Below are 57,671 nucleotides of genomic sequence, written 5' to 3' on the forward strand. Positions count from 1 at the left end.
TTACACCGGCGATGGTCTTTGGAAACCGCGCATCCCTGGTTCTGTTCAATATGACGGCTCCCACCGCCACCTGACCTTCATAAGGCTCTCCCCTGGCTTCACCGTTTATCGCCCGGGCGAGAAGCTGCTCATCGGATATATTTTTCCCCTGAGCATGTGCTGCTCCGCTTTCGGTTATGCTCGTCAACCCCATCGCCAAAAGTGTGTCAAATCCTGCTATGCCGGTAACCGGAATATTGTTTTTCTTCTGATATTCCTTTACTGCCTGGAATGTGTCGTCTCCATAGTAACCATCTATTATGCCCCTGTAATATCCCCAGTTTTTAAGCCTCTGCTGCATTTGCTCCACTTCTGCGCTTGCATGCCCGGGTTTTAATTCCATTCGGGGTGTTACAATGACAGGTTTGTTATAGGTAAACACTGAAAAGGTTAAATATACCAGTAAAATAAAAGCACAGGTGTATTTCAGCTTCTTTAAAATACTATCCCTCCTCCCGCGATGACCATAAGAGTCTGATTATTAGTTGAGCAAAGCTTAAAAAGCTCTGATATAGAAATAACATCTGTCCAAACTTTGCAGACTCTGTTGAAAAAGCTGTCATTACATATAAAACTAAGCTCCGGCCATCGATGAAACTCAAAGTTAAGCTTAAATTAAACACTCATTAAAATCCAACGTCCAAACTTCATCGATATACGGCGAAGCCTGCGGTATCCATACCTCAGGTTATATTTTTTGTTTTGCATGTGAAAAATATGCATATATAGAAGCCAACACTAAAGTTTCAGTAAGAATGGTATATTTCACTGAAATATAGTCAATCATTGCAATATCAGGATCATTAGAGGCACGCTGTGCATATCTTTTCATACGCCGTAGAGCTTATTTCAGAACTAAACTTGAAGTTACAGGGAGTTGTCAGAACATGGATGTATTGTTTTTATCGGTCTCAACAGGAGGAGGGCATTTAAAAGCCGCAGAAGCCATCAAAAATGTGGTGGAAGAGAAATATCCCGGCTCGAGGACATTAATAGTCGATACTTTGGATTATATAAATCCTGCGGTCAACAAACTCATTGTGGGAGGTTACCTTGGCCTTCTTAAAAGCACACCCCGTGTGTACGGCAAGCTGTATGATCTGGCGGAATCAAAAGAAGGATTGCATGAGCTGTATACCGCAGCCAACACCCTCCTTGCCATAAAGCTTGGAAGGCTCATAGATGATTTTATGCCGTCCATAATAATATGCACTCACATTTTTCCTCTCCGCATGCTTTCATGCCTAAAGCGCAGGGGAAAAGCCAAAATGCCTGTTGTTGCAGTGATTACGGATTATGTAAGCCATTCTTTGTGGGTCCACAATAATATAAATGCCTATATTGTTCCCAATGACCAGGTAAAAAACGAGATGATAATGAGGGGAATCCCGGCCGAATTGATATATCCCTGCGGCATACCGATAGACAAACGCTTCGCCAGGAAGAAAAACAGGGATAGCCTGCTGCGGGAGCTGGGCCTGGAAGACAGGTTTACGGTTCTTATAATGGGCGGAAGCCTTGGGCTGGGGAAGCTATACTCTGTGTTTGACGCCCTTTTGAACAGCAGCAGGGACATTCAGATAATAGCCATCACCGGCTATAATGAAAAGCTTAAAAAGCAGCTGGAAAGCATCAGCTCAATGTCTGATAAAAAAATCAGAATTTTCAGCTATACCGATAAAATATCAGATCTGATGGACATATCAGACCTGATAATCACCAAGCCTGGTGGCATGACATCTGCCGAAGCGCTGGCAAAGGGGCTGCCCATGCTGATCACATCCGTTATTCCAGGGCAGGAGGAAAGAAATGCCAGGTTCCTTGTAAATAACGGCGCGGCAGTCAAAATATCCGACCACAGCAGCATTAACAGTGTCCTCGATAACATTATTGCAAATCCGTCCTGCATTGAGAGCATGAGAAAGAGGGCTTATAAATTAGCCAAACCAAATTCTGCCGAAGATATAGCTGCCTTGCTGGAAGAGCTTTCGCAAAAATATATGGCAGAAGCTAACTGAAAGCATGATTTGCTTGCGGGAAGTCAAGGTTCAAAGCCGCTATCCACAAAGTATTTATGTGGTTCTGTAATAGAGAACCACGAAAGATGGAAATAAGAGCATGACAAATTCGGGAAGCGCTTTTTTAGTATCTGAATTCAGGATATCAAAAGAAACCGCTAAAAGTAAACGGCATTATATAAGCCTTACTACATTAATATCCTTCCCGCACACCTCTCTGGCAATATCCACCTCTCTCCCCTTGCATGTAAAGAGGATTATTTGCCTTTCCTCCGACAGCTGATGCAGAAATTCCAGTGTTTCCCGTGTCCTCTCATCATCATACTGGGCAAGGATTTCATCCATAATAAAGGGCAGCTTTTCACCGGTTGAACCGATCAGATCAGCCATGGCAACCCTTAAGGAGAGATACATCTGGTCGACAGTACCTCCGCTTAACGCAGGAGCAGCCACTATTTCCCCGGTTTCCGGCGCTATCACCTTGAGCATGAGATTGCTGTCTGCCCTCAAATCCCTATATCTTCCCTGGGATATCCTATCAATAGCACTGCTCATTTTCAAGTTGATATAAGGCATAAAATCCCGCTGCAATTCTTCGCCTGCTTCAATAAGAACCTCCAGCGCAGTATTCAGGGAAGTGTTTATGTCCTCCAGCTCGGACTTTTTTTCATACAGCGCATCGGCCTCTTCGATAATCCTCTGGAGTTCATCATCATCTCCTGCACTTTTCAGGAGGGTTTCTCTTTCCCTTATCTTCAGCAGCGCTTCTTTTATCTCTTCATCAACTTCCTCAATTTCCGCTTCATATATTTCCTCTGCCGGCAGGATACCGTTTGCCTCAGACATCTCCTTTGCCTTGCAGATTCCTTTTAGCTGCTCTTCCAGAAAAGCTATCTTCTCTCGTATGCTTTCAGCTATTTCTTCCAGCTCCTTTTTGCTGCTGCAGGTCATGCCGCTGATGGAAGCAGCATTTTTGCAGTACTTCTGCACGCTTTCCTTTAAGTCGCTTATCCTTTGCTTCGCATATGCAATATTCATATCAAGTTCCCTGCAGCTCCTTACGCCGTGTTTAAAGCTTTTTATCATATCCTCGCTTATTTCTGCCTCGGCATTATCGATTATCCCGGCTTTATGCAGCGCAGCAGCTATTGTCCCTTTGAGGGCTTTAGCTTTGGCTTCGTTATTCTCCAGATCCCTTTCAAGCCTCTCAATATCAGAATTTATAGCCTCAACCTGCCTAACGAGGCTGTTATACTTTTCTTTCAGCACCAAAAACTCTTCGAGGCCGTCAGCCCCGACCGATTTATACATTTCCTCCAAGACCATCTGTTTTTTGATAAGTTGGTCCTTAAAAGCTTTAATATCGGAAATCAAGAGCCTTTTTTCCTTCTGTGCTGCATTTAGCATAGCGGCCACTTTGTATCTTTTTACACTAAATATCAGCGCTGACACAAAAGCGGCGGCAGCGGCGGCATATCCGGCATATGACCCCATTACGCCGGCAACTGCCATGATAACGGTTACTGCTGCTGCAGCAGCAGTCATATATGCATATCTGCGCCTTTTTCTTTGCATCGTGCTTATTTTCTCTTCTACAACATCCTGCCTGCCGCTATTTATTTCCTTTTTTAAATTTTCAATATCCCTGCTGAGCTCCACCGCATCCCTTTCAACCTTCTCATCCATGTAGTTGAAAGCTTTTAGCTTTTCCAGCTGAAGCTCAATATTGTAAAGATGGTTCCTCTTTTCCGCCGCTTCCCTCTCGATCCTGCGTCCATCCTCCATCAAGCTGGAAAGCTTGACGTATTCCAGGCTCACCCTGTCGGAATCGTCAATGCTGAAAGCACAGAAGCTTATAAACTGCTCCCTGTCTTTTTCAGCTTCATCAAGCTTTGCTTCAGCACATCGCAAAGCCGCCTCATCCGCTTCGATGCTCTCTAAAATCCCGTCCAGCTCTTCTTTGATTTTCCTGTTTTTTATCAATACCTCAGATATTTTAGCCGCTTCTTTCCGCATGGAAAGCTCTTCCCGGCGCGCTTCAAGCATGGCCTTCTTTTCCTGCAGGCCTTTTAGCTCCGCTTCCACTTGAAAGAGGGACTCCCTTTTTTTTGCGATATCCTGCTTTAAAGCCTCCAGCTCCTCCAGCCTGGCATTTACCTTGTCCAGAGGTCTTGTGGTGGTTTTGCCGGTGCCCACGTGGATCTTTAGAGCCTCCTTCAAGGCTTCCTTTGCCCTGTTTAGGGACATGTCCTCAAAACCGGTCTGACCTACATTTATAAGCCTGTTAACCAGCTCTCCCACTCCGTCGTCGCCTATTCTTGATTCCATTTGCCGTACAAAGACCGTTTTGTCAAAACAAAGCTCGCTGACTCCCAGGTGCTTTTCTGCAAAATGCGCTCCTTTTTCCCGGCTCTGTTCAAAGGAATCTGTGATATCGTTGAAATAAGCATCAAATACCCTGGCAGTGTTGGTATGAAAATTCCTTTCAATCCTGAAAAGCTCGCCGTTATCCAGCCTATACAGGAGGGAACCTCCAAAATCCCTTGCACTCCATGGCTTGTATCTCTTTAAGGGCGGAAGCATCCCATCCTTTGAGCTCCTTCCCCCCTTCAAACCGAAAAACATACCTTTTATGAACCATTGAAGAGAAGTCTTTCCCGATTCGTTTTTGCCAAATATTATGTTCAAACCTTTGCCCAGCTCCAGATTCAAGTCTGCAAGCCTGCCAAAACCTTTAACTTCCAGATTCTCAATGCGCATTGCGGCCTCCTGTGATATTGCCTGGTTGCAGGTTTATTGCTGCCGGCTTTTCCTGCCGTCTTTTACACACAAATAATACTAACGGATAATGCTGCTGCGATAGCCATATATGTAAAAGGTTAACGCTGTTGTGGCAGCCATATATATAAAATAATTCCTTATGCAAAAAATCTCATTATGCATAAATTCTTATTCAATTTCCACTTTTCCGCTGTCCAGTGCTTCTATCCCATAGTACAGGGATTTCAGCAGAAGCTCCCTCTGATGTTGATCCTCGGTTTTTTCCATGCGTTGGAATATCTTTCGAGCAAATAATCCCCTGAGCCCAGGTTCCCTCTTTATCGCATCAAAGTCCAGGTCAGGGGCAGTATTGTCTTTTATTTTCATAAAAAACACCCGGTCTTTAAAACAGGATGTCAACTGGCGGGTATCTATCTTAAGTCCGGGTTTGGCATAGCCTTTCAAGGTAACATGGAATAATCCGTCCTTTTCTCCATGCCCGCACCGGTTACCCTCAACAGCAGCCCTGATTCTGTCCTCCACCTTCTCTTCCGTATCGCAGCCGCTTATATTTACATCCATATTGGCATAATATCTTTTTCCGGTGCATCTAAAGCTCATATCCAGGCACCGGTGGCCATCACCGTCCTTAGATATGCTTCCGATATAAACCCCATGCTCACCGGTTTCATCAAAGCCCAAGGGTTCAGGACTTCCTGGATTGTATATCAGCCCATGGCCTCCTATATCATCGGACCTGCCATGGAAATGACCCAGGGCAATATAGTCCATCCCCAGCCCGGCCAATTCGCTGCTGCCTACCGGATTGTACAGGTGGTTATCCTGCCGGAAATCCATATCCACCGTCCCGTGCAGGAGGAGTATGTTTATGTAGTCCTTTTGGGAAAGCTTAATATCCCTGATCTGGGCCGCCTCCTGGCGGAAGTCCTTAAAGCCGATTCCATAGACGCAGGTTTTGAGATCATGAAGGACAACCTCCGGATTGTCCCCGCAAAGTATATGCACATTACTGCTCCATGCATAATTTCTGTAGAAGGAATTGGCCACATAAGGGTCGTGATTTCCCGGAATTATGAATATGTGGGCATGGGGTATTTCGCGAAATTTATCATTTATGTAAGCAATCGTAGACTTTCCGGTGTAATTATGCTCGTACAGATCACCGCTTATAAGCACCAGGTCAGCCTTCTCCGTCTTGGCTATGTCCATTATCTTTCCAAAGGTCTGCCTTAAATCCCGCCTTCTTTCAGAAGCCTTCCCGGTGTCGGCTCCCAGGCTCGTAAAAGGCGCATCCAGATGCATATCCGCACAATGCAGAAATTTTATCCTCTTCATTTGTAAACCCCCATATAGCGCATTCTATGGTATATTCAAACTCAAGATAGTTTTCACTGATTCCAGCAGCCCTGTGCAAAACACACTCTTTGGTGCATTTGAACTCAACCAGCCAAATCTGAATTATCCTATGTCATCCGTCACTACCGGCCTCAATCCCTGACCTGTATAACCGCATAGGCCACAGCATAATTTTCGGAATGGGAGAGGCTTAAGGATATGCTAATATCGCCCAGTTTGTTTAATATCTCCCTGGCTTTGCCCGACAGGCATACATCCGGTTTTCCCTTTTCATCGTTGACCACTTCTATGTCCTTCCAGGATATTCCCTCGCTTATGCCTGTCCCCAGCGCTTTGGACACGGCTTCCTTGGCAGCAAAGCGCGCCGCATAGCTTTTATATTTGGCCGCTTTCCTTGCCTCGCAATAGTCGATTTCACCTTTGGTAAAAACCTTGTCCCGGAAAGCATTCCCCAGCGTGTCTAAAGAATGCTTAATTCTATCTATCTCAATTATGTCAACTCCACAGTAAATGGCCAATACTGCCTACACTCCTTTACTAAAGCCCGATATTGAATATTATAATTATACCATTGTATCCCCAGGCCATGATACACAAAAAGCTCAACAATATTTGTTGAGCTTTCTTGATTATGCTTAATGAAGTTAAACTTTTAAAGCCTCATTCTGTTTTTCCGTCGGTCTTCAAGAACGCTGTCCAGGGCAGCCGCCTCATTAACGGCTGTCTCAAGCTTCTCCAGCATATCTTCCGACTCAATGCTTGACAATATCTGATGTTTGAACATACTTACAGTGCTCTCCATATAATCCAGCTTGGCACTGATTCTTTCAATGTCTTGCTTTTCCTCCTTAAGCCGGTTGATAATCTTTTGGTCCATTTCTATCAGATTTTTGATATCCTCCAGCATGCGAGGGTCCTTGGTAAAGCTGAGCTTTCTGGTATTGGCATTGATTCTGTTGGCAACCTCGCTTACATCTGTCTCCTTAAGCTCCTTGCTTCTTATGCAAAAATTCACCAGCAGTTTGATATAGGATATCACCAGCTTTAATGTCTGCTCAACTATTTTTTCCTTGATATAGCTTTTTTCGCCTTTAAAAAATGAATTCACTATATCGTTTTTATCCTCCATAACCTTGCGGAGCTTTTGAAGATATGTCGCATTTGTATACCTTTTGGCTTCATTGGCAAGCCTCAGGCACTCATAATTCAAATCCTGTATCTGCCTGATCTTTTCCCTTTCATTGAACTTGTCATGGAAATCCTTGCTTAACAGAGTCTTTGCGACAAAAGCCAGGTAAAGCGCTACCGCCGGTAAATAGGTAATAGCTGTATCCGAGCTGACATAACGGCTCAGGTCTGAAGGCAGCAAACCGCTGATCGTATCAGCCGACATTGACGTGATTGCTAAAAACAATAACAGCAACCCAAGATTTTTCAATTTTAAAAGCGCGCTAAACAGCATCCTTAACTTCATACTAGCATCTCATGCCTTCCCATAAGTTTGTATAAATCTAAAGTCCGTCGCGGATATAACTCCGACTATCTAAAGTCAGTTTGTCGTCTTATTCTCTACCTTTTCCTTCACTTCAAAGCCTTGATCCGAACCCAGCATGGCTTCAGCTCTGGCACGGGCTCTCTCCCTTGCGGAATTCATATCCAGCCGCTTTAACTTCAATTCTATGTTGGAGTCATTAAGGGATTCTACGGCATTAGCCCTGGCAGTCTTTCTGTTTACTATCTCCCTTGCCCTGTCCATAGTTTCATTTACAGTGCCTATCCTATTGCTCTTGGAAGTGTATTTTGCATTAACCGAATTTATATTCTCCCTTAATGAAGCCATCTTTGCCTGGGACTTCAAAGTCTTCAATTCATTGAGTTTTGCACTCATTTCAGACTCAAATATCTTGTAGTCCTCCCTGATCTTTGCCACTTCGGCCATGGCATTGTCATAAGTAGCTTTATGGGCCTCGTAGGTAGCCTGGTATTCCTCCTCCTGCATAAGGAGCTCGATAAGCACATCCTTGTCTCCCTGCCTCTGGGCTGCTTCCACCCTTTGCTTTATGGCATTGAGGTTTTTTTCCGCATTTTTCATCTCTATCTTGATAAGTTCTGCATTTGTCTGAATCTCGAGGATTTGCTGTTCGGCTTCCTTTCTGGCCTTTTCTATCTGGTTTTTGATATCCTCAAAAAGGATTTCCGGATTTCTTTCCTCCAGTCCTCCCACAAACATTCCGAAAAATCCTCTTATCATAGCTCCCAATCTGCTAAACAACCCCATTGCTAACGCCTCCTCTTTTTCTCAAAAAGTATTTATCCCATATCATAAATCTATAATTTTATATATAATTATATCTTAAAACAACAGGAATTAACAGGTCTATCAAAAATATATTGCTATTTGTATACTTCCAGGTCCGTCTGGCTGTCCTTGTCATCTATCAGGTGCTTGTACTTTTCGGGCAGCAAATCCTTATCATCCGTTTCCCTTATGGCAAGCATGGTCATATATTCCACCTGCTGGGTGCTGGGCCGGCATTTTTCTATTGCCATGTCCAATATGTCCGAGGTGATGACTGTGCCCTCCTTGTCATCCTCGTTTGCCAGCTCATAGGCTTTTCTGACCACCGTCTCAATCTCCGCACCGGTATAATTTTCTGTCTTTTCAGCAAAGGGCATGAAATCTTCAATGTCTGTTTCAAACCCGTATTTTCGTATGATTATTTTAAATATTTCCGCCCTCTCCGGCGCTTCGGGAAGCAGTATAGGTATCTTTTTATCAAACCTTCCTGCTCTTTTGAGCGCAGGATCTAAGAGGTCCGGCCTGTTGGTAGCAGCAATGAAAATTACTTTTCCCCTATTATTTGTATTACTGGTAAACTGCAAAAATTCGCTGAAAATATTTCTTCCAACTCCGCTGTCGCCGCTGTCTCCCCTTCTGAATGTTGTATCTATTTCGTCCACAAACACTATCACCGGCTGCTGGGACTGAGCCCCCAGAAGACACTTCTTAAAATTTTTCTCGCTTTCGCCCACATACTGTCCCAATATTCTGGACATGTCAATTTTTACACAGTTGAAACCGCTGGATTTAGCCAGGGCATTAACCAGCAATGTTTTACCTGTACCGGAAGGCCCACATAGCAGTATTCCCATGGGAACCCTTCTTAAATCGCCCTTTTTGATAGGATTCACAATGTTCTTCATCAGGTAGTTTTTAGCCTTGTCCATTCCGCCTATATCATCAAAGCTGATTTCCGGATATATGAATTCCAATACATCCCCATATTCTTTTTGCAGCACCGAATGTTTCTTTTCCTTTATGAATTCAAAGCTTATCGGCACATCTTCAGCCTCAGCCCGCAATTTTATATCTTTGATCGATTTCTTGCTAAGGCCGGACGACAGCTTCGCAAACTCATCTATTGTTATATCCGATTTTACGTCGCTACCCTGCAACAGGTATTCTATATACTGCCTGCGCTCCTCCTCCCCGGGCAGACCCACCAGGATCGGCTCCACTCTGTAGGAGGATTTCAACACCTCCCGGCTCACATCCGCCAAATTGTCGGCAAGCATGAATATCGTGCTGCCTACGGATGAAATTCTGGGATTTACAGACCATTCGCAGGCCCAAATTAATGCGGACCTTTCCTCCAGGGACATGCTTCCCACATCCACCGAAGGCAGTATTTTTTCCGTATGGTTTATAAATAAGGCCATCTTCGTGCCTTTCAAAGCGATATCGATATACGGGAAAATCCTTGACGGAAGAGCGTGGAGAAGGTTAACCGCTTCGTTGGACGTTATTTTATGAAATTCCCTTTCCATGCCTCCATCGAGGAATGTAAGTCCCCGAGAGATATCGTAGAAGGCCACTATTGCAAAGTTCCTCTGCTTTATAAACTCCTCATACAGAAATCTGTCTATATAACGGTAATTATCCACTACATCCCGCACATTGAAATACAGCAAAAATTCATGGGAAATCCCGGATTTGTACTTGCTCAAAAATTCATCGTACCACATATGTCAATAATGCCAGGCAGCAAGGTTTTAACTGCTTTGGCATCTCACCTCCATGTTAGTGTAAAATATGCACGAAGCATAAGGCCTAAATTTTTCGATAAATCCCGAATTTGTAACCCGTATTTTGATACAAGCTGTTACTCTTTTAATTATACGTAAATTTATCAAAAAAGTTTAGTTATAAAAAAACTATTTTTTGCACCCTAGATACCTTTAATATAGAGTATAGTACTACACTCCACGTTAAAGGTCAATAGTATTTTCCAATAAATATTTTGCTGTCAAACTGTCAAAACTAAAAAAGATTCCGGTGCAACAACGGTTCAGGTAGCGAAAGGCAAATAATGCCTGAAGCCGGATATCAAAATTATCTACAATAATTAGTTTAAGGAGGATTTATGGAAACTACGTCTTTTAATGTTCCGTCAATCTCATGCAGTGCCTGTGCGGAAAAAATACAGGAAGGCCTTAAAGAAATGAAAGGCGTTGGCAATGTCTCGGTAGATCTAAAAACAAAAATGGTAAATGTTGACTACAACCCTGCTGACGTAAAGCCGCAGGATATTATAGGAAAAGTTTCATCCCTTGGATATGAGGTGTCCCAGTGAGCACCTTTAAAGGATAAAAGGGTAGGGAAAGCTTGCGATTTATACCTGTGCCACAGACAAGCAGGCGCTTTTTGCTTTCTTCAACTTGATCAGGATGTCTCCTGCTTCCAACTTGGTCAGGACCTCCCCTCTTCTAACCAGCAGGGGCTGATCTGATAAAATCATAGCAGCGGTAATATTAGGAGGGAGATTGCACGACCAAACTTGAATCTCTGTAGATGCAGATGCAGATTTGCAGACCAGAATTAACCTGAATTTGAATCGGAGATTTGACAAGTATCGGAGTATAATATATCTTTTGATATTTATACTCCGATGACAACTCACTTTCTTCCACAGGCTATCTTTCAACACCAGCGAAATCCCTGTTATAAATTGTTTTTATGGATGGAATTGAGAATCGCCTGCTCCTGATTTTCAATGTGCTTTCTGGCAAGCATACCTGCCCTTTCGGGATCTCTTGCCTCTATCGCTTCCAGTATTTCGCAATGTTCTGCCACCAATCCCTTGTGAGCACTCAGGTCCTTCATGTAAATAACTCTGAACCTATGCACCTGCTCCCGGAGATTGTTAGTTATCTGCAAAAGCTTTTCATTGCGCGAACAACGGTAAATAAGCTCATGGAACTCCACATCCTTTTTTATGGAGTTTTGTAAATTTTCTTTTTCTACATAGTTGGTAAATTGATTGTTTACATGCTTCAAATCCTTGAGCTCGTCGTTGGTAATCCTCTCCGCAGCCAGTGAAGTTGCAAGACTGTCAAGAGATGCTCTTATCTCGAGAACATCAATTATGTCCTTCATGGAAAGGTCAGCAACCTGCACTCCCCGACGTGGAACCATGGTTACAAAACCCTCCAGCTCCAGCTTTCTGATAGCTTCTCTTACAGGTGTCCGGCTTACGCCCATCTTCTCGGCCAGCTGGACTTCCATCAATCTTTCTCCGGGCTTTAACTCGCCCATTATTATAGCCTCTCTTAAAGTATCGAAAATAACTTCCCGCAATGGCTTATAGTCGTTCAAGTTGACTTTAGAAAGCTTACTTGCCATACCTTTATCTCACCCTAACCTTCAACATTATAGTTTAATACATGGAAAAGTGCCCGAATACTGTTTGTCCAAATTCTTCATGGAGATACCGTAGTAGTAATATACCTGTCCCATCTGTTGCTCTCCATGGCTTCATATGCTCTCATCGCAGCCGCTTTATCAGAAAAAATTCCAAAAACTGTAGGTCCGCTGCCACTCATCATGCTTCCTAAAGCACCCAGTTCCACCAGCTTTTGTTTTATCTCGCCAATTACTTCGTATTTTCCAGAAGTAACTGTTTCAAGAACATTTTTCATGTTTTGAGCAAGCTTTTTAATGTTACCGTTCGCAATACTATTAATTATTATATTTGTGTTGGGCCTGCTTGTCAATTTTTTAACATTAAGGTTTTCATAAACCCAGGCTGTGGAAACTCCTATTTTAGGTTTAATCAAAACTATATTCGTAACCGGCAGAGGATCAAGCTGTGTCAAAATTTCACCAATGCCTTCGGCCAGCATAGTGCCGCCCCTGATGCAAAAAGGCACATCGGCGCCGATGGTTTTTCCGATATCCATTAGCTCCTTTTCAGTCAAATCCAGTTTAAATAGACTGTTCATACCCTTCAATACCGCTGCCGCATCAGAACTTCCTCCTGCCAGACCGGCTGCAACAGGTATGTTTTTATCTATCCTTATTTTTACACCCTTTTTTATTCCAAACCGTTCAATTAGCTGCTCAGCAGCCTTGTAAGCAATATTTCCTTTGTCGTTAGGAACCCAGGGAGCACTGCATTCAATCTCTATTCCTTTTTCAATCACTTCTATAAAAATCCTGTCATGAAGCTCGATGGTCTGCATTACCATCTTAACATCATGATAGCCGTCCGGTCTCCTGCCAAGTACATCAAGAGACAGGTTGATCTTTGCTCTTGCCTTTAGTTCCGTTGAATCCATCATCCACCTCGGATTTTACCAGTTGGTGCCGTAATAATTTGTTTACTTTACGGTTGAAAATATTATATACAAAATACACGTCTATTTCAACAAAAAGTGCTTGAAATTTAAATTTCAAGCACTTTTTTATAAGGCTGATGCAATTTTTAATACATAACGCTTTCCGTTTATTTTGCTTTTTTAGGAATTAATATCTGAAGTCCGGGCGTATTCAGGTCCTGATCGGTGATATTGTTTATGCGCTGGATATAATCCACAGTTGTGTAATATTTCTTAGCTATTTTCCACAATGTATCCCCGGGTTTTGAATAATATACCACAATGCTCGGCTGCTGCTCAAGCCTTTTGCCATCCAGGGGAAGATCCGTAACTCTAACGGTAAGAGGGAAAACAACCTGTCTTACTACTTTTACGTCCACTCCTATAATCAGCCTTACTTCCACTTCTGTTGCCGAAACCATGCTATAGCTGCAGTGTTCTATATCCAAATTAACATCGCATTTCATATCCGGCTCTATACCCTTTATATCTACTGTCTGCCTGAACGGAATCTCCTGTTCCTGGCAGAAAACCGGTCTTTCTCCATCATTGGACAAGTAAAGCACATTATTGTTCACAACGCCTTCAATTATCAATTTATCGCCGGATATCTCATATTCAGACAGCACAGGCCTGCACAATACATTGAATACCTCAGCTATTTCCGGACTTTCATCGCTTATGGTTATTGTATCCTTCAAAACAACCTGTGTTTTGCTTCGGGTTACAACGTCTTCAGTCTTAAAGGGTTCCTTTTCGATATTCAGCCTTACGCTGGGACTGTAAGCATCGGAAACCATTTCTATGTTGCGTTTCTCATACGCTGATGCATACAGGTTTATGACTGCTTCGGCATTTAGAACTCTGAGCTCTCCATCATCATCCTCCACCGGATCAAGCTGAATATTCGCAATGCGGTAATCTACCTCACAATCGGCATTATCAGTAATGCTTGCCAGTTCTATGTACTCCATGAAAGGCAAGCTGAACTCCATGGTCTGGATGCTGCCCTCCTCATCATCTGCTGTGTACAAGGCGGAAATATTCAGCTCTCCTTTGGCAACTGCCCTATTGTCGTCTATTTTATACTCTTTGCTTACTATTTTGGCATCCGTTCTCAAAAGCTCTCTTATGGAGGGCTTTCCTGCCGGAACTTCCAAAGTTTCCTTTATCGTGCAGTCAACTGTGTTATCTCCCAGATAGCAGTTGACGGAAGCACTGTCACGCAAAATCTGCACATCCTCAACCGCCTCAATATTGCTGACAGCACTTTGTTCAGTCTCTTCCATGACTTTTCCGCTGATCTTCATAATGGTTCTGACATTGATTTTCCTTTCATTCTGCATATTGAATTCAATATGCTCTATATCGCACTTTGCTCTGCATTTTGCTTCCGGTACGGCGTTTTCCACGTCCAGTGCATAGGTAAAACTGGATGAGGTGTTTATTCCTTTTACTTCCCTGCTTTCTCCGTCCGGAACATATAGTATTTTATACTGGATTGTCCCATTGACAATAATTTTATCCTGTGCAGCTTCTGCGCTGTTAACATATGCATCTCCATCTAAAAGCAGTATCCGTGAAATATCCGGCTTAACATCGGGCACAATTATATCATTCTCTATAACTGTCTGCGCTGAGTCTTCGCCAATCACATGATTAATCATGACAGTTTCCCTTGTGAGTTCGAGAGACATGGTCCTATCCTCCTCTTGCTTATCGAATAGATTTGAGCATCTATGTAATATATATTGACAAGACTCATAAAATATGCCTCTCGGCGAAATATTGATGAGACAGATATGGCAAAACATAACCAGTAAAATTTCTATATGAATATCGACAAAAAGTTGGCATTAAAATGAACGAATGCTAAGGATATCATATTTTAAAAATTCCTTGCCAAAAAAATAAGAGATCCCATCGCTTTCAGTATATGATTCAAGAGCGTCGGAATATGAATTTTAAGGAAAAGTCTTAAAGAAGAGAGTTTGAATTCCTTTTCTTTAAGAGATGCTACTAGAGGGTCGGTGAATTTTACCTTCCGGGAGTTATATTCTATACACTACCGAATTGTAATTTCTGTATAAAGCTGTATATAACATGAGCATAATAATGGCAAAAATAAAGAGAGTCGAAACAAAATCCCGGCTCCCTTAGTTTTCTATTGTCCCAACACTCTAGCTAACCTGTATTTTTCTATTATCTTTGCAAACTACTACTTCAACTGCTTTTGTGAGTATATCTGTATAGCTGTACGAAACCCTTCTGGTTGTTTCATACTCATTCTCAAACTTTACGATGAAGATGCTCGGATAGGAATTTTCAATAATACCTTCTCTAATAACTGCCTTTTTTCTACCTTTATTGGCTTTCAGTTGAACTTTTTCTCCGATACAGGTTTCTATATCCTTCTTTATCTGAAACAAGTCACACTTTTCTATCATTAAATCACCTCATCTTCTGTTTGTCAATATTATAACACAAAGTTCTTCTTTTGTCAAAAAAAATATATATTATAGCAGGAACAATTTATTTATGTCAAGTATTTATTTAAAAAAAACATTAAGATTGCGGCTCTGTAGGGTATCCTTTCCGTGATTTTCCCCGTGTTTGTAAACCTCCTATGCCCTCCGCACCGGTTATCGTATTGCCCACAACTTCCATTGGGTCCAGAACAGAATTGACATTGGAAAAAGCTATTTTCTGACAAACAAACACAGGGTCCAGAGCATGGATCAGTACTCTGTTGGGAGAACTCGCAAAATTGGCGCCCGCATTGATGATTTCCTTGTACATGGACTGGCATGCGCCTGCAAAAATTATCAGGTTATCCATGTTGCTGTCGAATTTCCTAGCCTGTTTCACTGCTTCAATGTAATACTTGGAATTCCAGTAGCCGTTTACATCCGTCGGTTTGCCTTCACTTTTTATAAAGCCGTCATGGCCTGTCAATACAAGTATATCCGGTCTGTGCTCCTTAAGGAGGTCGTACACAGCTGAGGGTTGGTCCTTTTCCGGGACATGCTTTCCTACTGTCTCTATTCCAAACTCTTTGTACTGCTTGAGACAGGTATCAAGATAATCTTCATCGCCATCTATATGGAGTACTTTGCCCGATTTTGAATACATGCGGGAATCATCATTAGGAGTACCTCTGTATAAAGCTTTTTTTGGGTATCTTCTAAAGCTGCGCGCACTTATTTCCCTGCACTTTCTGGTTACGGCATAATTCTCTTTCACAGTGTATTCTCTTACCTTCTGGTCAGGCACTTGTATAAGGTCGGATTCAGGTGCATCGGCTTCTATCCTGTACATTATACCCTTAAGTATGACGGTTTTTTCTTCGCCGGTATTTAAGATATCCACCACTTTAAAGTAGATATCCTCTCCATAAGATTTTCTGGCAACAATATCTCCTATTTTGATTTCTCCCATCAAATCACCCTTACTCTTCAAAGTTCATTACATAATATGCAAAAATTCGGGTGCTGGTGATTGGGATGCAGTTTATTATACATAAAATCTAAAGCTATTTTATTAAACGACGCTACCACGCCACATTAAAACAACATGTCATACTGCTCCATGAACTTTTTATGGTACTCAATCTCATCTATGACCTCCTGCATTTTAGCCACATAGCTTTTTTCCGACCAGCTGCGCTTGCTGTTGTAATACTTATTGGCTACCCTCCACAGCTTTTGCGGAAACTGGAGCATGATCTTCATGACATATATTTCATCCTCGCTTAAGCTTTCTACTGTCCGGTATTCATCTATTATGAGCTTGGCCTCATCTATATCCCAGTTGCATCTTCTCATCTTCCTTCTCAGCAAATTCGCAAGGTCGTAAACTTTCAGCTCATAACAGCAGAATTCAAAATTGGTGGCATAATAGGTTTCTCCATTTTTGATGATATTGTGATGGGTAAAGTCATGATGGCATATGATGCCTTCTTCCCTGGACTGCTTCACAAGCCTTTCATATCTGGGACTTTCTATAAGCTGGAGGGCATTTTCACCCAGATTATAAAAATATTCAAAGTGGTCCAGGAACATAAAGTCAAATTTGCTTTTACCCTTTTTTGCAATTTTGGCCAGCTTCTTTATCTCATCAAGTCTTTTGGAAAAGTATTGAGGAAGCTTTCCCAGATCATCCCTCGTGAAACTGCCTTCAGGCAGCTTAAAACCTCTTGATGCCTTGTGTATCATAGCAAGAAGCCTGGAAGCTCCCATCATCTCATTCCTATTGTCAAAATTGCACTCTCTTCCATCGACAAATTCCGTTATTATATAATTGGATCCATCTGCGGAGATATAGGGTTTTCCGTTCAGGGTGCACAAGTATCTGTCCATATTGCTGAAACCATTTTTAATCATGTGTTCCTTGACATTATGGATAAATTGTATCCTTTCGGGGAATAATACCGTCTTTTTCAATACCTTTCTCCCATTTGACGTATTGATTATGAATACGTCCTTGTACGGTGCAATGCTCTTAATCTCAAAACCATAGTTTTCCGATATTTCCCTGTCTATGTCATGCATAATAAACCTCCGAGATTCTCCATGATAATTCACTTCATCCAAGGTCAAATAAGCAGCGATAAGATTTGGAACCATTACTGCATATCAATAAATTATATGTGATTAAAATGCAGCATAGTACTACCGTTATCACCGCGACCTGCGTCCCGGAGCAACAGGGAAATTCATCTTACAATTTCACAAGGGATTTAAGTACCGTCGACACCTTTACGGCCAGATACCCCGTAAATATAGAGACAAGCGGCATTAGAGGGAATGCATATCGATCGAAGGCCATATAAACGCAGTGGATAAGGTTAAAATACAGAATAACCGAGACAGGAATGAAATACCTGAAAAATTCGTTGCCCGCAAGCTTCCTGCCGGCACCGCCCTTCATAAATTCATAAGCACCTTTAAAAATAAGGATGGCTATTCCAATGAATCCGGACAATATAATGCAATGGAAAGGAAAAACATGCTCTATACCTATATCAAAAACCCTCTTCCAGTAAAAAGGCACACTCCAAAGCTTAAGGGTCTTGCCCAGCGTATACCATCTTAAATAGCCCCAGAAGTCCTTCTCCAATTCCATCCTTATTCGCTGCTTTACCGCTTTCATTTCATTCTTGTTTGTCTCAAAAGCATTTTTTCCCATCTCATAATGCACTATGTTATCGGGATTCTGCACATAATCTATGTAAGTTCCCTGAAGCATAGGATTGCCGCTGGATGCAGCCAAGGGTATAAACACCCCGTATTCCCTGTAATTTCTTAACCACCATGGGGACATTATTAATGCAAACACTGCCATCATGGACAGGGACCACTTAAGGATTTTATTAAGGCTGATTCTGTGGTAGAGAAAAAGATACAGGAAGAAAAATAAAGGATAAAACAAAATGGTGGGCCTGCATAAAGTAGCAGCTGCCCATAGCACTCCTAACAGCATGAACTTATACAAAACCGGCTTTTTCGAAACTTTGAGGGAATAATGTATCAAAGCACACAAAAGAGCAGTAAAGACCGTTTCAGTGAGAAAATATCCCGACGTTGTTATATTGGGCAAATAAAATGCCATAAGAAAGGCGGAGATAATCCCGGCCTTCTTATCGAATAGGTCTGAGGCCATCAGAAAAATATAAACAATAGTAATGCAGCTTATCAGAGCTTGAATTACCCTGACTGCCTGCAAGCCTGCAAAACCATAGCCCAAAACCTTGAATACCATAGCCAAAAACATGGGATAAAGAGGCATTATGAATACTGTGGGTTCATTGTAGTTATGATATGTAAGAATTCCGTTTTTTAGCAAAGCTACCGCGCTTTTTACATAGTTTAGATCGTCGCTGCCTAAGTTTAGCATGTTGCCATATTTGAAAATCATTATTAATTTTATTGCAAAAGACAAAAGGATGATAACAGTTAAAATGCGGTAATAAACATCTCTTCGAAGCATAAGCCATACCCCCGATTCCAAATCGTCGGATAGTATTCTTCAAAGCTTACCCAAGCTGGTTTATACTATCCCGGAAATTGACGGATCAAAATCGCGATATCGATCCCCGCCGATATATTAAAGGATTGGCTTACACTGCTGAATCTATACCTGAATCTATACGAAGATATTTTTTTGCATAAAAAAAAGGCGCTGGCACCCCCCAAAACACTTACAAACCTTTTAATAATATAGAAAAACACTGGATTTTTATATTAGCTGCCAGCGTCTGCAGTTAATAAAGATAAATAGTGTTAACACATGTATAATGTTATAACATGTTAAACAACTTGTCAATATTTAACACTACAGTTTTTTTAATTTATATAAAAACTACAATTTTGTAGCAATGTATTTGTACAAAATGACAAATATTTTACAATTGCAATAAATTTCAGTTACATTTCTATTAAAATGAGTTAATATTATGATATAGCATGTACATAAATTTTCTGCATAACAGTAAAGGTGGTCTAATGAATAATTTAGGAGAGCTTTTTCGGCATATAAGACTAAGTAAGAACTGGTCTATACGTGAGGCAGCAAAGAGAATGGGTATAAGCTATTCCTATCTTAGTATCCTTGAAAAAGGGATAGACCCGAGAACAGGAAAGGATTCTAACCCCAAGCTTGACACTCTCAGGCTTATTTCTAAAGCATATGAATATCCATACGAAGAACTTATGAAAGCGGCAGGTTATCTTAGCGAAGAAGATACGGGGGATAGAAATTTCGACCTTACTGTATTTATAAGTAATATGAACCTTATTATGGGAGACATGACAATAGATGAGCTGTCCCAGGATATCCATAGAAAAACCGGATACAGCATTAGCCCCAAGCAGATAAGAAGCTATATGAACGGAGACATAGAACCCTTTCCGGGTACTATAAATATTCTTAGCAAGTATGTAGGTGTAAATTCGGATTTTTGGTATCGGTTTAATACAGAAGAAACTCTTGCAGAAGAAAGGAGAAAATACGAAGAGGCCAAACTCAAAGCATCCACAGAACAACTAAGCAGAGACTTTGCAATGTTTAACAGCCTTTCGGAAGAAATAAAGCAATGGGTGGTCCGGGAAGAAAATCTTCCATACCTGAAAGCTGCAATGGAGGCCCAGTACAAAAAGGTGAGCCCGAATTCACTTCATTTGATAATTGATACCCTGGTAAATGAAAGAAGTCGAAAATGATTACTAGCAAAGCCTATTTAGCGATCTTAGTCTTGAATTTCTATGCTTGATCAAAGGAGTGTTTTTATGGCACAATCATCTATTGTAAGTGTATTAACAATAAGCTTTCCGGAAGCAATAGCAATAATATTATTGGGATTGCTTTCTACAGGGAAGTCCGAATATATCCGCAGTAAAATTAATCTGGCTAGGGTTCTTGCAATGGCTGCCTTATCATCTGTAATGTCCTTTTTTATAAGAAAATTAGTAGGTAGCGAGATAGAAAATCTTCTGGTGAGCTTTATTATGTTCACCTTGCTATACATATTTATAATTAAGCTAACGGTCTATGAATCTACGATGGCTTCCCTTTTATCGTTGGTGTTGTTTACAATAGAGCAAACAGCCTGTATTTTGCTCTTAACGGCAATTACGGGACTAAACTTTGAAAATGTGTTAAGCAATGACATTACACTATTTTTATTCTTTATACCGGAGCGTATTGTTGAAGCAGTGCTGATTTATATCTTTATGAAATATAACATTAAAATAATTGATTTTGAAAAAGTAAATTTAAAAAAAAAGGAGTTTTATTTACAACTGTTTGTATATATAATCAGCATATGCACATTGATATTTATAACGAACCTGTTAGCCAAGTTGGCTATTTATGGTGATTTAGATGCCATAAATAATTCCACTAATTCGATACTGGTTAGGATAAACATATACCTTACCATTTTTGTCACCATAGTGTTGACAATAGCTATTAAAAGCACCAATGACTATTACAAAAACAAAAATTCCCTTAGTAATAATGAGTTGAAGCAGAGTTTAAAATATATTTCCAATCTCCTGGAAGAAAAGAATTACGAAGAGTTGAAAGACGCTTTGGATAAGTTAAACGACCATATCTCAAAGCAGTAACAGATTGCTTTAAAAAACTGTTCAACATCATATGAAAGGGGGGGCATGATGATGAAAAAGTTTTTAGCAATTGTTTCAGCTATACTCTCATTAATAGCAATTACAGCAGTAAGCACGGCTTCATTCTATTGGGTTTACCAGCCAAAGGCACCAAAGAGCTTGACAAAATAATCATACCTGATGTATTTGGAAAAAGGGTGCTCAATAAGCATCCTTTTTTCATTTGTTCTATGCGCTCAGCAAAAATTTCAATGCCACCATCAATATCAAACCTGGCAATCCAAGGAAACCAACTACCGCGGCGCTTATGACATTAAGCGCTATTTTAAATCCCCAAAAGCTGCCTATAAAGTTTATCCCAAAGATAACAACCCCGCCCATCAATACTTTGGCCAGCACTTTAAGGACCTGCTTCAGAGGTATAGAGAACATTCTTCCCAGTATAAACAATACTATGATACCTAGTATATAGGCAATCAGGACGCCATAATCCAGTGCCATGACCCCACGCCTCTCCTAAGGATTTCATCAAATCAAAGTCAATCATATCTAATCAATGTCTATTATATATACTACCCGATGGCACACATCCATCCGCACGGAAACTTCAGCCAAGCAAAAATTATTATGTGAATCTTTTGTACATTATTAAATATATAAACTTGACCATAATTTTATTACAAAAAAAATAAAAGGGCTTAAATGAGCCCTTAAAGGTTAACATTAATGCCCTTTTCCTTAGCCTTCTTAAGGAAATATTCATACCTTATTTCACAAGCCTTGATCTTGTATGTATAATAATCAATTAGATCCTCATCATCGGCATATTCAAAATTCCAACTGGCATTTTCCCATTCCATTTTTGCATTTCTAATGCTCTCTATAAGTTCATTATATTCCCTATCGCACATATCGATGTCAGGAACGGTTTTTTGCCTGATGGAAGGTTTCAGTAGCCTAGAAAGCAGACTGCCTTTCTGAGGTTTGTAACCTTGATTTCCATAAGTTTCCGGATACATACAAATTCCCCTTATACTTTTTTACAATAAAGTATAAGCAAAATTTGCCTTTTTTATACATTTATTCTATAAATAATCTTTTTATGCCATAGAATCGGGTAAGACATGCTCCAGTATGTATGGAACTATTAAAATGTATATGCACGGTACCGAATCCTTTTCTCTCTTTGGTTCTTTCCATTGAAGTCCAATCAGCTGCCAAAGCTTATCACTGCTGCCATCCTGCATTGGTCAGATACCTGTATATTGCCATGGTGGTTTCATAACGGAATCTTCCCCAATCGGACCATTTCCCTTTAATATTCAGCAGTGCTTCTCCAACCTGTCGAAGGCCGTCCACGTCCACTTCCTTTATTTCACTTATTTCATCGTCAATAGCATCCGCAAGGAGCTTTCCTCCTTTTTCCCTGAGGATAAACAAATAGGAATAGAACATGACGGTTTCCCCGGAATTTTCGAATTTTATTTTAAGCACTCCGGCAAAGCTTTCTATATCTACCTTCAGTCCCAGTTCCTCTTCCGTCTCCCTGTATACCGCCTGAATTATGTCCTCCTCATGCCCTATCCCTCCGGTAGGAATCCTGAATACTCCATCCGGGTATTCATTACAGGTAACGACAATAATCTTGCCATTTGGGCGTCGGACACAAAAAACAACCTCTCCCCGGCGGTCTTTCTCCACCGACTTTTTTATTTTATTAAAAAAACCTTTGTTTTCATAGTTTATGGTCACTTCTTCAATGTGAGGTTCAGCATTCAGTCTTTGGCATAATTCTATAAATTCCTTATCATTAAAACGGTTCATATTTGAGTCCTTCCTGGTATAAATCTGTTAGGTAAATCTTATATCTTTTTAAGAAGTTTTTCTATAGCAAAATAAAGATTTAATATATATTTAATATAAAGCTTCACGCACATATATAAATTATCGTATTGAGTTTTTTTCAAAAAATTGCGATAATAAAGGGTGTTACATAATGGGAACATAAATGGCCCTAATTCCGTCTATTTATGTAGGGGTTAAGAGAGTATATTACATTATTTTCCTATTATTTAAAATTATTCAATTTTGGAGTGCTAAGAATGCAGAGTGAGGTTCAGAAACAAACTAAAAAAGCTGTATCAAGAAAAGCAATAGTAATAGCTTTGGTTGTTGTAATTATGCTTTCCATAGCCATAACAGCCCAATTGGCTTATTTGATTTTAAGAAACGACAGGGTATACAGCGGTGTATATATTAATGATGTGCATGTAGGCGGTCTTACAAGACAGCAGGTTGCACAACTATTGCATTCAGAATACCGGGATAAAATCAAGGATCTGGAAATAACCATCCATGCCGGAGATCAAAGTGAAATTTTGAAGTTTTCGGATCTGGATATGAAAATTGACGTAGAAGGCACTATAAATGAAGCCTTCAGCATCGGCAGGACAGGAAATATATTTGAAAGATTCCGTGATATTCTGATGGCAAGAAAAGATAATCCTGTCATCAAAGTAGCTTATGAATATGATAAGCAAAAAGTAGACGAAGTAATTGAGTCCCTGTACGAAAAAACCCTCATACCCGTTAAGGAAGCAGATTTGCTTATCCGGGACGACATGGTTGTCGTACGCTCAGGACACCATGGGGAAAACATTGATAAAGATTTGCTGCTGAAAGAAATTGAAAATCATATCTATATGCTGAAAGGCGGAAATATCAATATACCAATTGATATAACCATGCCTGCCAAAATTGATGTGGATGATTATTACAGCAAAATAACCAGAGAAGCCCAGGATGCCTATGTAAAGGTTGAGAACAACAACGTCATTATTGTTCCGGAGGTTGTGGGCAGAAGCGTCAAAAAATCCGACCTTATCAATATAGCCGATGAATTGGCAAACAAGGAAAACACCGAAAAGATTATACCTATCGAACTTGTTGCGCCGAAACTTACAGCAGAAGATATTAGGAAAAACTTGTTTAAGGACACCCTTTATACCGCTTATTCAAGCTACAAAAATGATACGGTGACCAATAGAAACAGGACTGAGAATTTGCGTCTTGCTTCTTCAAAGATCAACGGAAAAATACTGGCTCCCGGCGAAGTTTTCTCTTTTAATGAGACGGTGGGAAAAAGAACCATCGAAGCCGGATATAAGGATGCAATGGTATTCAAAAACGGAAAGGTTATACCCGATATTGGAGGAGGTATATGCCAGGTTTCCTCAACTTTGTATAACGCTGTCCTTTATGCCGACCTCGAGGTTGTGGAGCGCAGAAATCACATGTTTGTTGTATCCTATGTTCCTTACGGCCTGGATTCTACCGTTTATTACGGTCAGACCGATTTCAGGTTCAAAAATTCAACAAACTGGCCTATTATGATAAAAAGCTGGATGACTCAAGATAATAAGCTATATTTTTCTATAATAGGAACTAATGAAACGCCGAACAAAACCGTGGAGATGCAGTCGGAAATAATTAAAACCATACCGTATACTACAAATTATACCGATGACCCCAACCTTCCGGAAGGTGAAACAAAGGTTATACAGACTGGATATAACGGTTATGTTGTAGATACTTACAAAATAATAAAGGAAAACGGTGTGGTTAAAGAAAGAAGGAAAATCACCACCAGCACATACCAGCCTTTGACAGAAGAGATTTTAAGGGGTACAAAAAAAGTTGATGAACAGCCTGCATCAGCGGAACCGGATTCAACCACCAAGCCTGAGTCCCCTAATACAGGTTCAGGCCCAGAAAATCAGCAGCATCCGGATGAGGAAAATGTGCAAAAGCCGGAGCAGAATGTGGAACCAATTCAGGATACTCAAAACATACAGAATACTAACGAGGATAGTTCTCAAAATCCAGGCTAAATCGTGAAACCGGCATCTGTCTTATAAGGTGTTTTATATAGGTGAAAGCTGTATCAAGCAGTTAAAGCTGTATGCCTGTGCAGCTGCGTTAAGAGTCTGTCTTATATAAACTGTGTTCCAAAGGTGCAATAGATTGGTGAAAGGACGAAAGGGTATATGGTGAAAATGAAGCACCATATACCCTCTCTGTTAACCAAGAATGAATCGGTAGATAAAAGCAATATAAATTATGCTGTATTTAGCAAAATGTCAAATAAACCATTAATACAGTTTTCCATCAATATGTGTCTACCTTTGAGGCTCCATTTGTCTTCAGAATGGAGCTTATTTGATCAACCTTGTCATCGTCGGTTCTCATGCTGAACAAAACCCGGCCTGCCTTTATGTCGCTTTCATACTGCCTGCTTCTTTCTTCAGGAATTCCGAGATCCATAAGTCCTCCGACTATTCCTCCCGTTACAGCTCCTGAAATAAGACCTGCTATAGGTCCAGCTGCGGCCACAATACCTAAGCCCGGAATCATCAAGCTTCCTGCTCCCAGCAGTATTCCCGCAACTCCGCCTAAAATACCTCCGGTGACAACACCATCGGATATGTTATCATTGGTGGTCTGGGTACCCATGGTAGCCCCGGTTTTCATGCCACTGTCCAAGTTTGAACCTGTATTATTGCTGTCCTTCGCAACTATGGATATGTCATCGGTTCTAAGCCCTCTTTCCTTGATTTGCCATGCCGCATCCTCAGCTTTTTTGTAATCGGGAAAAAGTGCAACAACTGTCCTTGCCATCAAAGCCCCTCCTTCAAGATTAGTAATTTTTTACATGATTGATTTTGATGTATCAAAGTTAGCTTTGGTTAAATTAAATATGATTATTCATTGATTTGTTTTGGAAATATTGCCAGTCCTTGAATTTCAGCATTCTTTGAAAGCTGCGCAGCAGGAAAACAAACTTTTCCTGTCACCGGACTACTTTTAGGCATGAAAAGGCGTATCGGCAAACCTATACATATGTATGGCACATCGTAAACAATATTTAATATACTTAGACGGGATTTCATTATATAATATTAATTGAATATGATGGCTATTCGGTTTACACTATTAAATCTGGGAGAAATGGTGATGAAGTACAGATATTTGTCAAAAGTGCTTATTTCTTTTATGTTGATTTTTTCACTGATGTTTACATATGTGTCCGCTTCCTCTGATGTGGATATACAAAACGATCGTGCCAAAGCTTTGCATTCCCTGGGGATTCTCAAGGGATATCCTGACGGAAGCCTCGGCCTCGGAGACAAAATTAAACGCTCTGAGTTTTTCACCATGGTGGTGAGAATCCTGGGCCTTGAAAATTCCGACGTAAGTGGTGGGGAACTGCCCTTCAAAGATATCGACAAGTCCCACTGGGCATATAACAATATAAAAATAGCATATAAGCATGGCCTCATAGCCGGAAACCCGGATGGTACCATAGCCCCCAACAATTATATAACATATCCGGAGGTTTTGACCGTACTGGTAAGGGCTTTGGGGTATGAAGAGCCTAAAGAAGGAAAATGGCCGGACAGGATTATAAACCTTTCCGGAAATCTCGGAATGACCAAGGATGTCAATATTCCGGCAAATAAGCAGGTAACCCGTGGGGAAGCTTCCGTTATCATTTACAATACTTTGACGGTAAATTTCAAGTAGAAACTTATATAGACGACTAATAATGGAGTAATTTTTGATTATTTCAAAACCATTGAGCCAGTTTGTTATTGCTTATGTATGAAGATACTCGCTTTTGAGTATCTTTTTTATGTGCAATTCCTTACATACATATTTCTTTTTATCCTGCGCCTTCCGACGCTTGTGCTATTACTGACATTTTAGAATTTCCTTCGGTCTAAAAGTTAATAATTATAAATAGTTTATTTTCATATCATAAATACACTGTTAATATTTATATGAGATAATATTAGCAATCTGATTTGATAAATTACAACTGAAAGGTAGACTCTATGATACAGAATGAGCAAAAATTTAAAATGATATATACCATATCCGTCTTTATGATTTTATCAGCTTTGAATAATGCTGTAATAGGTCTTTTTCCTCCGCTTTTCTCTTCCATAGCCGAAGATTTGAATGCCCATATATCAAGTCTTGGCCTGGTATCATCCATAAATTTATTTGTGACTTCAGCTTCATCGGTGGTATGGGCATACCTCGCCGACAAGGGAAAAAGAAAAAAACTCATAATTACCGGTTCTCTCATATGGGCAGTTTCTGTTTTTCTGACGGCATACAGCAAAAATTATATCCAGCTTGCCATGTTTCAGGTTCTAACAGGCATAGGCCTTGGATGTGTAGGATCCATCGGTTTCAGCATACTTACCGATTCTATACCAAAGCAGTACAGGGGTATGCTGATGAGCTTTTGGGGAGGTGCCCAGGGATTCGGAATAACCTCCGGCGGGATGATGGCATCCTTGATTTCCGCATCCTATGGATGGAGGGTACCCTTCATAGTCCTGGCAGCGCTGGGAAGCGTGTTGATCATTTTGTATTTCTTTATAAAAGAACCCGAAAAAGGGGCTGCAGAGCCGGAATTAAAAGCCCTGACCTCTAAAGGTTATGGGTATGACTACACCATTGAGCTAAGCCAAATACATGATATTGTAAATAAAAAAAGCAATATGTGGCTTATATGGCAGGGTTTTTTCGTGAATATCTCTGCCGGTACCCTCATATGGCTGCCAACCCTATATATTTCTAAAATTACCGCTTTAGGCTACAGCAGCTCTACTGCGATCATCGCTTCAGGTTATCTCTACTCACTGCTTCAGGCAGGAGGTTCAATGTCGGCATATTTCGGTTACCTGGGAGACAGGGCACAAAAGCGCAGTCTAAGAGGCCGTGCTTTTTTGACCTCCTTATTAATTTTTGCCGCCTTTCCTTTATATGTGTCCATGATTATAATACCTATAAAAAAACTGTCCATGCCGGATAGCGGTCACCCTATATCGATTCTTTCAGGCCTTTTTGTTGATTTAATTACCAACCCGCAGATGATTCTAATGCTTATATTGGCTCTGGCCGCCAGTGCAGTCCAATCGGCCAATTCACCCAATTGGCTTGCTCTTATCACCGATGTCAACTTACCCGAGCACAGGGCAACAGCTTTCAGCATAGCAAATCTGGTCAGCGGCATCGGCCGGTCCTTGGGCAACGGATTAATGGGACTTATATTGAAAATCATTCCCGAAAGCATACCTGAACCAACGAATTATGTCATAGCCCTCTCCCTTTTTCAGGTGTTTTTGCTTCCGGCCGGATCATGTTACCTTGCTTTGTGCAAAACCAGCAAAAAAGATATTCTTTCAGCTAGATCCCTTATGAAAAAAAGAGCAATAAAAAAATGATGCCATAAATGGCATCAGTACAGGATCTTTTGAAGAATCCTGCTTGTCCTTATATTTCCCCTTGGCTCTATTTGGTCATTTAAAATCTTTTTATGCCTAAATCAGATCATAAGTTGAATTAAACTATTTAGGACCTATTTCGTATCACGCTCCCACTTTGATATTTTTCTTTCCATGATTAAATAGAAATAGTAGTCTTGCAGGGGTTAAAATCTTTTCCACACCAATCATGAAAATTTTATTTTTTTATCCACATTTTTATGCAGATAACCACACTTTATAAATAAGCTCATTACCATGAAAATAAGAATATTATTTTCATGGTCAATTGACATGAAATATGAATCTATTTTCATTATTGGTTGCTCTTACAAGCATGAGTGGTTGTGCTATATACTCATGAGCAGTTGCTCTGTACACTCATGAACAGCCATGCTACGCACTCATGAGTGATTGCTCTACGCATCTATGAACAGTTGTGCTATGCACTCGTGAGAGGTTGCTCTATACCTCTTTGAGCAGTTATGCTATGCACTCCAAGAGTGGTTGCTCTATGCGCTTTTTGCAGTTGTGTTATGCACTCGTCAGGGGTTGCTCTATGCACTCATGAGCAGTTACGCTACACATTCATAAGCGGATGCTCTAGTGATGATACCAAAGAGGTATCACCACTAGCTTACAATTTTATAGTAGGTCTTTGCAGTCATTGCATACACGATAGTATAGAAAACGGCAAACACCAGGATGGTTATGACTGTACACAATGCAAACAGCGGTATATTGGTAAGATTAAATATATAAAGCAATTTAGTTATCACCTTGAAAGCAAAAGCTATATGAATAACTGCCGCCAACAATGGAAGGAAGAAAACACTCAGCACCTGGCTACGGATGGCTTTCCAGACTTCTTCACGGCTCATCCCCACCTTCTGCATGATTCCAAAGCGCTCCTTATCGTCATAACCTTCAGAAACCTGCTTGTAGTAGATAATCAAAACTGTCGCCATTATGAACAGGATTCCCAGGAACAATCCAAGATAGAACAGACCTCCATACAGACTGTAGAAGCCTTCTCTTTCGGCTTCCGGGCCTTCGACATAGCCTTCTGCTCCTATTTCCTTCATTGCTTTTCTAATTTCTCCTACAAGTTTTATCTGTACATCCCTGCTGCCACTCACATCAAAAGCATAATAATAGGATAGCTCCGGAACATCGGTATTTTCTCCATGAAAACCTTTATATACCTGCTTTATGGCATCAACGTCCTTAACTATAAAGAAATAGCTGTTCGCTGCCATGGCAGAAAGCATCCCTTTAGTAATATCCTTAGTGTCATCGGAGGACAACCGCTCCTTGATGGATAATTCAAAATTACCGAACCTCACGGAATTTCCCGGAATATTTCCGCGATAGGAACATAATAATGCCTCACCTTCGGAAAGAGATATGTCCTTGTTTGCAATTTTATTGTATTCATCGGCGGTAATAAATACAACTATGGAAATATTATCATATGCATAAGAATCTTGGCTGCGGACTGAAAAAACTGCACCATCCTGGATTGCTGCAAAGCTCATAGAGCGGTATCGGACAATATCCTTCTTCTCGGCACCAAACCTGGATAACTGCTCTTCAACGGCCTGGTCCAGCTTCTGCACTTTTTCATCCGTTATATTATCAGCGTCAATAATGATATTTCTTGGATAACGGGTGCGCAGAACATCCTCAATTCCCACATACAAGGAAATAGTGGTAGAAAGCATTACGATAACCATAGTCGATAGAATGCATATGCTGGCAAGCCCTGCCGCATTTTGCTTCATGCGGTATATCATCCCCGATACCGATATGAAATGGCTTGGCTTGTAATAATACTTCTTATTTTTGCGCAGCATCTTCAAAATTGCTATGCTACCTGCAATAAACATCAAGTATGTTCCTATTATCACCAGGACTACAGCGATAAAGAATAAGTTTAGAGCAGCCAACGGGGTTTCCGTCGTCAGAGCAATATAATATCCTATTCCAAGGCATATGGTACCAAGGATCGCCATCAACCATCTTGTCTTTGGCACCTTTTCCCCTACATTGCCTCCTTTTAATAATTCCACAGGTTTTGCCAGATGTACCTGGCATATGTTGTAGATGAGGTTTAGGGCAAAGATACCACCGAACAGGAGCAAGGTAGAAATAATAGCTGACAAGGGCACTTCAAACCCAAAGCCTACGTCAACGGCTATTATTTTAAGCAGCAGCAAGATCATAAGCTTGCTTAAAAGTATTCCTGTCAGTATTCCGGCTGTAATGCTTATGAGAGCGGAAAAAAGGGTTTCAAAAAACATGATCCTTGCCACATGCTTTTTTTCCATACCAAGAATATTGAAAAGTCCGAACTCTTTTTTTCTCCTTTTAATCAAGAAACTGTTGATATAGAACAAAAATATGACTGAAAAAATACCTATTACTATCGAACCAAGGCGTAACATTATCCTCAGGCTCATACTGTCTTTTATATTATCGCCTATATCTCTTGCCACTGCTAAATAGCACATGTTGTAAAACATAGCTATTATACCGATAGATGTCAATATATAAGGCATGTAGGTTCTAGTGTTATTTTTTATATTAATTGTAGCAAGTTTTGGATAAAATAATTTACTCATTTCTGGCACCGCCTGTCGCAATCATTGTCAGCGTATCAGAAATCTTCTGATACATTTCTTCGTTGGACATGGAAGCTTTATATATCTGATGAAATACTTCCCCGTCTTTAATAAACAAAACCCTTTTTGCATGGCTTGCAGCTTTTATGCTGTGGGTTACCATAAGAATTGTCTGACCTTCATCATTAATTTCATTAAACAGCTTCAACAAACCGTCGGTAGCCCTCGAATCCAGTGCTCCTGTAGGCTCATCGGCCAGAATAAGATGGGGATTTGTAATTATAGCCCTGGCTACGGCCGTCCTTTGCTTCTGTCCTCCGGAAACCTCATAAGGATACTTGGAAAGAATATCGCTGATTCCAAGCTTTTTAGCAATGGGTTTAAGCCTTTCATTCATTTCATCATAGGACTTTCCTGCCAAAACCAGGGGCAAAAAGATGTTATCCTTGATGGAAAAGGTGTCCAAAAGGTTAAAATCCTGAAACACAAAGCCCAGGTTATCCCTTCTGAAAGCCGATATTTCCTTCTCTTTGATGGATATTATATTCTTGCCGTTTAGCAGCACTTCTCCACTGGTTGGTTTATCCAAGGCGGCAAGGATATTAAGCAAAGTTGTCTTGCCCGACCCGGACTCTCCCATGATGGCAACATATTCACCTTTATCCACCGTCAAAGACACATTGGTAAGCGCCTGGACAGGGTTTCCTCCGAACCTCGTGGTGTAGATTTTCTTTAAGTTTCTAACCTCTAAAAGTGGCATAATCTCCTCCTGATTTCATATAAAACTTTTATTTTATGTTCACCAATACTACTGCCGGCATAGCATCATAATGCCGGTATAGATATGCTTACCCCATAGGGGGTAAAGCCTTTACAATGAATTAAAAATGTACTTGACATTCCCCATTATAGCAAAGAAAGAAAATGCCCTGCCTTAACTTTGGCTTACATTTTCCCTTTCATTCTTACATTTTTGTAATATTAAATTGCATTATTTCATATCGATGACAGGTTAGAAATGAGTTTCTTTATCAGAATATATACTGCTTTACAGAAAGGCTTAAGAAACCTGCAATATTGCCTGAGACCGAGAATTATTCATACTTCTCCAAACACCATGCCAATAAGCTTCAAAGAGGCAGGTTTCATCAGTCTGCAGCGATATTCACCGTATCCAGTCCTATTTTTACTTTGGTACCCCTGCCGACTTCCGATTCGATTGTAATAGTATGGGATAGCTTGTTCAAAATTCGCTTGCACAGGTACAATCCTATTCCGGTAGATCTTTTGTCCATTCTTCCGTTATAGCCGGTATAACCTTTCTCAAACACCCGAGGCAGATCTTCCTCCTCAATTCCTATGCCCGTATCCTCAATAACCAGTGTAAGGGGTAATACCTCATCCATATAAATGGAGATTTCTCCTGCATTGGTATACTTCAAGGCATTGGACAATATCTGCTCCACAACAAAAACCAGCCATTTTTCATCGGTCAGCACGCTGCAATTAATGCTTCGGTAATTAAGCTTGATCTTCTTGCGGATAAATGATTTGGAATATTTCCTGATGGCCTGTCTTACGATATCATCCAGGGAATACCTTTTAATCATAAGATCACCGCTCATATTCTCAAGGCGCAGGTATTGAAGCACCATCTCCACATACTGCTCAATTCTGAAAAGCTGATCCAAAAGCTCATTATTCGTATCGGAATATTCCGACTGCAAAATCAACCTCATGGCTGCGATGGGTGTTTTTATCTGGTGAGCCCATATGGTGTAATATTCCACCATTTCGTTATAGGCATCATCCTTTTCATTTATAACATCCATCCGATCTCTGTCAATTATTTTGATAATTTCCTGATAGTCTTTTTCAATCAAATCCTTTGCTGCAGGAAACATAAAATCGGAAAGGGTGATTCCGTGCTTCAGCTTTGTAAGAGCGGCATGTTTTTTATAGTAAAGCATAAAGCCTACAGCCTTTGTAATAAAAATAAAGCTTCCTGACAAAAGCGCTGCATAGCCTACCGCTGCCGTCGGCAAAGAATATAGATAAAGTATCAATAAAAATATTCCGACACATATCAGAAATATAACTATACCCGGAATATTTCGTTTTGCGTATGATTTTAAAACACCAAAAAATTCCTTCATAACTACCTCTTAAGTTACTACAAGGGATGTGTTTACCTTAATTCTCAGGCAAAAATCTCTCTGGTAAATAGCCTCATAATCTATTCTATAATATAACCGATGCCCTTTTTTGTCTTTATAAAATCTTCCAGTCCGGCCTCGTCCAGCTTCCTACGCAGCCTGGTAATATTCACCGTCAAAGTGTTGTCATCAATGAAATCATCGCTTTCCCAAAGGCGCTGCATTATTTCTTCCCGAAAAACTGCTTTCCCTATATTCTCCATGAGGATCTGCATGATTTTATACTCGTTTTTGGTCAAATCGATCTTTTTGTTCTGATAAGTCATTGATGTATCACTGAGGTTCAGTACAACCCCTTTATGCTCAATTATGTTTACCTGGCCATGAAACGAATAGGTACGCCGAATCAGAGCTCCCACCTTCGCCGTTAGTACATTCAAATCAAAAGGTTTTGTAATAAAGTCGTCCCCGCCCATATTCATGGCCATCACAATATTCATATTGTCGCTGGCCGATGATATAAACATGATAGGCACTTTGGATATCTTGCGTATTTCACTGCACCAGTAAAAGCCATTAAAAAACGGAAGCATGATATCCAACAGCACCAGATGCGGATTATAACGTATAACCTGTTCCGTAATATTCTTAAAATCGCTTACATTGAAAACATCGTAATCCCATTTGCACAGATGATCTTTCATGGCTTTTGCAATAGCGTCATCGTCTTCAATAATCATAATCTTATACATAAATACAACCCCAATAATAAACTATGTAAAGTTCATTATGCAATCTGCTAATAGAATAATGGAATTAATGAATAACCTCTGATATGATAATTATACCACTTATTTGAAGCCTTTTTTGCACATAATTCTTCTTGATATGCAGATTGAGCAGCATAAGTTTAAAAGGTATTCCTTAAAAATACTTTACATGACCAAGCTTTAAAGGAGATAAGTCCGTAAGGTTTTGCAACAGGACCTATGAAAAATATGATGGCATCCCAATGCCTTGTGTTTTTCTATTTTAATTTTCTATTTTAATTTTCTATTTTAATTTTCTATTCATTTTCCTATTTTATTATAAACATAAATAAAACAGTTTCCCTATCAATTTAGCGATGAGAATTGATACTGCTCTTTCATAAATAACATAAACCCTTAAAATCACCTGAAATTCAAAGGTTTTGTTTAAGTTATAGTCAAACTATCCATAAACTCAAATATATACGATTTCTTCTGAAATGCAAAAAAGCCTGATAAAAATCAGGCTTTTTTGATAAATTTGGCGGAGAAGCAGGGATTCGAACCCTGGCACGCCTTACGACGCCTAACGATTTAGCAAACCGTCCCCTTCGGCCTACTTGGGTACTTCTCCGTATTAATTAAATTATTAAGTATGTGGCGGAGAGAGTGAGATTCGAACTCACGGTAGGCTCACACCTACGCCGGTTTTCAAGACCGGTGCCTTAAACCAACTCGACCATCTCTCCGTATTAATTATGCGACGAAATATATTGTACAATGAAAAAGAATATTTGTCAACAATTATACGCCGGTATTTTTTTCTATCTTTTGATATGCCTATAATGTACTCAGCAAAACAAATATTCTATTTCTATATCTTCTTAGTACAACAGATGAACCAGCAATTCAATCTTCTGTTGTTTCCGACTAATGCAATTCAAACTTCTTCATAGACAAGAGTTCCAATTAACCCAGCAACATGTGCTTAATTATCCCCATTCACATTTCCACGTTCACGTCTGCTCTGAATTAATGGTTTTACCTTGGCTTCAGCTTCCTTCATAGCATCAGCCGCGGACTGCTGGCCCAACCATACCTTGTCCAGCGCAGCGTTTACCACGTCTATGATTCTGCTGAAGTTCTTTACTGTACCGGTAGGTGTAGGAACGCTGTAATTAAGCAGCATGCCAACAATGCCTTCCACATAGCCATCTGGGCGCGATGTAAGTCCTTTTGTCCACTGATCCAGCTTGTCCTGTTCTGTCAGCCATGGAATAGCTACCGGCATCAGATTGCCGTTTCTATACAACGTCAAATCCTGTGCGGGATCATTCAGATATTTGATTAACTGCCAGCAGGCTTCGGGACTGGCAGAACCCTTGAAAATTGAAAGCATACCTGTAACCGCCTGCGTTTTGAGCTCCTTCAATTTTGGCAGCACACCACTTCCGAAGTTGGTCTTTGCAGAATCAAGAGCAAGGTGCACCCACTGGCCGTCAACAGCCATTGCAATCTTTTTCGTCTGTAGGGCAATATCCGTCCCCGGAAGGCCTTTTTCTGCAGTAGGTGCCGGTGAGACATGGTGTACATGAATTAGATCCGCAATCTTTTGCAAAGCTTCCGTGGCTTCAGGCTTGCTGAGTCCGAACTGCCCATCTTCCGTTATGTAATCACCGCCATTGGAATAAATAAAATTACCCCATACTCCCCACCATTTAGGAATATTCAAGCCATATTGCACAATACTTTTTTCATCAAATTCGGGATTCAGAGCATTTCTGCCTTCCTTGTCAATGGTCAGCTTTTTTGCTGTTTCAACAAACTGATCCCATGTCCAGGCTTTTTCAGGATCTGTTGGAGGTGTTTCAACACCGGCTTCAGCAAATAAATCTTTATTATAGAAGATATTGAACACTTCCATTCCTGTACCTACACCTATAATAGTATCTTTATCCAAATAATATAATCCTGTGGGCACAAAAGACGACAAGGGCATTTCGGTATCATTAACTGCTACTTCTTTGAGATTCATAAGTTTACCCTGTTCAGCAAGAGGATAAGCAATTGATGCCGATTCCAACTGGGATAAATCAAGCTGTTCACCGGCTGCTACCATTGTGGTTATTTTTCTGTCATACTGGCCATTAGGAATAATGATGGGTTTTACTTTAATCCATGGATATTTCTCCTGAAATTTTTTTAGAACCTCCTCCGTTGACTTCTTTTCAGCAGCATTTCCCCAACAGGTATAAACAATTTCTACCGGCTCCTTCCCATCCGGAGTTGATCCCACCTTACCATCATCGTCAGTTGAACTTTCCTTTGATGCTACATCCGTATTTTCTTCATTTATAGATACTTTACCTTCGTAACCGGTAAAAGCAAGAGCCAACATTGCACATACCACTAAGAGAAGTGCCACAATTCTAAAGAATTTGCTCATTTGACTTCCTCCTTAATGAGTTTTTGTCAACACAACACCACCTTAAGATATTTCATATAATACTGAAAAAAGAGATGCTCTGAAATTCTAAATTTTTCATAAAAGTGGATTAATATCACAATGGGAGAATAATATTCACCAGTGTTCCATGTCCTGGATCAGATGCAATCTTTACGCCATATTCCTGACCGAACAATAGTTTGATTCTCCTATCCACATTGCTTATTCCTATAGAAGTGTTGTTTTCATCTCTTTTGTCCATCAGTACAGCTGTATCCATACCTTTGCCATTATCCTCAATCTGGAAGTGCCGTGTGCAATTATCGATATATCCACGAATTCGGATCAATCCTTCCGACTCCATTCTTTCAAAGCCATGAATTATGGCATTTTCAACGAAGGGCTGCAAGAACAGCTTTGGTACCTTGGTTAAGTATATTTCCGGTTCAATATCAAACTCTACCTTAAATTTGTTTTCATACCGGACGGACATGATGAAAAGATAACACTGAAGCCATTTTAGATCGTCTTCAAAGTTAACAATATCCTGTTTGTTCCTGACTGTATATACCAGCATATCACAGAGATTGATCAGCATATCGCTGATGTTTTTATTTCCATCTTCAATCGCCATCCAATTGATGATATTGAGAGTATTGTACAGGAAATGGGGGTTCATCTGGAGGTTGAGCGCCATTATCTCTGTTTCCTTTTCCCTTAGTTTCACAGCATAATTTTCTTCAATCAGAGTTTTGATCTGATGGTTCATATCATTGAATTTAGCGGTTAAATATCCCAGTTCATCTTTTCTCTCCACAGGTATGTACATATCAAAGTTGCCGTTTCCGATCCTTTTCATACCTGCTGTCAAGCGTTCGATAGGCTTTGTAATCATTTGGGAAATCACAAAGGCAAGCAGCAATGCAAGGCCAATAAAAAAGGCGGAGACAGATAAAATGGAATATATCATTGAAGGCACGATGCTTCTGGTGAGTTCTTTCATGGGAATTTCAGCAACAGCAATCCATCCGGTAATACCGGAAGTATCGTAACAAACTATTTTCTTATTCCCTTCCGACCCAACCACAATGCTGCCTGTTTTGTTTTTCAGGGCCTGCGATAACCATTCCGGTTGCATCTGTTTGCCCACAAGGGCTTGATCTATATGGGAAACAACATTACCTGAAGCGTCAATCATGTAGAAGACCGTATCCTTGATGGGGATGCTGTCCTGGAAAACATCCCGGATAATATCTTCCTTAAAATGTATAATAAGAACAGGCCGTTCCACAGTGGGGTTTAAAATCGAAAACACGCCATTATCAAAACAAAAAATGTTGAATAATCTTGCGGCGGAAAATACATTACGAACGTCAAAATTGGCGGTTCCCATATTTTTATGCTCAAACATATATACAAAGTCATATGTAGGAACCCAAAACATCTTTCCTCCTTCATTTACCACTCTCTTGTAAAGATCTGACTTTACAAATTCACTGCCAACCAACATATTGAAATTGCTTCCAAAGATATAGTAAGATGTGGCCATCTGGACAGCATATACATAATCGGTAAAGGCAAAATAATTGTTGATAATCCTGCCGATCTTTCGATCCATAGAAAGGATATTTTTTTTATGCTCCTCGACGTTATTGAAAAGTTCAAATAGCTCTTTGTCCTGCATAAGAGCCAAGCTGCTTTCCTGAACTTTTATGAGCTTGGAGTCTAGTATCTCATTCTTGTTTTTAATGATTTGGTATGCATTTTTTGCTGCCATATCCGATACAACTTTAAGGCTGGAATTATAGTTTTGTGCACTGATAAAGATAACGGGTATTACAATAAGCAAGATATTTGATATTAGGAGCTTTGTCCTAAAACTCCAGCTTCCTATTGGCTTTATCACAAATATGACCCCCCTGCCTTACTATATCTTTTGTTTCCAGTGGCTTTGATTTAAGAATTTAAAAGGTATTTTCAAAGTTCATTTCATTCATCATCGGTATTCTTTGTTATGTTATGGCTATGCAATCTTCTGAACTCGTCCGGGGTCATTCCGAAAGTCTTTTTGAATACGCGGATAAAATATTTTGCATCCTTGTATCCTATCTTCTCTGAAATTTCATAAATACGAAAAGTATTCTTTTTAAGAAGCTCTTGAGCATGCCTCATTCGCACATTGAGAAGATACTCAGAAAAGGTCATATTGGTGTATTTTTTGAACAGCCCGCTGAAGTAGTTAACATTAAATCCAAACTTTTCTGACAAAGCTTCCAGTGAAATATCTTCAGTATAATGCTCATTAATATGCTCCATACAGGTTTGCATGATCTTCTTATATTTATTATTTCCATAATCATTTATTGCTTCAATGAACATATCAATGGTTTTGAAAATCTGTTTTTTCAACTCACTGTATTTTTGTGCCGATTCAAAATTTGTCTTAATGCTGCTCACCAATCTTAAAAAATCAGCTTCCGGAAGCATGTTCAAGACAGCTTTAGCAGTGTTTAAAAAAATTATGGTCACCATTTCCTTAAACTGAGAAGGAAGAGGAAATTGTCCTTCAGTCATCCTGACGAGAAGGCGCTGGGAAACCTCATATGCCTGTGCCGCATCCATCCTGCGGATTGCTCCTTCCAGCTCTATTTCCTCGGCATATCTGCTGAAGACCTGACCGGACCTGCTATTTTTCAACTCCGAATATGCAATCATCCAGTTGCTTTCATAAAAAAATTTATAATTAAGCGCCGTAAGAGCGGTTTGATATGCTTCCTTTATATTTTCAGCAATATCTTCATATTTATTTCCCACTCCTATAACAACATCAAATCCATAGCTGATTTTCATATCCTTTACGAAAGAGTATATGCCTTCCGAAAGGTTGTCCGAAAGAACCTTATCTTTTTTTTCCGTCACAATAGTGATCATATGTTCCATATTGCTTTCATCAAAAAAGGATAATGAATGGGAAAATGGATCTAATGCAGCCTTCATCCAGTATTTCATATTAACCTTCAACTCATGGATGTCCTCATAGGTGCATTCTTTAGTGCTTTGAATGAAATTGCCTATCCCTGCAACCAACACCAATCCTTTTGATTTTTTATGGAACAGCTCTAAAACTTCTTGATCCTCTATTGGAGCAAGTCCATTTTTGACCCATTGATTTAACTGATGTTCAATATAAACTGGGAAAGTATTATTTAACCGCATCAAGTTTTTTTCTTTTTCCTGAATTTCTCTTTTTTCTTCTTCTATTTTTTTCTCTGCTTTTTGGAGCATTTGCTCTATCCGAACATCATTCAGAGGCTTTAGAACATAATCAAAGGCACCTAACGTAAGAGCTTTTTGGGCATATTCAAAATTGGCATAACCGCTGAGCATGATTACTTTCATGTTAGGAAAATTCTTAGAAACTTCCTCCAGAAAGAATAAACCATCCTTTATTGGCATTTTGATATCTGTAATAGCTATATCAATAGAGTGCTTTTTAACTACTTCAATAGCTGCCAATCCGTCTTTTGCTTCAAAAACCTCATAATCTGGCCTTAATTTCTTGATCCTTTCCACCAAACCTCTGCGATGCCGAGGTTCGTCATCAGCGATCAAGATCCTGTACATCGTTCCATCACCCTGCTTTTCGTTATTTTTTATGAGAAATTCAGCAGTAGAGACAAAAATCTGGTTATTATTCTATAAGTATAGCTACATAGAAAGAGAAAGTAGCGTATAAATACACGTAACAATTTAAAATGCAGAGTTTTAAATTAAAAGTATAAGTAACAAGCAAACCTTATTGATTTTAATACCAAAATTCTAGTACACAAAATTTTTATGCACCATAAATATAAGCGGCATTACTGAGATTTATGCTGGCAACATTCCATTGCCAGCACTTATAAATCCTAATAAACCTCTCTGATTCATCATCATATTAATATGACATTCCTTAAATTATTTAACCATTATTTCATTTTAAAAGAATCAAAAAGTCCTCAGTAGCTTTCTTATAGGTGCTATCAGGATATTTTTCCAGCAAACTCTCTGCAAATTTTTTTGCTTGTTCATTATCACCGTTATAATAATATGAATAAGCTATAAAATAATAGCAATCATCGGAATAATACTCATTCCCCACAAGTTCAAGGGACATCTTAAACTTGTTGATGGCTTCTTTATAATCCTTATTTTTATATAATGTATACCCCTCAGCATAGAACTGATGGGAAGCCTTTTTATATACCTCAGATTTCAATTGGTTGTACTTTTCCAGCCCACTACTTTCCAAATCATCCGGATTACATTCCTTATGTAATATCATAGCGCTGGATGTATAATTTCCTTTTTCATATTCCATCTGCGCCTTAATCAACGCTTCATAGGATAGATGATCCTTATTGCTGTTTTCTTCCTGCTGTTTCAGCTTTTCCTCATATTCCTTGATCTTTTTTTCGGATGCCTCCAGTTCCTCTTTTAATTCATCGACCTTTTTACTCAATTCTTCATTGAGTTCTATGGTTGCATTCAGATTTATTTTGTCATTGTCATATTGGCTTTCCATATCGCTCAATTGACTTTTGTATTGAGCAATGCTATTGTTAAGCTTTATTTGGCTGTATGCGGTCAGAAGCAGCACTATAAAGGCAAATGAAAATAGCACTATGGCATAAACCCATATCTTGAAATTTTTATTACTGCCATCTGACATACTAAAACTCCTTCTTTCTTATTTTGCGTTTTATTATGGTAATCAAGTGGAAAACAATTGCCGAAAGGACTGTTTCATCAGAATCAAGGCAAATAAACTCATAAGCTTACCTGCCACGTTTGCTCCTTTAACCGAATAACTGAACTGCAAAAAAGTAGTAAAGCCCTTAAGCCATTGTTTTCCATTGTAATGCTGCAGTATCAATCTATTTAATAATCAAATTTCAATTTTTTCTGGCAATTTCCAATGCCTGCAGTTCTTCTGCAGATAGGGTGTACTTTGATTTTCCTGCTGTAATTGGTTTTGCATATACTATAGAATTATCCCTGGAATAGATGCTGCTCAGGACAATACCATCATTGTTGCCATTTAGCAAAGCAACGGAAAAGCTAAGGTCACTGCCCACATCTTCAAAGGCATTGTAACGCACAACGCCTACTTTTTGTACGCATTGAATAAGATTGCGTTCCACATTATTGATATGATTTTCTATGCTTTTTGATTTACCCGAAACAACCTTCAGCTCGTCTATACATTTTTCAAGAAGCTGCTCAATATTTACATCACCAAAGTCGTTGGTAAACCTGCTATATTTGTCGTATAGTTTTTTGATCTTTTTTCTGTTTGAAATATTCAATATCAATAAAAGGACTATTAATAATAAATTTACTGCAAAAACAAGCAAAACTTCTGCAGAAAAATATGATAACAAGCTTTCCATTAATTTTTTCCCTTCCTCAAAATAAGTATATTTTATAGTGTCAATTTAATAAAAAACAAAATGTTTCACGTGAAACATTGGGGCAGCTTAATAATAAATATTAAAATATTATGAAAAATACTTAATTGGTTTATTCCTGTCTATATTAGCCATTAATGGCTTTTATGTTCCGGTAATATGTTTATATTGCCAACACTTTTTAAGGCCGTTAAAATCAATTTTAGAGGCCCGATATTTTTGGGATGTTGTAAAATAATTCCATTATCCTTTCCAATTCATCATTGGAATAGTATTCGATCATTATCTTTCCCTTTTTATTGTTTGTGACCAACTTGACCTTTGTTCCGAAAATTTCCTTTAATCTTTCCTCAATTTCTATATGTTCTGCGCTCTTGCTTTTGCTTCTGACCTTTTGCTTTTTACTATCAAGATATTTTTTTACCAGCTTCTCCGTTTCTCTTACGCTCAGTTTCATAGATATTACTTCATCAGCAGCCTTTTTTTGCAACTCCTTATCCTCGATGGCAAGGAGGGCTCGTGCATGCCCGCTGCTTATTTCTTCATTTATCAAATAACCCTTTACTTTCTCATCCAGGGAAAGCAGTCTGAGAGAATTCGTAATAGCCGGTCTGCTCTTGCCAATAATACCTGACAGCTCCTCCTGAGTAATTCCGTGTTCCCGGATCAATTTCTCATAAGCCTCTGCCTCTTCAATGGGGTTCAAATCCTCCCTTTGAAGATTCTCTATGAGAGCCAGCTCCATTTCTTCCCTTTTGGAAACATTCTTAATTATTACAGGAACAGTAGTAATACCAGCCAACCTGGCAGCTCGCCATCTTCTCTCCCCTGCCACGATTCTGTATGTATTGTCTTCATTTGAAACAATTATAGGCTGTACAATCCCATGCTGTTTTATTGATTCTGCCAGCTGCTGCAGCTTCTCATCATCAAACCTTTTTCTCGGCTGGTTTATATTCGGTTCGATTTCATTTATCTTTAATTCCTTTATTCCTGAGTCCTCAGTTTTTTCATTTGATATTAAAGCATCCAGTCCTTTACCCAATGCTCGCTTTGCCATTACATCCTCTTCCCTTCCATAGAATATTGGATAACTTCCTCTGCCAGTTCCATGTAACATTCCGCTCCCTTCGACTTTGGATCATACAAAATTATCGGCAGTCCAAAACTTGGAGCTTCACTCAATCGTACATTGCGAGGAATGACGGTCCTGTATACTTTATTTTTAAAGTACTTTTTAACCTCCTCCACAACCTGGATGGACAAGTTTGTCCGAGCATCAAACATTGTCAGGACTACACCTTCCACTTCTAAATTAGGATTAAGATGCTTCTGAACCAGTTTTACAGTATTCATCAGCTGGCTTAATCCTTCAAGAGCGTAATATTCGCACTGAATAGGAACCAAAATTGTATCTGCTGCTGTCAAAGAGTTTAAAGTCAGCAGTCCCAAAGACGGTGGGCAGTCAATAATAATATAGTCATAGTTAGACTTTATACCGGATATTGCTTCTTTTATCCTCGTCTCCCGGGATATCATCGGTACGAGTTCCACCTCTGCTCCGGCAAGCTGTATATTTGAAGGACATATCTTCAAATTTTCGACTACTGTATCCAATACAATATCCTGAATTTCCACATCATTAATGAGGACATCATATATAGACTTGCTAATATTTTTTTTATCTATTCCCAAGCCGCTGGTGGAATTTCCTTGGGGATCTACATCTATTAAAAGGACCTTTTTCCCTTTAAATGCCAGACATGAACTTAAATTCACTGATGTCGTTGTCTTTCCAACCCCACCTTTTTGGTTCGCTATTGCTATAATCTTCCCCAAAAACCTCACTCCTTAATTCTTACAGCAGTATATAGCATATACTCCGGTTGTCTTTTGTTTTTATACTGCAAGTTAATTATAACACAAAGCTACAACATTAAAAATAAAAATATATTTTGTAACAGTATAGATACAATAGCAAAAAAACATTAAGTTTTATGGCAAAAGAGACGTCGATGACAGCAAAACGCATGCCTAAAGGACTAAAAGTACTCTTTTAACCTGCCTGGAACTATGCAAATTATAATAAGGAGGTTTAAATATTTTTTCATGGTTTTATTTCTATATGGGTGTAGATATGTACCCTTCATCAGCGGATTAGCTCATCTACATCTTTTTATAAACTAATGCTTCGGAGAAAAATAAGCACATATTTATTAAAGTACCATATGGTATAAGGTTGGTTTCAACTTATTTCATAATTTCAACGAAATGATGTAATTTTTTCTCAAATACCTATAAAAAATCCTATTAACTAATTATGTGGATCTTCTCTATTCAGAATAACTCATTTCATATTCATTTTCTACTCATGTACCTCCTCTACGTTGTTAATTTTGTTTATCAAAGGTGTGAAGTATTTGCTTATACGGAATGCAATTGTAGGAGTTATCGCTTTTTTAAAAGGTGGTAAATTGTGAAGAAGATATCATTAAGCCATGCTTTTGAATTATTTAGCTATTTTTTTTTGTGTCCTCAGCATATTGATATAAACACCCCTAGAAAATAAAATCAGCTTGCAATGTTATTATTCTTAATGTTTTTATTTATTGTCTATAATAAATCTTTAAATCATGCATCAATAAAAATGTTTCACGTGAAACATTTTTGTTATGGGTAGGAAACTTGCTTCCTTTGCTACTTAATAGAGTTTTTATCCTTCTATCACATTGGGTACCATCGGTGGATGACTGTTTCATAATCAACTTATTTTAGTTTCGACATCTTCCATCTTCAATGCCCCTTTTCTTTATCACCTTTTTATATCACTTTTTCTTACTATTTTTTTGTATCAGTTTTTTATACAATTTTTCATATGATTTTTCACTTAACTTTTCCATATAACATGGTTTGCTTCGATAATCCATTATTTACTGCCATAAATTAGTCACCAAGTCCTTTTATAAATATATTGCTCATAATATGATTATAATTAATTTGATTATTTATACTTGTTATTCTAACCTGGAATCTAAACGGATTCTAATTAGTTATAATGCATTTTGTATACATTAGAATTTCACTTATCTATAACCCGGATGTTCATTTACTGCACACTTTTCTACCCCAACAAAAAAAGATATGAACAGCTTTTCATATCTTTTTTCATTGCAATGCATGTAATTTTTAATTTTATTTTTATGGAATGTAATCAAAACTAAACATCAAGATCAGTAACTGTTCTTGCGTAATTGTGTATAAACTCTTTTCTCGGATCCACCTTATCTCCCATCAATATGGTGAATATCTCATCCGCCGCTACCGCATCTTCCATCTCTACTTTTTTCATCATTCTCGTTGCAGGGTTCATTGTTGTTTCCCAAAGCTGCTCCGGATTCATTTCACCCAGACCTTTGAACCTCTGAATATTAACGTCTTCCTTTTTCCAGCCCTTTTCCTGGATAATTTTGCTTACCTCTTTTTCATCAAAGGCATAAAGCTCTTCTTTTCCCTTTGCTATCTTGAAAAGAGGCGGCTGCGCAATATAAATGTGCCCTTTTTCCACCAAGGGTCTCATATAGCGGAAGAAGAAGGTCAAAAGCAGCGTTCTTATGTGGGAGCCGTCCACATCCGCATCGGCCATTATTATGACCTTATTATATCTAAGTTTTGATATATCAAAATCGTCTCCTATGCTTGTACCCAAGGCCATAATAACCGGTGTAAGCTTTTCATTTTTGTAAACTTTATCCATTCTTGACTTTTCTACATTCATCATCTTACCCCACAGGGGCAGTATAGCCTGAATTCTTCTGTCTCTTCCCTGTTTTGCGGAACCGCCGGCCGAATCACCCTCCACTATAAAAATTTCGCAAATAGAAGGATCTTTTTCGGAGCAGTCGGCTAATTTTCCAGGTAAAGAAGCGGATTCCAAGACACTTTTACGCCTTGTCAATTCCCTCGCTTTTCTTGCTGCTTCCCTTGCCCTCGAAGCGGTAAGGCATTTCTCAAGAATTATTCTGGCTACTGAAGGATTTTCCTCCAGGAAACTCTCCAGCTTCTCCGTTACCACATTTTCCACCAGGTTTCGGATTTCACTGTTTCCAAGTTTTGTCTTTGTTTGTCCTTCGTACTGAGGATTTGTAAGCTTTACGCTTATTATCGCTGTGAGGCCTTCCCTTACGTCTTCTCCTGCCAGGTTCTTGTCATTTTCCTTTATGAAATTGTACTTTCTTCCGTAATCATTTATTACTTTGGTTATGGCGGATTTAAATCCGGTCATATGCGTTCCGCCTTCTGTTGTCGCTATATCATTTGCGTAGCTGTATATGTTTTCAGTGTATCCATCGTTGTACTGCATGGCGATTTCCACACTTGAGTCATCTTTTCCGCCTTCAATATAAATCACATTTTCATGCAAAACTTCCTTGTTCCTGTTTAAATATTGAACGAAAGAAACTATACCGCCTTCATAGCACAGGTTCTTTACTATTTTTTCTTCCGGACGCTCGTCAATCAAAGTTATTTTTATGCCTTTGTTTAAAAAAGCCATTTCCCTGTACATGGACAGCATAATATCAAAGTCAAAGACAACATCTTCGAAAATTTCCGGATCAGGCTTGAATGTCGTCTTTGTACCTGTTTGATCCGTATCTCCTATTATTTCCAGGGGAGTTACCGTAACGCCTCTTTCATATCTCTGTCTATATATATGGCCATCCCTGCTTACTTCAACTTCCAGGTATTCTGAAAGAGCATTTACTACTGAAGCTCCAACTCCATGGAGTCCGCCGGAAACACTATAGGCTCCGCCTCCGAACTTACCTCCGGCATGAAGAACTGTATGCACTACCTCAACTGTGGGTATGCCCATCTTAGGATGTATACCCACCGGTATTCCGCCTCCATTATCCTTGACAACAATGGAATTGTCCTTTCTTACAACAATTTCAATGCTGTCACAGCGACCTGCCATGGCTTCATCCATACTGTTTGCAACAATTTCGTATACCAGGTGGTGCAATCCTTTTGAAGATGTGCTTCCTATATACATTCCAGGCCTTTTCCTGACCGCTTCCAGGCCTTCTAACACCTGTATATCACTTTCATTATATTCAACATTTGCATTTATATTTTCTGCCATACATTCCTCCATACATATACAGTTTTATAATGATTCCATCAACCCATATATTTTCTCAAGATTAACTGCACAAGACTATATCGGTAAATTTCATAATCCGTAAAAAATATAGACTTTTATCGTCATATACCGGAAATATCGCTGACAAAATTAGTACGTTTGTGCAGAGTTACGGACGAAATTGGCGAAAGGTATATCTTGCTCTTTTTATCTGATTCCGTTATTATAAATGATTTCGGCAAATCATCGGAAATACTCTCTATAAATCCTTCTTCCTCGGCAATTTTTAAAAATTCCTTCGTGTCTTTTGATATAGTGGTGGTTTCAATATCCAATATGGCTATTATATCTTTTATCGGTATAACCACATCTCCTCCTATATGCAAAAACATATACACTATCCTCCCCAGCTTAAAGGCTACTCAACCTTTTTCCGCCATAATTAATCCAGTAAAACAAAAACATATTATATACATTTTATCCTAATTGAATTTTTTGTGCAAATAATTAACAAACTATGATTGAGTCAATTTACTGTAGGGAATTGAAGATAAGACGACTTCCTAAAATAAGTCCACTCCGGTCACGCCCTTGACAACAAGCATCTCCCATATGGTTTGTCAGCCAGGGCGGCACCCCTTGTAACAGGGGAATGTCTCTGGAGCTTTTGGCTGCCACTTTAGCCCATTATACCATATGGGTCCCTCTTATTGTAAAGGGTTCGCTTCGCCGTTCCCTTCGTTCATTGTTACCCTACAAAGGCTCTTAGCGCTCTATAAAGCAGTGTTTTATGGCCTTTACTGATTATTGTTAGATTACTGTCCCAAACACCATCATATCTATTCCTATTTGTTCTCAATTCACGAATTAATTCATCTTGTAGCTGCTGTGCCTGCTCCCGTTGTTCTTTCTTCTTTTGAGCCATTACCAAGTCGTATACTTTTCCTCCGTTTTTCTTGAAAATTCTGAGTTGGGCCATCTTGTCCGCACCATTTTTTGACCAACCCATTGGCCTGCTGCTTAACCTATCGGATAGAATATGGCTTACATGCCCTTCAGCACTGCATCCTACAATTTCATAGTTATCTACCTTTATCTCTATTCCTGCCCAGTTATTCAATATATATCTTTTTGCATCGTTAACCGCTTTCCTCTTTGTCTCCGATTCTGTCTTTTCAAGAATTTTAGCAAATGCCTTCTTAAGCCCCGCCTTATCAGCTTCTTTCAAGGCATCATCTAATTCCTGTTCGATATCTTCGTCTTCCAAGTGTGCCGTTGCTACTTTTACGTATTTGCTCAAATGATACTTATCCAATACAAACTTGCTTTTACCAATCCAGTTTAATCCCTGTTTTATCCAAGCTGCTCCATCTCCAGATATATATACAGTTTCAATCTTATCCACATCATAAGTATCATCTATGTATTGGGAAACCTCTAGCCACAGTTCTTCACTATCTCTGATTCCTCCAAAATAACGGGGATTCTTCAATACTTTTCTCTTCTTCGTGCTTTTTTCATGGTCAATTCCCTCATGAACGTATACAAGCTTAGGCATTAGTGTGCTACTTGCTCCCCATTCATCTTCTGTCTTATGTCTCTTTTTCCCTTGCTGCGCTACATGGTCTTCATCAGCCTCAATATACAGAATCTTTGGTGTCTCATCCTTTCTCTTTTCCACCGATGGCTGAACAACTTCAAGTTCATGTACTTTATTCATTACAGCCTGTTTGCTTACCTCATCCATGTATGCAGCTTTTTCTCCACCTTTTCTATAACTGCTCTCCGCAGCCTCTTCCACAGCATTTATGACAACATCAGCACTTACTCGGTCATGAGGATTGATACCAACTATTCTATCCACAAGATATTGCCTTTTTCCGCCTTTCTTAGGCTTAAAATATGTTCGTTCATAACTGATGGGTCCAAAGCTTGTTAAAAGTCCTGTTCTATCCTTTCTTACAATTTCCCAGTTCTGCTTGCGAGAAGCCGATTCCCGCAGATAATCATCCATATCTTCAAGAACTTCTGTAACAATGTTTCTACCTAATTCAAGAAGTTCTTCATGCAATCCCAAAACAAGGTCAGCTAGGTCCGTAGGCTTTTCAACAAATTTTTTTACCTTTTCTTCAATCTTTTTTACACCAAAACCAATAAAATGTTGTATACTATTGTACATAGAAGATGCATCCTTTCGTTGAGTATTTTGATTTGGCGACTTATATCTTAACAGGATGTCATCTTCTTTTCAATTTTTTGGATATTTATTCCAATTGATTCCCTACAGTAATTTTACTCGAGCCAAACTATTCCTTTTTTGCAGTACCGCTGACAATGCTGTAGTAACTGGCGCTGCTTCCCGGCAAGTCCTTGAAAAATCCACTATCCGTGCATGTTATAAATGTTTGTATTCCGTCAAGGTTTTTTAAAAGATATAATTGTCTCTTCCCGTCCAGTTCCGACATAACGTCGTCCAGCAGCAATACGGGGTATTCCCCGGTTTCCTCCAGTATCAAATCAATTTCAGAAAGTTTCATCGATAAAACGGCGCTTCTCTGCTGTCCTTGTGAACCATATAATTTGATGCTCCCACCATTTAAAAATATTTCATAATCGTCCCTTTGTGGCCCGTACAGGGTTGAAGCTTTTTGAAGCTCCCTTTCCATCGATTTTTCCAGCAGTCTGACAAACATGAGCATGATATCTTCAATACTGCTGTTTTCATCAATTTGCACCGACGGAGCATATCTTATGGCCAGCTTTTCTGCTCCGTCAGTGATCCTGCTGTGATTTTCCTCCGCATATTTTCCTAGTCTTTTCACAAACTCGTATCTTGTTTTGATTATTCTGGAACCAATAGTTGCAAGATTATTATTCCATATTTCTAAAGTATCTATCAAATTCCTTTTGTTTTGAATCTCTTTCAGCAGCATATTCCTCTGAGTAAGAGTTCTGTTATATTGCTGAAGATCATAAAAGTAAGAAGGTTTAAGCTGACTTATCGTTATATCAACAAACCTTCTTCTTTCAGATGGCCCTTCCTTTATGATCAACAGATCCTCCGGAGAAAAAGCTACCGCGTTCAGGTTTCCCATTAAACCGCCGATTTTTTTTAGAGGTATCCCGTTTATCCTCACTTTCTTTTTCTCTGTTTTGCTGAAGCTTATTTCAATATTTTTATCTATCTGTTCCCTTTCAAAATCGAGGCTTATCAAAAAGCTTTCTCTTCCCAGCATCACCATGTCCTGATCCTTGGACGTGCGGTGGGAACGGGCAGCCGCGCACATGAATATGGCTTCCAGTATATTTGTCTTTCCCTGCCCGTTGTTGCCGGATAATATATTAAAGTTTTTCCCAAAGCTTATATCCAGATGGTCGTAATTTCTAAAATTTCTTAATTTCAATCTCTTTATATACAAATTCCAGCCTCCGAATATCAAACAAAAATACTGCTTTCATCTATCATAAACATGCAAAAATCACAATCCGGCAATGAGAAGAAAGCCTTTGCCGGAAGGTACATTCTTTGATCCATAAGGAATGGGACTTAATATAAATGAATTTATCTCCGTTGCCTTATATAATTTCAATCAAAGCTCATATCTTTGTGCATAGTATGCTATTATACCATGCTATTTAAAAATTACCTTCGCAACACTCGGCCTTCTCTTTAATTAAACCTCTTTTTTCTTATTGTAACAGTCTAATCTACTTGTAACACGTTGCCGTTTATTTCTACTGTATCTCCCTTGCGCAGTTTTTTTCCACGCTGTGTTTCAACCTGTCCGTTTACTTTCACATTTTGCTCTGCAATCAAAATTTTTGCGTGGGAGCCGGTGTCGGCAATACCGGCCCATTTTAAAAACTGATCCAGTCTTATATATTCGGTTTCTATTTTTACTAATTTCACTCTATCACCTTAATTTTACTTAATCATTCCTTGTTCTTACAGGAAGTATCATATAACTAAAAGCATTGCTGTCAACCGGTGCTATTATGCACGGACCTATATTGGAAGTAAATCTCATTTCTATAGTATCTTCTTCTATAACTTTGAGAGCATCTATAAAATATCTTGGATTGAAGCTGATGCTCATGCTTTCTCCCGTCATTTCTATATTTAATTCTTCCCTTACGGCGCCTATATCAGTGTTTAAAGAAATAATCATCTTCTCGTCGTCTATTTTGAATTTGACGGAGTACTTCTTTTCATCCATCGTTATTAAGGATGCCCTTTCAACGCTGGATAACAAATCTTTTGTATTTACGATGATCTTGGTTTCATAATCTTTTGGAATTAAATTCCTGTAATTCAAATATTCGCCTTCCAATAATCTTGAAACCACCCTGCAGTTGCCCATGTCGAACATTATTTGGTTTTGTGAATTGTATATCGTCAGCTCATCTTCTACCGGCTGCAGGATTTTTCCTATTTCCCCCAGGGTCTTGCCGGGTACTACAACGTTGAAGTCAAGATTTTCGCCGTTGGAAGCGGCACTTCTCAAGGCCATCCTGTAACCGTCGATGGATACAAAGGAAAGCACGTTGTCCTTGCACTCTATGAGGGAACCGGTGAGGATCGGCCTGTTTTCGTCCATGCTTACGGCAAACAAAGTTTGCTTGATCATGTCTTTGAGCAGCTTCTGACTTATCTTGAAGGTGTTTTCCTTGCTTATTTCAGGTATGGCGGGAAATCCTGATGCGTTTATTCCCTTCAATTCAAAGTGTGAGTTTTCACATTCTATAATAACGAGGTTATTTTCCTTTACATCTATCAGCACTTCTGAATCCGGCAGACGTCTTACTATGTCGCCGAACATCCTTGAGTTAAGTACGATTGAACCTGTCCTTTGTATATCGGATTCCACCAGGCATTCTATTCCTATCTCCAGGTCGTTTCCTGTAAGCTTGAATTTATCCGTTGCTTCTAAAAGTATTCCTTCGAGTATCGGTAATGTCGTTTTTGATGAAACGGCTTTTTGTACTATACTTATACCTTCCAGTAGATTTTCTTTCGAACATACAACCCTCATCTTCAGGCCTCCCGGATATTTTATTTATAGTAATATATAAAATTCAGTAATAATAGTAATAAGTGTTGTTAGTTTTGTGTATAACTTTAATTTAGAGCATGCTTTCAACATTTGGCCCTGTTAATATTTTGTTGATGAAAATAGAAATGGTATCCACAACTAATCCACTGCTGAAAAATTTTTAAGTTTGTCCACAAAAAGTTATCCTCATATGCACAATTTATGTTGATATTTTTTAGTTTTTTTAATTTTTATCCACCGGTGATGGTTTTCTTAAGTTCCTCCAGAACTCTTCTTGTCTCCGGGTTTGTTTCAATATCTTCCGCAATCTTGTCGCATGCGTGGATTACCGTAGTGTGGTCTCTTCCGCCGAACTCATCGCCTATTTTGGGAAGGGACATGTCGGTGAGCTCTCTGCATAAGTACATTGCTATCTGGCGTGGATATGCAATATCCCTGTTCCTCTTTTTTGATTTGAATTCCTCCGGCTTTATGTCAAAGTAACGGGCAACTGCCTCCTGTATTGTGGCACTGTTGATAACTTTTGTCCTGGCAGCTGAAAGTATGTCTTTTAGAGCTTCCGTTGCCAGTTCAACATTGATCTCACTTTCAGTGAGGGATGAGTAGGCCACAACTCTATTTAGAGCCCCTTCCAGTTCACGGATGTTGGAGGCGATTTTATCGGCTATAAAAACCATTACATCATTGGGTACGTCAAGGCTTTCCATCTGAGCCTTTTTTCTCAAAATAGCTATCCTAGTTTCCAGATCCGGGGGCTGTATATCAGCTATGAGTCCCCATTCAAATCTGGATCTCAATCTTTCTTCGAGAGTCGGTATGTCTTTTGGAGGTTTATCGCTGGAAACAATAATTTGCTTTCCTGCTTCATATAGTGAATTAAACGTGTGGAAAAATTCTTCCTGGGTACGTTCTTTACCACCTATGAACTGTATATCGTCTATCAACAGGATGTCTATATTGCGGTATTTAGTTCTGAATTCTTCATTCCGGTCATCTTTTATAGCGTTAATCAGCTCGTTTGTAAATTTTTCTGAGGAAACATACAAAACCCTCGTCGACGGATTCTGGCTGAGAACATAATGGCCTATAGCATGCATGAGGTGGGTTTTTCCAAGACCGACACCACCATAGATAAAAAGAGGGTTATAGGCCTTAGCTGGCGATTCAGCGACTGCAACCGAGGCAGCATGAGCCAGACGGTTGGAATTGCCTATGACAAACGTGTCAAAGGTATATTTCGGGTTAAGTATGGAAATAACCGACTCGTCGTTGTTTACAACCTCTGTTTGCTTTTCGTACTTTTTATTTTTATCGTCCTCCTGGGACGGAATCGTAAATGTAATGGTAAATTCCTTTGAAGTAACTTGTTTCAAGGCGTTCATTATGAGCGTTGAATACCTTGATTCAAGAATGCCCTTGTTGAACTCGGCCGGAACTCCAAGAACTATGTTGTTGCCGTTCATTGACACGGGTTCAATGGTTTTAATCCAGGTATTGTAGCTGATCTCTGTTAATTCATTTTTCAACAGGTTTAGTGTTTTCTGCCATAATTCTGTAAGGTTCGCATTCATAAAAAAGCCTCCAAAAGAACGTAGATAATCTATTCATCCATGTAGGTAATTATTGACAAATATTATTGTATTTAAGCATAAAAAGAAAGACTGCATAATATTTATCGTCTATTCATATACTACAGTGGAAAATGATATAATTTTTGGTTACAAAATTTAAAGTAAAAAGTTATAAACAAGGCTGTGCATAACTCTGTTAGTTATTAACAAGAAATAAACAATTTTTGCGGAGTTATCAACAAGCATTATAAATATATCAGACTTTTACACAATATTCAATATGAATGTGAGCATGTTATCCACAAAAAAGTATCTCTGCATTGAATATTATCCACAAAAAATACTTTTTTAGATTCTTGACATGCTTTTGTTATATAATATATAATTGTTTTGGCGTCCTTTGGGCTGCCGTATTTTAATGTTGATTAACTTGAATAAGGTTTATCATATTAATAGGCTACCTTTTGAGAGAGAAACGGGGGTGTTGGAGAGTGTTAAGGACATACCAGCCTAAAAATAGACAAAGAAAAAAGGAACATGGTTTCAGGAAGAGAATGAAGACTGCCAATGGCAGAAAGGTTCTTGCCAGACGCAGATTGAAGGGAAGAAAAGTGCTTTCAGCATAAGACCGCACAAGTGTGGTCTTTTTCTTTAATTTAATATTTGCTGTAAGGATTTTCTGCTATACTTTTATTTGATGGGAATGTTATAGCAAAATGTATTTGGGGAAAAAGAGGCAATATTGCAGATGACGGAGGAATTGCTCCACAGCATGTATAAGACTATCCCGATTAAGAAGAATTATGAGTTTTTGAGAATATATAAAAAAGGCAGATTCTATGTAGGAAAGTTCATAGTACTATATGTGATGGATAACAATTTGAATGTTAGAAGGTTAGGGATTACAGTCGGTAAAAAATTCGGGAAAAGCGTCAGGAGAAACAGGGTAAAACGGCTTATCAGGGAAAATTACAGAGTGTATGAGCCTTTTTTGAACGATAGTTGCGATTATGTTTTTGTTGCGAGAAACACAGGGTTAGTCCCTGATTATTCGGATATAAGCAAGGAAATGAAGTTTCTTTTTAAAAAGCTGGGTGTTTTTGACCGGGAGAAGTGGAATTGTTCAAGAAATCAGTGATTTTAGCAATAAAATTCTATAGGAGATGGATATCTCCGTTAAAAAGGCCGAGTTGCCGTTTTTATCCCACGTGCTCCCAGTATGCGATAGACGCGGTTAACAAGTACGGAGCAGCTAAAGGAATTCTTATGTCCATAAAAAGGTTATTGAAATGCCATCCATTTCATCCGGGTGGATATGATCCTGTAAAATAGCTTTGCTCCACTGATGTTAAGGTTTTTAAGATACACAAGGAAATGAGAGGTAAAAACCAATGTTTGATTTTATATCCAGGCCATTAGGTCAGTTTATGTATTTTATATACAACACTGTGGGGTTTCATAACTATGGACTTGCGATAATAATATTCACCATTATCGTAAGGCTTCTTATGCTTCCCCTTACAGTCAAGCAATACCGTTCTAATGCCAAACTTCAGGAAATACAACCGCAGCTTCAGGAAATACAAAAGAGATACAAGAACGATAAAGAAAAGCTAAATGCAGAAATGATGAAGTTGTACCAGGAGAACAATGTCAACCCCGCTGGAGGATGTTTGCCGCTTCTCATACAGATGCCCATATTGTTTGCCTTGTGGGGTGTAATTTCAAGGCCTCTTACTTACATGTTGGGCCGGGGTAGCGAAGTTAAAGCATTATTGGAAGCTATACCTGAAGCAAGCAGAATAAGGGGATATGATGAGCTGAGCATTGTCATACACGACAAACTTCTTAATATGGATTTTCTTGGGCTTAATCTGGGTCTGGTACCCACATACGACATCAGGACAATAATGGATAAACCGCAATATGCTGCTTTATTACTGATCCCAATACTTGCTTCTGCATTGACCTACTTTTCGTCAAAGCTTTCGATGTCTGCAACCAGTACTAATTCGCAAAGCAACAGCTCCAGCCAGATGAGCAATACAATGATGATTATAGGACCACTCATGACTTTAATGTTTTCATTCCAGTTTCCTGCAGGATTAGGCCTGTACTGGATAGCGGGTTCTGTAATACAGATATTGCAGCAGTTATATATTAATAAGCATGTAATAAAGAAGAAGGAGGTTGCGAATTAATAGATGTCTTATACAATTGAAAAATCTGCAAAGACAGTGCAGGAAGCTATTTCTGCAGCCCTTGAAGAGCTGAATGCCGATGAGAACGAAGTTGAAGTTGAAGTTATTGATGAGGGCAATAAAGGTATTTTTGGAATAATAGGGACCAAACTGGCCAGGGTAAGAGTTACCTTGTTGGATACACCTGCAAAAAAGGCTCAGGATTTCCTGGAGGATATTTTCAGCAAAATGGGCATTGCCCCTGAAATGGAACTTACGGAAGAAGACGACACCCTTTCTATAAAGATAAAAGGTAAAGATATAGGAATTATAATCGGTAGGAGAGGAGAGACTCTGGATTCTCTTCAATACCTTACCAGCCTTGTGGCAAATAAAAATGGCGGAAAATATAAAAGGGTTATCATTGATGTGGAAAACTACAGGCAAAAGAGGGAGGAGACCCTCATAAAGCTTGCAAACAGGTTAGCAGACAGGGTTGTGAAATATAAAAAGAGCGTGACTTTAGAGCCTATGAACCCTTATGAGAGGAGAATCATCCACTCTACGCTGCAGAACCATAAAAGCGTTGAGACATACAGCGTAGGAGAGGAACCCAACAGAAAGGTTGTCATCGCACCCAAATAGCTTAAAGCCGGAAGACAGGCTGTGCGAGGACAGACATAAGAATATATGGAATAATAAAAATTTCTGGTTCAGGATAAAATATTTTCTTGAACCTTTTTATATTTTATACTAGTGTATTATAAGAATGCAATGAAGGAAAGAATGGATAACATATAAAAAGCATCATCTGATATTATGTTAGATTGAGGTAGGAAATATGTACAATGACGATACAATAGCTGCCATATCGACGCCCCAGGGAACCGGGGGTATTGGCATTATCAGGATCAGCGGCAGCCGGGCTTTTGAAATTGCCGGAAGGATATTTTCAGGAAAAAAGGCTTTTGATGAATTAAAATCCCATACTATTAGTTACGGTAAAATAATTGATCCCAGCAGTTCTGAAACAATAGACGAGGTTTTGGTTTCCAAAATGAACAAGCCCAATACCTTTACCCGGGAAGATGTGGTAGAAATCAACTGCCATGGGGGATTGGTGGTCTTAAAAAGGGTTTTGGAGCTGGTTATAAGGGAAGGGGCAAGGCTTGCGGAGCCCGGTGAATTCACAAAGAGGGCATTCTTAAACGGCAGGATCGACCTGTCACAGGCTGAAGCCGTGATCGATATAATCAACTCAAAAACGCTCCAAAGCTCCCGGGCTGCGATGGATCAGCTGGAGGGAAAGCTGTCCCGCCAGTTAAAAAAGGTGAGGGATCACCTGATTGAACTTCTGGCTCATATGGAGGTAAATTTTGATTACCCGGAGTATGATGTTGAAGAGATAACCGGCCGTAAGGTTTATGATGAAGCAGGACAAATAAGGGATCTCCTGGAAGGTATTATGAACAGCTTTGAAAAGGGCAGAATCCTGAGGGAGGGAATAAGCGCCGTAATAGTCGGAAGGCCCAATGTTGGAAAATCCTCTCTGCTGAATGAGCTTTCAGGAAAAAGCAGAGCTATAGTTACAGACATACCGGGAACCACCAGGGACATAATTGAAGAGTATGTGAATATCAACGGAATACCGGTGAAGATGATAGATACCGCCGGCATTAGGGAAACGGATGATGTGGTAGAAAAAATAGGGGTTGAAAGGGCGCAAAACGCTATTGAAAACTCCGATCTGGTTATAGTGATGATAGATGCCGGAGTCGGAATAAGTGAAGAGGACATGGAGATTCTTGAAAAGGTAAAAGGCAAGAAAACCATCGTATTGATAAACAAAGTGGATCTCGCCGACAAACAGGAAGTTGACGCTATCGCGGACAAGCTTGCCGGTTTTAGGGTTATCAGAACATCTGTCAAGAACGAAAAGGGAATCGATGATCTGGAAAAGGAGATCACGGACCTTTTTATGAAA

The 57,671-nt window shown here is 39.4% G+C and carries 51 protein-coding genes and 2 tRNA genes (2 of these 53 cut by a window edge); 14 read left to right on the top strand and 39 right to left on the bottom strand.

Annotation, left to right across the window (positions count from 1 at the left end):
• On the bottom strand, window positions 1-382 hold the 5' portion of the coding sequence (gene sleB / locus CDO33_RS19645) for a spore cortex-lytic enzyme (RefSeq protein WP_103081556.1). 218 nt of this gene lie to the left of the window's left edge; the window shows 382 of its 600 coding nt (coding positions 1-382); its start codon is at window positions 380-382; the stop codon falls past the left edge of the window.
• A gap of 544 nt (window positions 383-926) precedes the next feature.
• Here sleB and CDO33_RS19650 point away from each other — a divergent pair.
• A complete protein-coding gene (locus tag CDO33_RS19650; protein WP_103081555.1) occupies window positions 927-2,057 on the top strand; it encodes an MGDG synthase family glycosyltransferase in 1,131 nt (376 codons plus the stop codon).
• Window positions 2,058-2,231: 174 nt separating this feature from the next.
• Here the strand turns inward: CDO33_RS19650 and CDO33_RS19655 are convergent, their stop codons facing one another.
• The 6 genes from CDO33_RS19655 to CDO33_RS19680 all read right to left on the bottom strand — a co-directional run bounded on the left by CDO33_RS19655 (window position 2,232) and on the right by CDO33_RS19680 (window position 10,220).
• Window positions 2,232-4,817 (bottom strand): ATP-binding protein, encoded by a 2,586-nt coding sequence (locus CDO33_RS19655; protein WP_103081554.1) that lies wholly within the window; start codon window positions 4,815-4,817, stop codon window positions 2,232-2,234.
• A gap of 189 nt (window positions 4,818-5,006) precedes the next feature.
• Window positions 5,007-6,173: a metallophosphoesterase family protein gene (locus tag CDO33_RS19660; RefSeq protein WP_103081553.1), complete on the bottom strand. Its 1,167-nt coding sequence runs from the start codon at window positions 6,171-6,173 to the stop codon at window positions 5,007-5,009.
• A 152-nt stretch (window positions 6,174-6,325) separates the two neighbouring features.
• Window positions 6,326-6,712: a holo-ACP synthase gene (acpS, locus tag CDO33_RS19665; protein ID WP_103081552.1), complete on the bottom strand. Its 387-nt coding sequence runs from the start codon at window positions 6,710-6,712 to the stop codon at window positions 6,326-6,328.
• 134 nt (window positions 6,713-6,846) lie between these two features.
• On the bottom strand, window positions 6,847-7,668 hold the full coding sequence (locus CDO33_RS19670; RefSeq protein WP_103081551.1) for a hypothetical protein: 822 nt from the start codon (window positions 7,666-7,668) through the stop codon (window positions 6,847-6,849).
• 75 nt (window positions 7,669-7,743) lie between these two features.
• On the bottom strand, window positions 7,744-8,472 hold the full coding sequence (locus CDO33_RS19675; protein ID WP_103081550.1) for a PspA/IM30 family protein: 729 nt from the start codon (window positions 8,470-8,472) through the stop codon (window positions 7,744-7,746).
• A gap of 116 nt (window positions 8,473-8,588) precedes the next feature.
• Window positions 8,589-10,220, bottom strand: a complete 1,632-nt coding sequence (locus CDO33_RS19680; RefSeq protein ID WP_103081549.1) for an ATP-binding protein — start codon at window positions 10,218-10,220, stop codon at window positions 8,589-8,591.
• Window positions 10,221-10,618: 398 nt separating this feature from the next.
• Between CDO33_RS19680 and CDO33_RS19685 the strand changes: the two genes are divergently transcribed.
• Window positions 10,619-10,828, top strand: a complete 210-nt coding sequence (locus CDO33_RS19685; protein ID WP_103081548.1) for a heavy-metal-associated domain-containing protein — start codon at window positions 10,619-10,621, stop codon at window positions 10,826-10,828.
• 39 nt (window positions 10,829-10,867) lie between these two features.
• Here the strand turns inward: CDO33_RS19685 and CDO33_RS21555 are convergent, their stop codons facing one another.
• The 8 genes from CDO33_RS21555 to CDO33_RS19720 all read right to left on the bottom strand — a co-directional run bounded on the left by CDO33_RS21555 (window position 10,868) and on the right by CDO33_RS19720 (window position 18,839).
• Entirely contained in the window at window positions 10,868-10,993 is a 126-nt protein-coding gene (locus CDO33_RS21555) for a hypothetical protein (protein WP_274540217.1), read from the bottom strand.
• Between the two features lie 203 nt (window positions 10,994-11,196).
• Window positions 11,197-11,877: a GntR family transcriptional regulator gene (locus CDO33_RS19690; protein WP_103081547.1), complete on the bottom strand. Its 681-nt coding sequence runs from the start codon at window positions 11,875-11,877 to the stop codon at window positions 11,197-11,199.
• 77 nt (window positions 11,878-11,954) lie between these two features.
• On the bottom strand, window positions 11,955-12,812 hold the full coding sequence (gene ispE, locus CDO33_RS19695; RefSeq protein ID WP_103081546.1) for a 4-(cytidine 5'-diphospho)-2-C-methyl-D-erythritol kinase: 858 nt from the start codon (window positions 12,810-12,812) through the stop codon (window positions 11,955-11,957).
• A gap of 167 nt (window positions 12,813-12,979) precedes the next feature.
• Window positions 12,980-14,548 carry a DUF3794 and LysM peptidoglycan-binding domain-containing protein gene (locus CDO33_RS19700; RefSeq protein ID WP_103081545.1) on the bottom strand — a complete coding sequence of 523 codons (1,569 nt, stop codon included), beginning with the start codon at window positions 14,546-14,548 and terminating at the stop codon, window positions 12,980-12,982.
• A 483-nt stretch (window positions 14,549-15,031) separates the two neighbouring features.
• A complete protein-coding gene (locus CDO33_RS19705; RefSeq protein ID WP_103081544.1) occupies window positions 15,032-15,298 on the bottom strand; it encodes a Veg family protein in 267 nt (88 codons plus the stop codon).
• A gap of 118 nt (window positions 15,299-15,416) precedes the next feature.
• Window positions 15,417-16,289 carry a sporulation peptidase YabG gene (gene yabG / locus CDO33_RS19710; RefSeq protein ID WP_103081543.1) on the bottom strand — a complete coding sequence of 291 codons (873 nt, stop codon included), beginning with the start codon at window positions 16,287-16,289 and terminating at the stop codon, window positions 15,417-15,419.
• 125 nt (window positions 16,290-16,414) lie between these two features.
• Window positions 16,415-17,401, bottom strand: coding sequence for a CotS family spore coat protein (locus CDO33_RS19715; protein WP_103081542.1), 987 nt, complete (start codon window positions 17,399-17,401; stop codon window positions 16,415-16,417).
• Window positions 17,402-17,570: 169 nt separating this feature from the next.
• Window positions 17,571-18,839 (bottom strand): glycosyltransferase family 39 protein, encoded by a 1,269-nt coding sequence (locus tag CDO33_RS19720; RefSeq protein WP_103081541.1) that lies wholly within the window; start codon window positions 18,837-18,839, stop codon window positions 17,571-17,573.
• 515 nt (window positions 18,840-19,354) lie between these two features.
• On the opposite strand from CDO33_RS19720, the gene CDO33_RS19725 reads away from it, so the two are divergent.
• The 3 genes from CDO33_RS19725 (at window position 19,355) to CDO33_RS19735 (ending at window position 21,148) form a co-directional block, all read left to right on the top strand.
• Complete coding sequence (locus tag CDO33_RS19725; RefSeq protein ID WP_103102816.1) at window positions 19,355-20,071, top strand: helix-turn-helix domain-containing protein; 717 nt, start codon at window positions 19,355-19,357, stop codon at window positions 20,069-20,071.
• Between the two features lie 66 nt (window positions 20,072-20,137).
• The gene (locus CDO33_RS19730) at window positions 20,138-20,977 is read left to right on the top strand and encodes a hypothetical protein (protein WP_103081539.1); all 840 of its coding nucleotides are present in this window, start codon (window positions 20,138-20,140) and stop codon (window positions 20,975-20,977) included.
• A gap of 51 nt (window positions 20,978-21,028) precedes the next feature.
• Entirely contained in the window at window positions 21,029-21,148 is a 120-nt protein-coding gene (locus CDO33_RS19735) for a cyclic lactone autoinducer peptide (protein WP_242973493.1), read from the top strand.
• Between the two features lie 57 nt (window positions 21,149-21,205).
• Here CDO33_RS19735 and CDO33_RS19740 read toward each other — a convergent pair whose 3' ends face one another.
• The 3 genes from CDO33_RS19740 to CDO33_RS19750 all read right to left on the bottom strand — a co-directional run bounded on the left by CDO33_RS19740 (window position 21,206) and on the right by CDO33_RS19750 (window position 22,801).
• Complete coding sequence (locus CDO33_RS19740; protein WP_103081537.1) at window positions 21,206-21,478, bottom strand: pro-sigmaK processing inhibitor BofA family protein; 273 nt, start codon at window positions 21,476-21,478, stop codon at window positions 21,206-21,208.
• Between the two features lie 209 nt (window positions 21,479-21,687).
• Complete coding sequence (locus CDO33_RS19745; protein WP_103081536.1) at window positions 21,688-21,996, bottom strand: YaaL family protein; 309 nt, start codon at window positions 21,994-21,996, stop codon at window positions 21,688-21,690.
• A gap of 208 nt (window positions 21,997-22,204) precedes the next feature.
• The gene (locus CDO33_RS19750) at window positions 22,205-22,801 is read right to left on the bottom strand and encodes an NUDIX hydrolase (RefSeq protein WP_103081535.1); all 597 of its coding nucleotides are present in this window, start codon (window positions 22,799-22,801) and stop codon (window positions 22,205-22,207) included.
• 278 nt (window positions 22,802-23,079) lie between these two features.
• Between CDO33_RS19750 and CDO33_RS19755 the strand changes: the two genes are divergently transcribed.
• Entirely contained in the window at window positions 23,080-24,867 is a 1,788-nt protein-coding gene (locus CDO33_RS19755; RefSeq protein ID WP_103081534.1) for a VanW family protein, read from the top strand.
• Between the two features lie 277 nt (window positions 24,868-25,144).
• Here the strand turns inward: CDO33_RS19755 and CDO33_RS19760 are convergent, their stop codons facing one another.
• Complete coding sequence (locus CDO33_RS19760) at window positions 25,145-25,654, bottom strand: hypothetical protein (protein WP_103081533.1); 510 nt, start codon at window positions 25,652-25,654, stop codon at window positions 25,145-25,147.
• A 336-nt stretch (window positions 25,655-25,990) separates the two neighbouring features.
• Between CDO33_RS19760 and CDO33_RS19765 the strand changes: the two genes are divergently transcribed.
• Window positions 25,991-26,560 (top strand): S-layer homology domain-containing protein, encoded by a 570-nt coding sequence (locus CDO33_RS19765; RefSeq protein WP_161496509.1) that lies wholly within the window; start codon window positions 25,991-25,993, stop codon window positions 26,558-26,560.
• A gap of 338 nt (window positions 26,561-26,898) precedes the next feature.
• Complete coding sequence (locus CDO33_RS19770) at window positions 26,899-28,275, top strand: MFS transporter (protein WP_103081571.1); 1,377 nt, start codon at window positions 26,899-26,901, stop codon at window positions 28,273-28,275.
• A gap of 671 nt (window positions 28,276-28,946) precedes the next feature.
• On the opposite strand, the gene CDO33_RS19775 is transcribed toward CDO33_RS19770, so the two are convergent.
• The 20 genes from CDO33_RS19775 to dnaA all read right to left on the bottom strand — a co-directional run bounded on the left by CDO33_RS19775 (window position 28,947) and on the right by dnaA (window position 53,507).
• On the bottom strand, window positions 28,947-30,938 hold the full coding sequence (locus CDO33_RS19775; protein ID WP_103081531.1) for an FtsX-like permease family protein: 1,992 nt from the start codon (window positions 30,936-30,938) through the stop codon (window positions 28,947-28,949).
• The gene (locus CDO33_RS19780; protein WP_103081530.1) at window positions 30,931-31,698 is read right to left on the bottom strand and encodes an ABC transporter ATP-binding protein; all 768 of its coding nucleotides are present in this window, start codon (window positions 31,696-31,698) and stop codon (window positions 30,931-30,933) included. Before CDO33_RS19780 ends, CDO33_RS19775 begins: the two co-directional genes overlap by 8 nt.
• 388 nt (window positions 31,699-32,086) lie before the next feature.
• A complete protein-coding gene (locus CDO33_RS19785; protein ID WP_103081529.1) occupies window positions 32,087-33,094 on the bottom strand; it encodes a sensor histidine kinase in 1,008 nt (335 codons plus the stop codon).
• An 80-nt stretch (window positions 33,095-33,174) separates the two neighbouring features.
• Window positions 33,175-33,846 carry a response regulator transcription factor gene (locus CDO33_RS19790; protein WP_103081528.1) on the bottom strand — a complete coding sequence of 224 codons (672 nt, stop codon included), beginning with the start codon at window positions 33,844-33,846 and terminating at the stop codon, window positions 33,175-33,177.
• A gap of 539 nt (window positions 33,847-34,385) precedes the next feature.
• Window positions 34,386-34,477, bottom strand: a tRNA-Ser gene (locus tag CDO33_RS19795).
• Window positions 34,478-34,501: 24 nt separating this feature from the next.
• Window positions 34,502-34,592: transfer RNA gene (locus tag CDO33_RS19800), tRNA-Ser, on the bottom strand.
• Window positions 34,593-34,831: 239 nt separating this feature from the next.
• Window positions 34,832-36,289: an ABC transporter substrate-binding protein gene (locus CDO33_RS19805; RefSeq protein ID WP_103081527.1), complete on the bottom strand. Its 1,458-nt coding sequence runs from the start codon at window positions 36,287-36,289 to the stop codon at window positions 34,832-34,834.
• Between the two features lie 115 nt (window positions 36,290-36,404).
• Window positions 36,405-38,195: a sensor histidine kinase gene (locus CDO33_RS19810; protein WP_103081526.1), complete on the bottom strand. Its 1,791-nt coding sequence runs from the start codon at window positions 38,193-38,195 to the stop codon at window positions 36,405-36,407.
• 83 nt (window positions 38,196-38,278) lie between these two features.
• Complete coding sequence (locus CDO33_RS19815; protein ID WP_103081525.1) at window positions 38,279-39,913, bottom strand: response regulator transcription factor; 1,635 nt, start codon at window positions 39,911-39,913, stop codon at window positions 38,279-38,281.
• A 349-nt stretch (window positions 39,914-40,262) separates the two neighbouring features.
• Window positions 40,263-41,000, bottom strand: coding sequence for a tetratricopeptide repeat protein (locus tag CDO33_RS19820; protein WP_103081524.1), 738 nt, complete (start codon window positions 40,998-41,000; stop codon window positions 40,263-40,265).
• Window positions 41,001-41,223: 223 nt separating this feature from the next.
• A complete protein-coding gene (locus CDO33_RS19825; protein WP_103081523.1) occupies window positions 41,224-41,721 on the bottom strand; it encodes a DUF4446 family protein in 498 nt (165 codons plus the stop codon).
• Window positions 41,722-41,941: 220 nt separating this feature from the next.
• Window positions 41,942-42,799 (bottom strand): ParB/RepB/Spo0J family partition protein, encoded by an 858-nt coding sequence (locus tag CDO33_RS19830; protein ID WP_103081522.1) that lies wholly within the window; start codon window positions 42,797-42,799, stop codon window positions 41,942-41,944.
• Window positions 42,799-43,578, bottom strand: coding sequence for a ParA family protein (locus tag CDO33_RS19835; protein WP_103081521.1), 780 nt, complete (start codon window positions 43,576-43,578; stop codon window positions 42,799-42,801). Before CDO33_RS19835 ends, CDO33_RS19830 begins: the two co-directional genes overlap by 1 nt.
• 1,378 nt (window positions 43,579-44,956) lie before the next feature.
• A complete protein-coding gene (gyrB, locus tag CDO33_RS19840; RefSeq protein WP_103081520.1) occupies window positions 44,957-46,882 on the bottom strand; it encodes a DNA topoisomerase (ATP-hydrolyzing) subunit B in 1,926 nt (641 codons plus the stop codon).
• 122 nt (window positions 46,883-47,004) lie between these two features.
• The gene (gene remB / locus CDO33_RS19845; protein ID WP_103081519.1) at window positions 47,005-47,274 is read right to left on the bottom strand and encodes an extracellular matrix regulator RemB; all 270 of its coding nucleotides are present in this window, start codon (window positions 47,272-47,274) and stop codon (window positions 47,005-47,007) included.
• A gap of 356 nt (window positions 47,275-47,630) precedes the next feature.
• Window positions 47,631-49,061, bottom strand: coding sequence for an ISLre2 family transposase (locus CDO33_RS19850; protein ID WP_103089282.1), 1,431 nt, complete (start codon window positions 49,059-49,061; stop codon window positions 47,631-47,633).
• A gap of 127 nt (window positions 49,062-49,188) precedes the next feature.
• On the bottom strand, window positions 49,189-50,301 hold the full coding sequence (gene recF / locus CDO33_RS19855; RefSeq protein ID WP_103082985.1) for a DNA replication/repair protein RecF: 1,113 nt from the start codon (window positions 50,299-50,301) through the stop codon (window positions 49,189-49,191).
• 284 nt (window positions 50,302-50,585) lie between these two features.
• A complete protein-coding gene (yaaA, locus tag CDO33_RS19860; protein WP_103082986.1) occupies window positions 50,586-50,792 on the bottom strand; it encodes a S4 domain-containing protein YaaA in 207 nt (68 codons plus the stop codon).
• A gap of 19 nt (window positions 50,793-50,811) precedes the next feature.
• Entirely contained in the window at window positions 50,812-51,915 is a 1,104-nt protein-coding gene (gene dnaN, locus CDO33_RS19865; protein ID WP_103082987.1) for a DNA polymerase III subunit beta, read from the bottom strand.
• Window positions 51,916-52,166: 251 nt separating this feature from the next.
• Window positions 52,167-53,507 (bottom strand): chromosomal replication initiator protein DnaA, encoded by a 1,341-nt coding sequence (gene dnaA, locus CDO33_RS19870; RefSeq protein ID WP_103082988.1) that lies wholly within the window; start codon window positions 53,505-53,507, stop codon window positions 52,167-52,169.
• A gap of 491 nt (window positions 53,508-53,998) precedes the next feature.
• Between dnaA and rpmH the strand changes: the two genes are divergently transcribed.
• The 6 genes from rpmH to mnmE all read left to right on the top strand — a co-directional run.
• Window positions 53,999-54,133, top strand: coding sequence for a 50S ribosomal protein L34 (gene rpmH / locus CDO33_RS19875; protein WP_103082989.1), 135 nt, complete (start codon window positions 53,999-54,001; stop codon window positions 54,131-54,133).
• A 122-nt stretch (window positions 54,134-54,255) separates the two neighbouring features.
• The gene (gene rnpA, locus CDO33_RS19880) at window positions 54,256-54,645 is read left to right on the top strand and encodes a ribonuclease P protein component (RefSeq protein WP_242973987.1); all 390 of its coding nucleotides are present in this window, start codon (window positions 54,256-54,258) and stop codon (window positions 54,643-54,645) included.
• On the top strand, window positions 54,627-54,839 hold the full coding sequence (yidD, locus tag CDO33_RS19885) for a membrane protein insertion efficiency factor YidD (RefSeq protein WP_103082990.1): 213 nt from the start codon (window positions 54,627-54,629) through the stop codon (window positions 54,837-54,839). The genes rnpA and yidD overlap by 19 nt, the downstream gene beginning before the upstream one ends.
• A 59-nt stretch (window positions 54,840-54,898) precedes the next feature.
• Window positions 54,899-55,708, top strand: a complete 810-nt coding sequence (locus tag CDO33_RS19890; RefSeq protein ID WP_103082991.1) for a YidC/Oxa1 family membrane protein insertase — start codon at window positions 54,899-54,901, stop codon at window positions 55,706-55,708.
• A 3-nt stretch (window positions 55,709-55,711) separates the two neighbouring features.
• Entirely contained in the window at window positions 55,712-56,332 is a 621-nt protein-coding gene (gene jag, locus CDO33_RS19895) for an RNA-binding cell elongation regulator Jag/EloR (protein WP_103082992.1), read from the top strand.
• Window positions 56,333-56,528: 196 nt separating this feature from the next.
• On the top strand, window positions 56,529-57,671 hold the 5' portion of the coding sequence (gene mnmE, locus CDO33_RS19900) for a tRNA uridine-5-carboxymethylaminomethyl(34) synthesis GTPase MnmE (RefSeq protein ID WP_103082993.1). The gene runs 237 nt beyond the window's last position; only the first 1,143 of its 1,380 coding nucleotides appear in the window; its start codon is at window positions 56,529-56,531; its stop codon lies off the right edge, out of view.

It is taken from the genome of Clostridium thermosuccinogenes (genome assembly GCF_002896855.1).
GTDB lineage: Bacteria > Bacillota > Clostridia > Acetivibrionales > DSM-5807 > Pseudoclostridium > Pseudoclostridium thermosuccinogenes.

Excerpts from the sequence above, each read along its gene's own strand:
- CDO33_RS19755 (WP_103081534.1), top strand. The coding sequence starts at position 23,080 with ATGCAGAGTGAGGTTCAGAAACAAACTAAAAAAGCTGTATCAAGAAAA.
- CDO33_RS19785 (WP_103081529.1), bottom strand. The coding sequence starts at position 33,094 with ATGAAGGAATTTTTTGGTGTTTTAAAATCATACGCAAAACGAAATATT.
- gyrB (WP_103081520.1), bottom strand. The coding sequence starts at position 46,882 with ATGGCAGAAAATATAAATGCAAATGTTGAATATAATGAAAGTGATATA.
- CDO33_RS19770 (WP_103081571.1), top strand. The coding sequence starts at position 26,899 with ATGATATATACCATATCCGTCTTTATGATTTTATCAGCTTTGAATAAT.
- CDO33_RS19720 (WP_103081541.1), bottom strand. The coding sequence starts at position 18,839 with ATGCTTCGAAGAGATGTTTATTACCGCATTTTAACTGTTATCATCCTT.
- CDO33_RS19670 (WP_103081551.1), bottom strand. The coding sequence starts at position 7,668 with ATGAAGTTAAGGATGCTGTTTAGCGCGCTTTTAAAATTGAAAAATCTT.
- CDO33_RS19820 (WP_103081524.1), bottom strand. The coding sequence starts at position 41,000 with ATGTCAGATGGCAGTAATAAAAATTTCAAGATATGGGTTTATGCCATA.
- CDO33_RS19760 (WP_103081533.1), bottom strand. The coding sequence starts at position 25,654 with ATGGCAAGGACAGTTGTTGCACTTTTTCCCGATTACAAAAAAGCTGAG.
- yabG (WP_103081543.1), bottom strand. The coding sequence starts at position 16,289 with ATGGGAGAAATCAAAATAGGAGATATTGTTGCCAGAAAATCTTATGGA.
- CDO33_RS19725 (WP_103102816.1), top strand. The coding sequence starts at position 19,355 with ATGAATAATTTAGGAGAGCTTTTTCGGCATATAAGACTAAGTAAGAAC.
- CDO33_RS19700 (WP_103081545.1), bottom strand. The coding sequence starts at position 14,548 with ATGTCTCTCGAACTCACAAGGGAAACTGTCATGATTAATCATGTGATT.
- remB (WP_103081519.1), bottom strand. The coding sequence starts at position 47,274 with ATGTTTTTGCATATAGGAGGAGATGTGGTTATACCGATAAAAGATATA.
- CDO33_RS19775 (WP_103081531.1), bottom strand. The coding sequence starts at position 30,938 with ATGAGTAAATTATTTTATCCAAAACTTGCTACAATTAATATAAAAAAT.
- CDO33_RS19830 (WP_103081522.1), bottom strand. The coding sequence starts at position 42,799 with ATGGCAAAGCGAGCATTGGGTAAAGGACTGGATGCTTTAATATCAAAT.
- CDO33_RS19765 (WP_161496509.1), top strand. The coding sequence starts at position 25,991 with ATGAAGTACAGATATTTGTCAAAAGTGCTTATTTCTTTTATGTTGATT.
- rnpA (WP_242973987.1), top strand. The coding sequence starts at position 54,256 with ATGACGGAGGAATTGCTCCACAGCATGTATAAGACTATCCCGATTAAG.
- CDO33_RS19715 (WP_103081542.1), bottom strand. The coding sequence starts at position 17,401 with ATGCATGACATAGACAGGGAAATATCGGAAAACTATGGTTTTGAGATT.
- CDO33_RS19685 (WP_103081548.1), top strand. The coding sequence starts at position 10,619 with ATGGAAACTACGTCTTTTAATGTTCCGTCAATCTCATGCAGTGCCTGT.
- CDO33_RS19675 (WP_103081550.1), bottom strand. The coding sequence starts at position 8,472 with ATGGGGTTGTTTAGCAGATTGGGAGCTATGATAAGAGGATTTTTCGGA.
- CDO33_RS19815 (WP_103081525.1), bottom strand. The coding sequence starts at position 39,913 with ATGTACAGGATCTTGATCGCTGATGACGAACCTCGGCATCGCAGAGGT.
- CDO33_RS19730 (WP_103081539.1), top strand. The coding sequence starts at position 20,138 with ATGGCACAATCATCTATTGTAAGTGTATTAACAATAAGCTTTCCGGAA.
- CDO33_RS19650 (WP_103081555.1), top strand. The coding sequence starts at position 927 with ATGGATGTATTGTTTTTATCGGTCTCAACAGGAGGAGGGCATTTAAAA.
- jag (WP_103082992.1), top strand. The coding sequence starts at position 55,712 with ATGTCTTATACAATTGAAAAATCTGCAAAGACAGTGCAGGAAGCTATT.
- CDO33_RS19690 (WP_103081547.1), bottom strand. The coding sequence starts at position 11,877 with ATGGCAAGTAAGCTTTCTAAAGTCAACTTGAACGACTATAAGCCATTG.
- CDO33_RS19805 (WP_103081527.1), bottom strand. The coding sequence starts at position 36,289 with ATGAGCAAATTCTTTAGAATTGTGGCACTTCTCTTAGTGGTATGTGCA.
- CDO33_RS21555 (WP_274540217.1), bottom strand. The coding sequence starts at position 10,993 with ATGATTTTATCAGATCAGCCCCTGCTGGTTAGAAGAGGGGAGGTCCTG.
- dnaA (WP_103082988.1), bottom strand. The coding sequence starts at position 53,507 with ATGAATGCGAACCTTACAGAATTATGGCAGAAAACACTAAACCTGTTG.
- CDO33_RS19655 (WP_103081554.1), bottom strand. The coding sequence starts at position 4,817 with ATGCGCATTGAGAATCTGGAAGTTAAAGGTTTTGGCAGGCTTGCAGAC.
- CDO33_RS19740 (WP_103081537.1), bottom strand. The coding sequence starts at position 21,478 with ATGGCACTGGATTATGGCGTCCTGATTGCCTATATACTAGGTATCATA.
- CDO33_RS19735 (WP_242973493.1), top strand. The coding sequence starts at position 21,029 with ATGAAAAAGTTTTTAGCAATTGTTTCAGCTATACTCTCATTAATAGCA.
- CDO33_RS19790 (WP_103081528.1), bottom strand. The coding sequence starts at position 33,846 with ATGTATAAGATTATGATTATTGAAGACGATGACGCTATTGCAAAAGCC.
- CDO33_RS19850 (WP_103089282.1), bottom strand. The coding sequence starts at position 49,061 with ATGTACAATAGTATACAACATTTTATTGGTTTTGGTGTAAAAAAGATT.
- CDO33_RS19660 (WP_103081553.1), bottom strand. The coding sequence starts at position 6,173 with ATGAAGAGGATAAAATTTCTGCATTGTGCGGATATGCATCTGGATGCG.
- dnaN (WP_103082987.1), bottom strand. The coding sequence starts at position 51,915 with ATGAGGGTTGTATGTTCGAAAGAAAATCTACTGGAAGGTATAAGTATA.
- ispE (WP_103081546.1), bottom strand. The coding sequence starts at position 12,812 with ATGGATTCAACGGAACTAAAGGCAAGAGCAAAGATCAACCTGTCTCTT.
- CDO33_RS19825 (WP_103081523.1), bottom strand. The coding sequence starts at position 41,721 with ATGGAAAGCTTGTTATCATATTTTTCTGCAGAAGTTTTGCTTGTTTTT.
- CDO33_RS19745 (WP_103081536.1), bottom strand. The coding sequence starts at position 21,996 with ATGTATCCGGAAACTTATGGAAATCAAGGTTACAAACCTCAGAAAGGC.
- CDO33_RS19750 (WP_103081535.1), bottom strand. The coding sequence starts at position 22,801 with ATGAACCGTTTTAATGATAAGGAATTTATAGAATTATGCCAAAGACTG.
- CDO33_RS19780 (WP_103081530.1), bottom strand. The coding sequence starts at position 31,698 with ATGCCACTTTTAGAGGTTAGAAACTTAAAGAAAATCTACACCACGAGG.
- CDO33_RS19680 (WP_103081549.1), bottom strand. The coding sequence starts at position 10,220 with ATGTGGTACGATGAATTTTTGAGCAAGTACAAATCCGGGATTTCCCAT.
- CDO33_RS19890 (WP_103082991.1), top strand. The coding sequence starts at position 54,899 with ATGTTTGATTTTATATCCAGGCCATTAGGTCAGTTTATGTATTTTATA.
- CDO33_RS19705 (WP_103081544.1), bottom strand. The coding sequence starts at position 15,298 with ATGATAGAAAAGTGTGACTTGTTTCAGATAAAGAAGGATATAGAAACC.